The sequence below is a fragment of the Enterobacter sp. 18A13 genome (assembly GCF_007035975.1).
Taxonomy (GTDB): domain Bacteria; phylum Pseudomonadota; class Gammaproteobacteria; order Enterobacterales; family Enterobacteriaceae; genus Enterobacter; species Enterobacter vonholyi.
The window spans coordinates 4,229,778-4,283,963 of the sequence record NZ_AP019634.1 but is presented as its reverse complement, the minus strand read 5'-3'; the positions used below and the strand labels follow the sequence as shown (position 1 = coordinate 4,283,963).

The 54,186-nt window shown below is 54.6% G+C and carries 66 protein-coding genes (2 of these 66 running past the window's edge); 51 read left to right on the top strand and 15 right to left on the bottom strand.

Features of this window, described 5'->3' with window-relative positions:
- Positions 1–1,298, bottom strand: the 5' portion of a protein-coding gene (locus tag FOY93_RS20780) for an intracellular growth attenuator family protein (protein ID WP_143345618.1). Its footprint begins 838 nt before the window's first position; the window shows 1,298 of its 2,136 coding nt (coding positions 1–1,298); the start codon lies at positions 1,296–1,298; the stop codon falls past the left edge of the window.
- 324 nt (positions 1,299–1,622) lie between these two features.
- Between FOY93_RS20780 and nudE the strand changes: the two genes are divergently transcribed.
- Positions 1,623–2,183 (top strand): ADP compounds hydrolase NudE, encoded by a 561-nt coding sequence (gene nudE, locus FOY93_RS20775; protein WP_008503041.1) that lies wholly within the window; start codon positions 1,623–1,625, stop codon positions 2,181–2,183.
- A gap of 80 nt (positions 2,184–2,263) precedes the next feature.
- On the opposite strand, the gene mrcA is transcribed toward nudE, so the two are convergent.
- Positions 2,264–4,816, bottom strand: coding sequence for a peptidoglycan glycosyltransferase/peptidoglycan DD-transpeptidase MrcA (gene mrcA, locus FOY93_RS20770; protein WP_172621927.1), 2,553 nt, complete (start codon positions 4,814–4,816; stop codon positions 2,264–2,266).
- 120 nt (positions 4,817–4,936) lie between these two features.
- Here mrcA and pilM point away from each other — a divergent pair, with 120 nt between their 5' ends.
- From pilM to trpS, 12 genes are all read left to right on the top strand, one after another.
- On the top strand, positions 4,937–5,713 hold the full coding sequence (gene pilM, locus FOY93_RS20765) for a pilus assembly protein PilM (protein ID WP_133295255.1): 777 nt from the start codon (positions 4,937–4,939) through the stop codon (positions 5,711–5,713).
- Positions 5,710–6,204, top strand: a complete 495-nt coding sequence (locus tag FOY93_RS20760; RefSeq protein WP_143345616.1) for a PilN domain-containing protein — start codon at positions 5,710–5,712, stop codon at positions 6,202–6,204. Before pilM ends, FOY93_RS20760 begins: the two co-directional genes overlap by 4 nt.
- 3 nt (positions 6,205–6,207) lie before the next feature.
- The gene (locus tag FOY93_RS20755; RefSeq protein WP_111963769.1) at positions 6,208–6,663 is read left to right on the top strand and encodes a HofO family protein; all 456 of its coding nucleotides are present in this window, start codon (positions 6,208–6,210) and stop codon (positions 6,661–6,663) included.
- A complete protein-coding gene (locus FOY93_RS20750) occupies positions 6,653–7,057 on the top strand; it encodes a HofP DNA utilization family protein (RefSeq protein WP_143345615.1) in 405 nt (134 codons plus the stop codon). The genes FOY93_RS20755 and FOY93_RS20750 overlap by 11 nt, the downstream gene beginning before the upstream one ends.
- Positions 6,969–8,207 carry a DNA uptake porin HofQ gene (gene hofQ / locus FOY93_RS20745; protein ID WP_133295252.1) on the top strand — a complete coding sequence of 413 codons (1,239 nt, stop codon included), beginning with the start codon at positions 6,969–6,971 and terminating at the stop codon, positions 8,205–8,207. Before FOY93_RS20750 ends, hofQ begins: the two co-directional genes overlap by 89 nt.
- Positions 8,208–8,493: 286 nt before the next feature.
- A complete protein-coding gene (aroK, locus tag FOY93_RS20740) occupies positions 8,494–9,015 on the top strand; it encodes a shikimate kinase AroK (RefSeq protein WP_003861630.1) in 522 nt (173 codons plus the stop codon).
- Between the two features lie 57 nt (positions 9,016–9,072).
- A complete protein-coding gene (gene aroB, locus FOY93_RS20735; protein ID WP_133295251.1) occupies positions 9,073–10,161 on the top strand; it encodes a 3-dehydroquinate synthase in 1,089 nt (362 codons plus the stop codon).
- A 92-nt stretch (positions 10,162–10,253) separates the two neighbouring features.
- The gene (damX, locus tag FOY93_RS20730; protein WP_143345614.1) at positions 10,254–11,570 is read left to right on the top strand and encodes a cell division protein DamX; all 1,317 of its coding nucleotides are present in this window, start codon (positions 10,254–10,256) and stop codon (positions 11,568–11,570) included.
- 67 nt (positions 11,571–11,637) lie between these two features.
- Positions 11,638–12,450, top strand: a complete 813-nt coding sequence (dam, locus tag FOY93_RS20725) for an adenine-specific DNA-methyltransferase (RefSeq protein ID WP_111963774.1) — start codon at positions 11,638–11,640, stop codon at positions 12,448–12,450.
- Between the two features lie 41 nt (positions 12,451–12,491).
- Positions 12,492–13,169, top strand: coding sequence for a ribulose-phosphate 3-epimerase (rpe, locus tag FOY93_RS20720; protein ID WP_133295249.1), 678 nt, complete (start codon positions 12,492–12,494; stop codon positions 13,167–13,169).
- The gene (gph, locus tag FOY93_RS20715) at positions 13,162–13,923 is read left to right on the top strand and encodes a phosphoglycolate phosphatase (RefSeq protein WP_127732478.1); all 762 of its coding nucleotides are present in this window, start codon (positions 13,162–13,164) and stop codon (positions 13,921–13,923) included. The genes rpe and gph overlap by 8 nt, the downstream gene beginning before the upstream one ends.
- Positions 13,916–14,920, top strand: a complete 1,005-nt coding sequence (gene trpS / locus FOY93_RS20710) for a tryptophan--tRNA ligase (protein WP_045909329.1) — start codon at positions 13,916–13,918, stop codon at positions 14,918–14,920. Before gph ends, trpS begins: the two co-directional genes overlap by 8 nt.
- 143 nt (positions 14,921–15,063) lie before the next feature.
- Here the strand turns inward: trpS and FOY93_RS20705 are convergent, their stop codons facing one another.
- The 4 genes from FOY93_RS20705 to nirB all read right to left on the bottom strand — a co-directional run bounded on the left by FOY93_RS20705 (position 15,064) and on the right by nirB (position 19,753).
- Complete coding sequence (locus tag FOY93_RS20705; protein WP_127732476.1) at positions 15,064–15,234, bottom strand: YhfL family protein; 171 nt, start codon at positions 15,232–15,234, stop codon at positions 15,064–15,066.
- A gap of 143 nt (positions 15,235–15,377) precedes the next feature.
- Positions 15,378–16,751, bottom strand: coding sequence for a siroheme synthase CysG (cysG, locus tag FOY93_RS20700; RefSeq protein ID WP_143345613.1), 1,374 nt, complete (start codon positions 16,749–16,751; stop codon positions 15,378–15,380).
- Positions 16,752–16,886: 135 nt separating this feature from the next.
- Positions 16,887–17,213, bottom strand: coding sequence for a nitrite reductase small subunit NirD (nirD, locus tag FOY93_RS20695; RefSeq protein WP_143345612.1), 327 nt, complete (start codon positions 17,211–17,213; stop codon positions 16,887–16,889).
- The gene (gene nirB / locus FOY93_RS20690) at positions 17,210–19,753 is read right to left on the bottom strand and encodes a nitrite reductase large subunit NirB (protein WP_127732470.1); all 2,544 of its coding nucleotides are present in this window, start codon (positions 19,751–19,753) and stop codon (positions 17,210–17,212) included. The genes nirD and nirB overlap by 4 nt, the downstream gene beginning before the upstream one ends.
- A 240-nt stretch (positions 19,754–19,993) precedes the next feature.
- On the opposite strand from nirB, the gene FOY93_RS20685 reads away from it, so the two are divergent.
- Positions 19,994–21,295 (top strand): cytosine deaminase, encoded by a 1,302-nt coding sequence (locus tag FOY93_RS20685; protein ID WP_126304239.1) that lies wholly within the window; start codon positions 19,994–19,996, stop codon positions 21,293–21,295.
- Positions 21,296–21,313: 18 nt separating this feature from the next.
- On the opposite strand, the gene tsgA is transcribed toward FOY93_RS20685, so the two are convergent.
- Entirely contained in the window at positions 21,314–22,498 is a 1,185-nt protein-coding gene (tsgA, locus tag FOY93_RS20680) for an MFS transporter TsgA (RefSeq protein WP_143345611.1), read from the bottom strand.
- Between the two features lie 278 nt (positions 22,499–22,776).
- Between tsgA and ppiA the strand changes: the two genes are divergently transcribed.
- The 4 genes from ppiA to argD all read left to right on the top strand — a co-directional run bounded on the left by ppiA (position 22,777) and on the right by argD (position 25,941).
- Positions 22,777–23,349, top strand: coding sequence for a peptidylprolyl isomerase A (ppiA, locus tag FOY93_RS20675; protein WP_014885514.1), 573 nt, complete (start codon positions 22,777–22,779; stop codon positions 23,347–23,349).
- Between the two features lie 106 nt (positions 23,350–23,455).
- Positions 23,456–24,040: a putative adenosine monophosphate-protein transferase Fic gene (locus FOY93_RS20670; RefSeq protein ID WP_115876871.1), complete on the top strand. Its 585-nt coding sequence runs from the start codon at positions 23,456–23,458 to the stop codon at positions 24,038–24,040.
- A 30-nt stretch (positions 24,041–24,070) separates the two neighbouring features.
- Entirely contained in the window at positions 24,071–24,634 is a 564-nt protein-coding gene (gene pabA, locus FOY93_RS20665; protein WP_143345610.1) for an aminodeoxychorismate synthase component 2, read from the top strand.
- Positions 24,635–24,720: 86 nt separating this feature from the next.
- Positions 24,721–25,941 carry a bifunctional acetylornithine/succinyldiaminopimelate transaminase gene (gene argD, locus FOY93_RS20660; RefSeq protein WP_172621926.1) on the top strand — a complete coding sequence of 407 codons (1,221 nt, stop codon included), beginning with the start codon at positions 24,721–24,723 and terminating at the stop codon, positions 25,939–25,941.
- On the opposite strand, the gene FOY93_RS20655 is transcribed toward argD, so the two are convergent.
- Together FOY93_RS20655 and crp are read right to left on the bottom strand one after the other, a co-directional pair.
- Positions 25,938–28,025 carry a YccS/YhfK family putative transporter gene (locus FOY93_RS20655; RefSeq protein ID WP_143345748.1) on the bottom strand — a complete coding sequence of 696 codons (2,088 nt, stop codon included), beginning with the start codon at positions 28,023–28,025 and terminating at the stop codon, positions 25,938–25,940. The genes argD and FOY93_RS20655 overlap by 4 nt on opposite strands.
- Positions 28,026–28,082: 57 nt before the next feature.
- Positions 28,083–28,715 (bottom strand): cAMP-activated global transcriptional regulator CRP, encoded by a 633-nt coding sequence (crp, locus tag FOY93_RS20650; RefSeq protein ID WP_000242758.1) that lies wholly within the window; start codon positions 28,713–28,715, stop codon positions 28,083–28,085.
- 311 nt (positions 28,716–29,026) lie between these two features.
- Between crp and FOY93_RS20645 the strand changes: the two genes are divergently transcribed.
- A complete protein-coding gene (locus tag FOY93_RS20645; RefSeq protein WP_008503018.1) occupies positions 29,027–29,431 on the top strand; it encodes an OsmC family protein in 405 nt (134 codons plus the stop codon).
- Positions 29,432–29,497: 66 nt separating this feature from the next.
- On the opposite strand, the gene FOY93_RS20640 is transcribed toward FOY93_RS20645, so the two are convergent.
- The 4 genes from FOY93_RS20640 to FOY93_RS20625 all read right to left on the bottom strand — a co-directional run bounded on the left by FOY93_RS20640 (position 29,498) and on the right by FOY93_RS20625 (position 33,652).
- Positions 29,498–30,367, bottom strand: coding sequence for a phosphoribulokinase (locus tag FOY93_RS20640; RefSeq protein ID WP_008503017.1), 870 nt, complete (start codon positions 30,365–30,367; stop codon positions 29,498–29,500).
- A 30-nt stretch (positions 30,368–30,397) separates the two neighbouring features.
- Positions 30,398–30,616 carry a YheU family protein gene (locus tag FOY93_RS20635; protein WP_008503016.1) on the bottom strand — a complete coding sequence of 73 codons (219 nt, stop codon included), beginning with the start codon at positions 30,614–30,616 and terminating at the stop codon, positions 30,398–30,400.
- Positions 30,613–31,635, bottom strand: coding sequence for a hydrolase (locus FOY93_RS20630; RefSeq protein WP_115876875.1), 1,023 nt, complete (start codon positions 31,633–31,635; stop codon positions 30,613–30,615). Before FOY93_RS20630 ends, FOY93_RS20635 begins: the two co-directional genes overlap by 4 nt.
- Before the next feature lie 112 nt (positions 31,636–31,747).
- Positions 31,748–33,652 (bottom strand): ABC transporter ATP-binding protein, encoded by a 1,905-nt coding sequence (locus FOY93_RS20625; RefSeq protein ID WP_136195929.1) that lies wholly within the window; start codon positions 33,650–33,652, stop codon positions 31,748–31,750.
- 138 nt (positions 33,653–33,790) lie between these two features.
- On the opposite strand from FOY93_RS20625, the gene kefG reads away from it, so the two are divergent.
- From kefG to slyD, 4 genes are all read left to right on the top strand, one after another.
- Entirely contained in the window at positions 33,791–34,342 is a 552-nt protein-coding gene (kefG, locus tag FOY93_RS20620) for a glutathione-regulated potassium-efflux system ancillary protein KefG (RefSeq protein ID WP_014885493.1), read from the top strand.
- Positions 34,342–36,147 (top strand): glutathione-regulated potassium-efflux system protein KefB, encoded by a 1,806-nt coding sequence (gene kefB / locus FOY93_RS20615; protein ID WP_143345608.1) that lies wholly within the window; start codon positions 34,342–34,344, stop codon positions 36,145–36,147. Before kefG ends, kefB begins: the two co-directional genes overlap by 1 nt.
- Before the next feature lie 13 nt (positions 36,148–36,160).
- A complete protein-coding gene (locus FOY93_RS20610; protein ID WP_010436300.1) occupies positions 36,161–36,361 on the top strand; it encodes a YheV family putative zinc ribbon protein in 201 nt (66 codons plus the stop codon).
- Positions 36,362–36,455: 94 nt separating this feature from the next.
- Entirely contained in the window at positions 36,456–37,046 is a 591-nt protein-coding gene (slyD, locus tag FOY93_RS20605; RefSeq protein WP_008503010.1) for a peptidylprolyl isomerase, read from the top strand.
- 51 nt (positions 37,047–37,097) lie between these two features.
- Here the strand turns inward: slyD and FOY93_RS20600 are convergent, their stop codons facing one another.
- The gene (locus FOY93_RS20600) at positions 37,098–37,316 is read right to left on the bottom strand and encodes a protein SlyX (protein ID WP_008503009.1); all 219 of its coding nucleotides are present in this window, start codon (positions 37,314–37,316) and stop codon (positions 37,098–37,100) included.
- A 238-nt stretch (positions 37,317–37,554) separates the two neighbouring features.
- Between FOY93_RS20600 and fkpA the strand changes: the two genes are divergently transcribed.
- The 11 genes from fkpA to bfr all read left to right on the top strand — a co-directional run bounded on the left by fkpA (position 37,555) and on the right by bfr (position 45,758).
- The gene (gene fkpA / locus FOY93_RS20595) at positions 37,555–38,376 is read left to right on the top strand and encodes an FKBP-type peptidyl-prolyl cis-trans isomerase (protein WP_111963789.1); all 822 of its coding nucleotides are present in this window, start codon (positions 37,555–37,557) and stop codon (positions 38,374–38,376) included.
- 165 nt (positions 38,377–38,541) lie between these two features.
- Positions 38,542–39,264 carry a helix-turn-helix transcriptional regulator gene (locus FOY93_RS20590; protein WP_003861697.1) on the top strand — a complete coding sequence of 241 codons (723 nt, stop codon included), beginning with the start codon at positions 38,542–38,544 and terminating at the stop codon, positions 39,262–39,264.
- Positions 39,264–39,650 (top strand): sulfurtransferase complex subunit TusD, encoded by a 387-nt coding sequence (tusD, locus tag FOY93_RS20585; protein ID WP_115876878.1) that lies wholly within the window; start codon positions 39,264–39,266, stop codon positions 39,648–39,650. The genes FOY93_RS20590 and tusD overlap by 1 nt, the downstream gene beginning before the upstream one ends.
- The gene (gene tusC, locus FOY93_RS20580; protein WP_111963791.1) at positions 39,650–40,009 is read left to right on the top strand and encodes a sulfurtransferase complex subunit TusC; all 360 of its coding nucleotides are present in this window, start codon (positions 39,650–39,652) and stop codon (positions 40,007–40,009) included. Before tusD ends, tusC begins: the two co-directional genes overlap by 1 nt.
- Before the next feature lie 7 nt (positions 40,010–40,016).
- A complete protein-coding gene (gene tusB, locus FOY93_RS20575) occupies positions 40,017–40,304 on the top strand; it encodes a sulfurtransferase complex subunit TusB (RefSeq protein ID WP_045909310.1) in 288 nt (95 codons plus the stop codon).
- Positions 40,305–40,428: 124 nt separating this feature from the next.
- Positions 40,429–40,803 carry a 30S ribosomal protein S12 gene (gene rpsL, locus FOY93_RS20570; RefSeq protein ID WP_000246815.1) on the top strand — a complete coding sequence of 125 codons (375 nt, stop codon included), beginning with the start codon at positions 40,429–40,431 and terminating at the stop codon, positions 40,801–40,803.
- A gap of 96 nt (positions 40,804–40,899) precedes the next feature.
- On the top strand, positions 40,900–41,370 hold the full coding sequence (gene rpsG, locus FOY93_RS20565; protein ID WP_004106370.1) for a 30S ribosomal protein S7: 471 nt from the start codon (positions 40,900–40,902) through the stop codon (positions 41,368–41,370).
- A 96-nt stretch (positions 41,371–41,466) separates the two neighbouring features.
- A complete protein-coding gene (gene fusA, locus FOY93_RS20560; RefSeq protein ID WP_008503004.1) occupies positions 41,467–43,581 on the top strand; it encodes an elongation factor G in 2,115 nt (704 codons plus the stop codon).
- A 69-nt stretch (positions 43,582–43,650) separates the two neighbouring features.
- Positions 43,651–44,835 (top strand): elongation factor Tu, encoded by a 1,185-nt coding sequence (tuf, locus tag FOY93_RS20555; RefSeq protein ID WP_014068448.1) that lies wholly within the window; start codon positions 43,651–43,653, stop codon positions 44,833–44,835.
- 179 nt (positions 44,836–45,014) lie between these two features.
- The gene (bfd, locus tag FOY93_RS20550) at positions 45,015–45,209 is read left to right on the top strand and encodes a bacterioferritin-associated ferredoxin (RefSeq protein ID WP_008503493.1); all 195 of its coding nucleotides are present in this window, start codon (positions 45,015–45,017) and stop codon (positions 45,207–45,209) included.
- A gap of 72 nt (positions 45,210–45,281) precedes the next feature.
- Entirely contained in the window at positions 45,282–45,758 is a 477-nt protein-coding gene (gene bfr / locus FOY93_RS20545; RefSeq protein ID WP_143345607.1) for a bacterioferritin, read from the top strand.
- Here bfr and FOY93_RS20540 read toward each other — a convergent pair.
- The gene (locus tag FOY93_RS20540; RefSeq protein WP_133295476.1) at positions 45,742–46,215 is read right to left on the bottom strand and encodes a prepilin peptidase; all 474 of its coding nucleotides are present in this window, start codon (positions 46,213–46,215) and stop codon (positions 45,742–45,744) included. The two genes, bfr and FOY93_RS20540, sit on opposite strands and share 17 nt — an antisense overlap.
- Before the next feature lie 380 nt (positions 46,216–46,595).
- On the opposite strand from FOY93_RS20540, the gene rpsJ reads away from it, so the two are divergent.
- The 17 genes from rpsJ to rplF all read left to right on the top strand — a co-directional run.
- Positions 46,596–46,907 carry a 30S ribosomal protein S10 gene (rpsJ, locus tag FOY93_RS20535; protein WP_001181005.1) on the top strand — a complete coding sequence of 104 codons (312 nt, stop codon included), beginning with the start codon at positions 46,596–46,598 and terminating at the stop codon, positions 46,905–46,907.
- 32 nt (positions 46,908–46,939) lie between these two features.
- Positions 46,940–47,569, top strand: a complete 630-nt coding sequence (gene rplC, locus FOY93_RS20530; RefSeq protein ID WP_003863274.1) for a 50S ribosomal protein L3 — start codon at positions 46,940–46,942, stop codon at positions 47,567–47,569.
- Positions 47,570–47,579: 10 nt separating this feature from the next.
- On the top strand, positions 47,580–48,185 hold the full coding sequence (gene rplD, locus FOY93_RS20525) for a 50S ribosomal protein L4 (RefSeq protein ID WP_000424395.1): 606 nt from the start codon (positions 47,580–47,582) through the stop codon (positions 48,183–48,185).
- Positions 48,182–48,484 (top strand): 50S ribosomal protein L23, encoded by a 303-nt coding sequence (rplW, locus tag FOY93_RS20520; protein WP_000617546.1) that lies wholly within the window; start codon positions 48,182–48,184, stop codon positions 48,482–48,484. The genes rplD and rplW overlap by 4 nt, the downstream gene beginning before the upstream one ends.
- A gap of 17 nt (positions 48,485–48,501) precedes the next feature.
- A complete protein-coding gene (gene rplB / locus FOY93_RS20515; protein ID WP_008457150.1) occupies positions 48,502–49,323 on the top strand; it encodes a 50S ribosomal protein L2 in 822 nt (273 codons plus the stop codon).
- A 16-nt stretch (positions 49,324–49,339) separates the two neighbouring features.
- The gene (gene rpsS / locus FOY93_RS20510) at positions 49,340–49,618 is read left to right on the top strand and encodes a 30S ribosomal protein S19 (RefSeq protein WP_001138117.1); all 279 of its coding nucleotides are present in this window, start codon (positions 49,340–49,342) and stop codon (positions 49,616–49,618) included.
- A 14-nt stretch (positions 49,619–49,632) separates the two neighbouring features.
- Complete coding sequence (gene rplV / locus FOY93_RS20505; RefSeq protein ID WP_002919773.1) at positions 49,633–49,965, top strand: 50S ribosomal protein L22; 333 nt, start codon at positions 49,633–49,635, stop codon at positions 49,963–49,965.
- A 17-nt stretch (positions 49,966–49,982) separates the two neighbouring features.
- On the top strand, positions 49,983–50,684 hold the full coding sequence (rpsC, locus tag FOY93_RS20500; RefSeq protein WP_000529945.1) for a 30S ribosomal protein S3: 702 nt from the start codon (positions 49,983–49,985) through the stop codon (positions 50,682–50,684).
- Positions 50,685–50,696: 12 nt separating this feature from the next.
- Complete coding sequence (rplP, locus tag FOY93_RS20495) at positions 50,697–51,107, top strand: 50S ribosomal protein L16 (protein WP_002919759.1); 411 nt, start codon at positions 50,697–50,699, stop codon at positions 51,105–51,107.
- On the top strand, positions 51,107–51,298 hold the full coding sequence (rpmC, locus tag FOY93_RS20490) for a 50S ribosomal protein L29 (protein WP_003863282.1): 192 nt from the start codon (positions 51,107–51,109) through the stop codon (positions 51,296–51,298). Before rplP ends, rpmC begins: the two co-directional genes overlap by 1 nt.
- Positions 51,298–51,552, top strand: a complete 255-nt coding sequence (gene rpsQ / locus FOY93_RS20485) for a 30S ribosomal protein S17 (RefSeq protein ID WP_008503489.1) — start codon at positions 51,298–51,300, stop codon at positions 51,550–51,552. The genes rpmC and rpsQ overlap by 1 nt, the downstream gene beginning before the upstream one ends.
- Before the next feature lie 166 nt (positions 51,553–51,718).
- On the top strand, positions 51,719–52,090 hold the full coding sequence (gene rplN / locus FOY93_RS20480; RefSeq protein WP_002919748.1) for a 50S ribosomal protein L14: 372 nt from the start codon (positions 51,719–51,721) through the stop codon (positions 52,088–52,090).
- A gap of 10 nt (positions 52,091–52,100) precedes the next feature.
- Complete coding sequence (gene rplX / locus FOY93_RS20475) at positions 52,101–52,415, top strand: 50S ribosomal protein L24 (RefSeq protein WP_003863287.1); 315 nt, start codon at positions 52,101–52,103, stop codon at positions 52,413–52,415.
- A gap of 14 nt (positions 52,416–52,429) precedes the next feature.
- Entirely contained in the window at positions 52,430–52,969 is a 540-nt protein-coding gene (gene rplE / locus FOY93_RS20470; RefSeq protein ID WP_001096202.1) for a 50S ribosomal protein L5, read from the top strand.
- 14 nt (positions 52,970–52,983) lie between these two features.
- Positions 52,984–53,289 (top strand): 30S ribosomal protein S14, encoded by a 306-nt coding sequence (gene rpsN / locus FOY93_RS20465; RefSeq protein ID WP_003863291.1) that lies wholly within the window; start codon positions 52,984–52,986, stop codon positions 53,287–53,289.
- Positions 53,290–53,319: 30 nt separating this feature from the next.
- Positions 53,320–53,712, top strand: a complete 393-nt coding sequence (rpsH, locus tag FOY93_RS20460; RefSeq protein ID WP_006178918.1) for a 30S ribosomal protein S8 — start codon at positions 53,320–53,322, stop codon at positions 53,710–53,712.
- A gap of 12 nt (positions 53,713–53,724) precedes the next feature.
- Positions 53,725–54,186, top strand: partial view of a 50S ribosomal protein L6 gene (gene rplF, locus FOY93_RS20455; RefSeq protein WP_003863296.1) — the 5' portion only. The gene runs 72 nt beyond the window's last position; only the first 462 of its 534 coding nucleotides appear in the window; the start codon lies at positions 53,725–53,727; its stop codon lies off the right edge, out of view.

Genomic DNA, 54,186 nt, shown 5'->3' with positions numbered 1-54,186 from the left:
TCGTTCCAGATAATTTGTGAGCAATCGAACGGCATAAACGGTGAGTTCTGGCGCGTGTTCCACGCCCCCGGGGTGTGAATATTACACATCCCGGTTCCCTTCAGGCGCAGCGTGTCCCCCACGCGCACACCGGCTTCATCCAGTTTGTTGACGCTGGTCGCTTCAATGGTTTGCGCCCCTTTGATCCACGACAGGGTGAATTTGATGGGCATATCCAGCGGCACGAAAAGCAGCAGCATGACTAAGACCAGCGCGGCGCCGCCGGCAATGACCGTGCTGCGAAGCCAGTGCTGAAGCGGAAAATTTTTCACTTCATCATGCAGGGATAAGAAGCGCCCCTGACGCACAACGTGGCGGTCAAGGTAGATATCAATATCGGTTTTCTGCCCCAGGTCCTGCGCGATCCACGGTTGCCAGTGGCGCGGGTAGATCAGGTCGATAATACCGAGCGAGATATTGTTGAGATGTTCCTGATCGTTTTCACCGAAGAGGCCCCAGCGCTTTGGCGTTCCGCGCAGGCAGTGGATTTCGCGCAACGAGGTTTTGGCCGGTGGGGCAAAGAGCCCCCAAAGCCCGCCCGCCAGCAGCAGAACCGCACCGCCAGCCAGCCAGGGGACAAACACATCCGGCGTGAGGAGGCAGATAAAAAAGAGCAGGAAGGCAGCAACGATCAGAATGGCTTCGCGGATGCCGTCCGGGCGGCTCAAAGCGTACTCTTCATGGGTTTCCTGGCGAATATTCAGCAGTTCAATCTGCTCAGTCTCTTCGCCACGAATGGAGGCCTGCGTTGAACTGGCGCGTTCCAGCGCAAAACGAGGGGCTTCCTGAAGGTATTCATTCAGCGTATGGCCGTTAAGCGAGATAACCAGGGGCAACGAGTCGGTGTGAATCAGCTCAACGCTGTTTTCGTCGTTAATGTATTGCTCCCAGGACGGGGGCAGATGCACTTCGACGGAATCAAGGTAATAGCGCCATTTGTTAGGGTCATCAGTAGTGATGCCATAGCGCGTGATGGAGCGCGTCACGCAGAGCACGGTATCACTTTGTGCATTAAGATTTAGCGCGACGGGCGCAGCGGTGGCTCCCGTTGGCCCAGGCGTTAATTGAGTACGGTTCAGGATTTCGAGATAGTTTTCAACCGCATCGCGCTCGTCTTGCGTAAGTTTACGCGTGCTTGCACCCGCAAATGCATTTAAAAAGGGCAGGCGATAACGGCGCTGTACGCGGCGCCTGTAAAACCACCCTGCAACCAACGCACCGGCCAGCATAGCAGCGAGAACAATCAAAATGGTGCTCATGCTTTCCCCATCTTACTTATCTTCTTACAGGTGTAGTCAGTAGCACCTTTACATTGAATGAGAGTCTGTGGTTGGCTATCGGCAAGTATGGAGTCGAACTTGAGCATTCTGAAGCGCATCCCAGTGACCGGTGATGATAGCAAAGCCTGTTATGGCGCGATATCAGCAAATTCCTGGAAACATTTCAACCTCTTGACATTTGTTTTGAATTGAGGATTGATCTCAAATACGTTGCATAAATGTAAATAAAGAACAATTGACATTGCCGAAACCGTGCAGCGTATCGCACAATAACGCCAGTTCTCACTGCTAAGACCCATCAAGATGAGCAAACCACTACAAAAACCCACCATTCTGAATGTTGAAACTGTCGCCAAATCGCGCCTGTTTAATGTCGAAAGTGTGGATCTGGAGTTCAGCAACGGTGTGCGTCGCGTTTATGAACGTATGCGCCCTTCTTCGCGCGAAGCGGTGATGATTGTTCCCATTGTCGACGATCATCTGATTTTGATCCGCGAATACGCTGTGGGAACGGAATCTTACGAGCTCGGGTTCTCGAAAGGGCTTATCGACCCGGGTGAAACCGTCTTTGAAGCGGCAAACCGCGAGCTGAAAGAAGAGGTGGGGTTCGGGGCTAATGAGCTTTCATTCCTGAAAAAGCTGAGCATGGCACCGTCCTATTTTTCCAGCAAAATGAATATTGTGGTGGCTGAAGATCTCTATCCTGAATCGCTGGAAGGGGATGAGCCGGAGCCGTTGCCGCAGGTTCGCTGGCCGTTAGCCCACCTGATGGATCTGCTGGAAGACCCTGACTTTAATGAGGCCCGCAACGTGAGCGCGCTGTTCCTGGTACGGGAGTGGTTGAAGGGGCAGGGGCGACTGTAGGCCATAAAAAAAGCCGGGTGGCGACTTCGCCTTACCCGGCCTACGATGCTTTGCCCGGTTTTTACCGGGCATTCTTATTTTTAGAACAGCTCGTGCGTTTCGCCGTTATCGATAATCTCTGTACCCACCTCGTGCACCGCCTGTGTGGTTGGCTGGGTGCCCTCAATGAAATACTCTTCGCGACTATTACCGCCGTTAGCAAGCTGACCGGTGCTGCGGTCGATATTGACCGTCACCACGCTTGGCGGCGGCGTTAACGGCTGCTCCGGCACACCTTCAAGAACGGACTTCATGTAGGCATCCCAGGCCGGCTGCGCGCTCTTCGCTCCGCCTTCGTAGCCGGAAATCTGATCCTTAATCGCGCCGGATGCCGTGGTACGACCTAAATCACGGCGGTGATCGTCGAAGCCGATCCAGACTGATGTCACCACGCCCGGGCCGTAGCCGGAGAACCACGCATCTTTCGAGCTGTTGGTTGTCCCCGTTTTACCGCCGATATCATGGCGCTGCAAATCACGACCTGCGCGCCAGCCGGTACCCTGCCAGCCCGGTTCACCGAAGATGTTGGTGTTCAGCGCGCTCTTAATCAGGAACGACAGCGGCGTGTTGATCACATGCGGTGCGTACTCCTGCGCGCCGGTCTGCGCCACCAGCGCCTGGTTCGCCTGCTCGAGCTGCGGCTGTGGCACAACGCCGTTCTGCTGCTCCTGCGACACGGCAGGGTCTTCCATGTCCTTATTCTCAAGCACCTCGGATTTCGGCGTATTGCCGTAAATGACCGGAATATCGCAGTCAGGGCAGGCAATTTTCGGCTTCGCTTCGAACAGTACGCCGCCCTGATCGTTCTCGATTTTACTGATGAAGTACGGGTCAACCAGGAAGCCGCCGTTAGCCATCACCGAGTACCCGCGGGCGACCTGAAGCGGCGTAAAGGAGGCTGAGCCTAACGCCAGCGACTCGGTGCGAACGATGTTCTGTGCCGGGAAACCGAAGCGCTGCAGATACTCTGCGGCATAGTCGACGCCCATCGCGCGCATGGCGCGCACCATCACCACGTTTTTCGACTGCCCCAGACCCTGACGGAGACGAATAGGACCGGCATACTCCGCAGGGGAGTTCTTCGGCTGCCAGTCGGAACCCGCACCGGCATCCCAGCGGGAGATTGGCACGTCGTTGAGGATGCTGGCGAGGGTCAGTCCCTTATCCATCGCGGCCGTGTAGAGGAACGGTTTGATATTGGAACCGACCTGACGCAGCGCCTGCGTGGCGCGGTTAAATTTGCTCTGGTTGAAATCAAACCCGCCGACCAGGGCCAGGATCGCACCGTTCTGTGGATTGATAGAGACCAGGGCCGAGTTGACGTCCGGCACCTGTGCCAGCCACCAGGCTTCGCCTACTTTGCGCACCCAGATTTGCTGCCCTGTCTGGACGGCATCGGTCACTTTACGCGGCGTTGCGCCCTGTAGGGTATCCGAGCGGTACGGACGCGCCCAGCGGACACCGTCCATGCGCAGAGAGACGGAGGTGCCGTCCGCGAGCGTCGCAACGGCTTCCTGAGGATCGGCCTGCGTCACCACGGCAGGCAGGAGCGGACCATAGGTTGGCAGCGCCTTCAGCGTACTGGTGATTTTTTTGCTGTCCCACGCGCTTTCGCCCACTTTCCAGAGCACGTTTGACGGGCCGCGATAGCCGTGACGCATATCGTAGTCCATCACGTTGTTCCGTACCGCTTCCTGAGCCGCCTGTTGGACTTTGCGGGTGACGGTGGTGTACACGCGATAGCCATCTTCATAGGCCTTGTCACCATAGCGATTCACCATCTCCTGGCGAACCATTTCGGTCAGATAAGGAGATGCAAAGGCGATCTCAGGGGCGTGGTAGTTAGCGTCAATGACATCGTTACGCGCCTGGTCGTATTCGCTCTGGCTGATGTAGCCTTCGCTCAGCATACGTGACAGGACGACGTTGCGACGCGCGGTGGCGCGATCGAGCGAGTAGAGCGGGTTAAACGTGGATGGCGCTTTTGGCAGACCTGCTATGGTGGCCATTTCGCTTAAGGTGAGTTGCTCAACAGGCTTGCCGAAGTACACCTGTGCGGCAGCCCCCACGCCATAGGCGCGGTAGCCCAGGTAGATTTTGTTGAGGTACAGCTCAAGGATTTCGTCTTTGCTCAGCAGCTGCTCAATACGGATCGCAAGGAATACCTCTTTGATCTTACGTATCAGCGTCTTTTCAGGGCTGAGGAAGAAGTTACGCGCCAGCTGCTGCGTAATGGTGCTCGCCCCCTGAGAGGCGTGACCAGAGAACAACGCAATGCTCGCGGCACGGAAAATTCCCACCGGATCGACACCGTGGTGCTCGTAAAAACGGCTGTCCTCCGTGGCGATAAAGGCTTTCACCATCACGGGGGGAATTTGGTTTAAGGTCAGCGGAATACGACGCTTCTCGCCATACTGCGCCATCAGCTCGCCATCGGCGCTATAGACTTGCATCGGGATCTGGAGTCGCACATCGCGAAGCGTGGCGACATCAGGTAGCTGTGGCTCAATATATTTGTACAAACCGTAAATCGAGCCTGCTCCCAGCAGAATGCAACAGACTGCAAGGATGAATAAATACTTTACGAACTTCACCGGAGATTTCCCATTTGGTTTCACTTGGGCAGTTTCTAAACAATCGCGCGGTAGTATAAAGGCAAGCCTGATTCATTGATATAGCCGTCAGGGTGACGGGCGATAAGGAGATCGTGAAGCATGGCTTTCAAAATATGGCAAACGGGCGTTCATATTCAACAGGATAGGGTGCGAATCGTCTCGTTGGCCCGGGAGAGGTCTGGCTGGTGCTTACGCCGCTGGTGGGCGATACCTCTGGCCGAAGGTATCATTCGTGACGGCAAAATTTGTCAGCCAGAACAGCTGGTTGAGGCATTACGCGACTGGCGAAAAACGCTGCCCCACTACCACCGCGTGTTCCTCTCTTTCCCGGCAGCACGCACCCTGCAGCGGTCGCTTCCCCTTCCGGCCGCTGCGCTGCGCGACAGCGAGCAGCTCACATGGCTCGGTGCGGCGCTCGCGCGAGAACTGGAGATGTCTGCCGAAACGCTCTGTTTCGATTACGCGCAGGATACCTTCAGCAATACCTTTCACGTGACTGCCGCGCAAAATAACGAGGTCGACACCCTACTGGCGCTGGCGAAAACGCTGCGTTTGCGGCTGGTAACCATTACTCCGGATGCCAGCGTGCTGGCGAATCTTCTTCCTGCGGTGGCACCAGCGAAATGCATCGCCTGGCGGGACGATCGGCAGTGGCTCTGGGCTATGCGCCACCAGTGGGGACGCCGCTTAACTACCGAAGCAGAAAGCGTGGCTGAGCTGGCGGCGCTGCTGGCTCTTGGTCCAGATGACATCGCGCTGTTTGATAGCCGACGTGACCCGTGGGAAATCCTGGAACGTTACCATGCTCCATTACCGGACTGCGGCGCTGATTATACCGTTGCGCTGGCTTTGGCCATGAGCGAGGTGCCCGCATGAGCATCATGAACTTTCTGCCGTGGCGACAGCAGCGGCGCTCGCGATGCCTGCGCTTCTGGGGCGCAATGTGTGTCGGCACAGTGCTGTTGCTGTTCGTGACCATTTTCTGTCTGCGGATCAACCATCTCGTGAAGCTGCGCGCGCTGCAAACGGATCTGACGGGAATGCAGGCCGTGCAGCACGCGCTTGTCGCCCGGCAAAGACTGACCGCACAGGCGCAGATGCCCGTGCAGACCCTGCAACAACGGGCATGGCAACCGGTGCTGGAATCCCTTTCCCGCGCCGTTCCGGCACAGGTATGGCTGACGGATTTGCGCTATCAGCCCCCTGCTCTGATGCTGAGCGGGTATGCCATAACCCTGCCGGCCCTGTCTGCTCTGCGCGATGCGCTTGGCCTAATAGCGGATTTTACGCCCGGGACGACAGGTGAGCTTCGGCAGGACAGCCAGGGGCGCTGGATGTTCACCCTCCATCTTAAAAGCGAGGGGTAACGCGTGGATACCCTGTTAGAACGCTGGTGCGAAAGCCGTCCCTGGAATCGGGTGCTCTTCTGGTTTCTGGCGAGCCTCCTGGCTGGACTGGCAGCGTGGGGCACCATGCTCAGACCGGTAGACGGGCAGAGTGCCGAACGACAACGCCAGCTGATTCAGGACGTGAGGACGAATGCAGCGTTATGGTCTGCCGTCAGAAAGACGCCGTTTCGTCCGAAAATAACGGAAGCACTGGAGAAGACGCCGTTCTCCCCGCTCGATTTTCAGGGCGATGACGCGACGCTCGTTCACTGGAAGCCGCTACAGAACGGAGGAGAACTGATGCTGGAGGTAGAGTGGCAGGCTATCCCGGCGCTTTTTTCCCGGCTGGCACAGCGGGATGTGCAGATCGCCGCTTTCGCGATTACACCACATGGCACAGCGTTGCGCCTGCGGCTGGAGCTAGAACATGCGAAATAGCACGCGATGTTTGCTGGTTTGCTCTGCGCTGCTACTGACCGGTATGCGCGATCCCTTTCACCCGCCGGACGATCCCTGCGCCATTGGCGAGCTGGCGCAGTGGCACTATCGCGGCATGGTGGGAGGGCAGCAGGCTATCGGCATTTTACAGGATGGACAAAAGCGCTGGTATCGGCTGAAAACGCATGAGCGCTTTCCGGAAGGCTGGACGATAACAACCATCAATGAAACGGAACTGGTTGTTGATGTGGGTGACACATGTGAACCAGGAAAATGGACGTGGCAACGAGAAGGAACGGATAAGAATGAATTTACGGATAATGCTGTGGCTGCTGGCGTTCAGCCATCCGCTGTGGGCCGCCGCGCCAAAACCGGTCACGCTGGTGGTGGATGACGTTCCTGTAGCCCAGGTACTACAGAGTCTGGTTGCCCAGGAGAATAGAAATCTGGTGATATCGCCTGATGTCGGCGGCACGCTTTCGCTCAATCTGAAGCGCGTCCCCTGGCGACAGGCATTACAGACGGTTGTCGCCAGCGCTGGCCTCGTTTTGCGAGAGGAGGGCGGCATTTTTTATGTGTATACCTCGGCCTGGCAGCGTGAACAGCAGGAACGCTCGGAACAGGAGCGGGCCCGAAGACAGCTTGATGCGCCGCTGGTGTCTCACAGCATCGCTTTTTCCTATGCCGATGCCGGAGAGCTGCAGAAAGCCGCGGAAAAACTCCTGAGTCCAAAGGGGAGTTTATCCGTTGACACGCGTACCAACCGGCTGCTGATTCGGGATAACCAGACGGTGGTGGAGACTCTACAGCGCTGGGCCGCCCAGATGGATATTCCCGTCGAACAGGTCGAGCTGGCGGCGCACATTGTGACCATTAATGAAAAAAGCCTGCGCGAGCTAGGGGTGAAGTGGAATCTCGCCGACGCCACCGACGCGGGCAAAGTTGGACAGCTCACCACGCTTGGCAGCGATCTTTCCGTTGCCAGCGCCACCAGCCACGTGGGTTTTAACATCGGACGGATCAATGGTCGGCTGCTTGATCTGGAACTCTCTGCGCTGGAGCAAAAACAGCAGGTCGATATTATCGCCAGCCCGAGGCTTCTGGCCTCGCATATGCAACCAGCCAGCATCAAGCAGGGGAGTGAGATCCCGTATCAGGTCTCAAGCGGTGAAAGTGGGGCGACCTCAGTTGAGTTTAAGGAGGCGGTATTAGGCATGGAGGTCACGCCGGTGGTATTGCCGGGGGGGCGCGTGCGCCTGAAATTGCATATTAGTGAAAATATGCCGGGGCAGGTTCTGCAGCAGGCTGACGGCGAAACGCTGGCGATCGACAAACAGGAGATTGAAACCCAGGTGGAGGTAAAAAGTGGAGAAACGCTGGCGTTGGGCGGAATTTTTTCGCAGAAAAACAAAACCGGCAGTGACAGCGTGCCCGGGCTCGGGAAAATCCCCTGGCTTGGGCAGCTTTTTCGTCACGATGGTAAGGATAATGAACGGCGCGAGTTAGTGGTGTTTATTACGCCACGTCTGGTCGGTATTCGCTGACGGGTAACGATCCCCGCAATGATTTTGCATTCAGTTTGTTGCAGATGTTTGACGTGGGGCATGAATTAGCATACAAGGAGTACCGATTTGAGTTGGACTTACGTCTTATTACCTTATACGCCCGACGCGGTGATTTAATCAGTTGCCAAACAAGCCGGAGTATTGAGATAATTTTTAGTCTGACTCTCGCTCTATTGCATATGAGGTTTCAGTTCATGTCCTGCTACGCTGGGTGTCTGCGAAGCGGGGATTACCATTAACGAATAGTCTTAGTAGTACCGATAAAATGGCAGAGAAACGCAATATCTTTCTGGTTGGGCCTATGGGTGCCGGCAAAAGCACTATTGGGCGTCAGTTAGCTCAACAACTCAATATGGAATTTTACGATTCTGATCAAGAGATTGAGAAACGAACCGGAGCTGATGTGGGCTGGGTTTTCGATGTAGAAGGCGAAGAAGGTTTCCGTGACCGAGAAGAAAAAGTGATCAACGAACTCACGGAAAAACAGGGCATCGTTCTGGCAACAGGCGGCGGTTCTGTGAAATCTCGCGAAACCCGTAACCGTCTCTCCGCCCGTGGCGTAGTGGTCTATCTTGAGACGACTATCGAGAAACAGCTGGCACGTACGCAGCGCGATAAAAAGCGCCCGCTGCTGCAGGTTGAAACGCCACCACGCGAAGTTCTGGAAGCATTGGCCGATGAACGCAATCCGCTGTATGAAGAGATTGCCGATGTGACCATTCGTACTGACGACCAGAGCGCTAAAGTGGTTGCAAACCAGATTATTCATATGCTGGAAAGCAACTGATTCTGGCTTTATATACACTCGCCTGCGGGTAAAAGCATTAAAGGTGGATGTCGCGTCATGGAGAGGATTACAGTTACTCTCGGGGAACGTAGTTACCCTATCACCATCGCGGCTGGTTTGTTTAACGACCCAGCTTCCTTTTTACCACTGAAAGCGGGTGATCAGGCGATGCTGGTCACCAATGAGACGCTGGCTCCGCTTTATCTCGACCGCGTACGCCATCTGCTTGAGCAGGCGGGCGTAAAAGTCGACAGTGTGATTCTCCCCGATGGCGAGCAGTATAAAAGCCTGACGGTACTGGATACCGTCTTTACCGCATTGCTGCAAAAACCGCACGGTCGCGATACAACACTGCTTGCCCTGGGCGGCGGTGTTGTGGGCGATCTGACCGGCTTTGCGGCCGCAAGCTATCAGCGCGGCGTCCGTTTTATTCAAATCCCAACCACGTTGCTGTCCCAGGTCGACTCCTCTGTGGGTGGCAAAACGGCAGTCAACCATCCGCTCGGCAAAAACATGATTGGCGCGTTCTACCAGCCTGCATCGGTGGTGGTGGATCTCGACTGTCTGAAAACCCTGCCGAAGCGCGAACTGGCTTCGGGTCTGGCGGAAGTGATCAAATACGGCATTATTCTGGATGGCGAGTTCTTTAGCTGGCTTGAAGAGAATATGGATGCGCTGCTGTGCCTGAATGAGGCTACACTGGCATACTGCATTCGTCGTTGCTGTGAGCTGAAAGCAGAAGTTGTCGCTGCAGACGAGCGTGAAACGGGCTTACGTGCTTTACTGAATCTTGGGCATACGTTTGGTCACGCGATTGAAGCCGAAATGGGTTACGGCAACTGGCTGCACGGTGAAGCCGTCGCGGCCGGAATGGTCATGGCAGCCCGCACCTCTGAACGCCTCGGACAGTTCAAACCGGAAGAGACGGCACGTATCATTGCGCTGCTTGAACGTGCAGGTTTGCCGGTGACCGGGCCGCAGGAGATGTCGGCGCAAGCGTATTTACCCCACATGATGCGCGATAAAAAAGTATTGGCAGGTGAGATGCGTCTTGTACTCCCGCTTGCAATAGGGAAGAGTGAAGTGCGCGGCGGAGTGCCGCACGATGTCGTTCTTGGCGCTATCGCTGATTGTCAGCAGGCGTAACAACTAGAAAGGTCAGGCCACTGTCGCAGGTGGTCGTTTAGCTTCAGGTGAAATGCAAAGTCGTTGGCATAAGCCTTTGAGTGGGGTGTTAAATGGATGAATTCAAACCAGAAGACGAGCTGAAACCCGATCCCAGCGATCGTCGTACTGGTCGTTCTCGTCAATCTTCAGAACGTGATAACGAGCCGCAGATCAACTTTGACGATGTTGATCTGGATGCAGACGATCGTCGCCCTTCGCGCAGCCGCAACGCGCACGAAGAGCGAGCAGAAGAGGATTATGAGTCCGAAGAAGATTCAATGGACGAACAGCCTGTAGAGCGTCGCCCGCGTAAACGTAAAAAAGCCGCTGCGCCGAAACCGGCTTCCCGCCAGTACATTATGATGGGCCTTGGCGTTCTGGTGCTTGTGCTGTTGATTGTCGGCATTGGCTCCGCGCTTAAAGCACCGTCAACGAACTCAACCGAGCAAACGGCTTCCGCTGAGAAGAGCATCAACCTGTCCGGTAACGATGCGTCCAATCAGGCGAATGGCGCACAGCCAGCGCCGGGAGCGACTTCCGCAGAGCAGACCGCAGGCAACACCACAGCGCAGCAGGATGTTTCTCTGCCGCCCGTTTCTTCAACCCCAGCTCAGGGTCAGGCACCTGCTGCGCCTGAAGGTCAGCAGCGTGTGGAAGTTCAGGGAGACCTGAACAATGCGCTGACTCAGCCGCAGAACCAGCAGCAGGTTGATAACGTCGTGGTTAACTCTACGCTGCCAACTGAACCTGCAACCGTTGCCCCGATTCGCGGTGGTAACGCCCAGCCACAAACGGCTGCGACGGAAACCAAACCGCGCCAGACGCAAACTGCGACACGTCCTGAACGTAAGCAGGCGGTGATTGAGCCTAAGCGTGAAACCAAACCTCAGTCAGTAGTCAAAGCGCCTGAAGTGAAAGCCGTACCGGCACAGCCGAAACATACTGAAACGGCGGCGGTGAGCGAGCCTGCGAAAGCGCCATTCACGCAGACGGCGCCGAAAGCAACGGCGACCACAACAGCACCGGCTGCCACAGCTGCGCCTGCAGCAACGACTCCAGCAGCCACGGCAACAGCCTCCAGCAGCGCCGCAGGCAAAACTGCAGGTAACGTTGGTTCGCTGAAGTCTGCGCCATCCAGCAACTACACGCTGCAGCTGAGCAGTTCGTCTAACTATGACAACCTCAACAGCTGGGCGAAGAAATCAAATCTGAAAAACTATGTTGTTTATCAGACGACCCGTAACGGTCAACCGTGGTACGTGCTGGTCAGCGGCGTGTATTCGTCCAAAGATGAAGCGAAACGTGCCGTTGCGGCACTGCCAGCGGATGTTCAGGCGAAAAACCCCTGGGCGAAGCCGATTCATCAGGTTCAGGCCGATCTGAAGTAATGTTTAAAGCGCAGGATGCTGTCGGAGCTTTCTCCACAGCCGGAGAAGGTGTAATCAGTTAGTCAGCATGAAAAAAAATCGCGCTTTTCTGAAATGGGCAGGGGGGAAATACCCCCTGCTCGATGATATTAAAAAGCACCTGCCTGAAGGCGAGTGTCTAATCGAGCCTTTCGTGGGTGCAGGATCGGTGTTCCTCAACACCGATTTTTCTCGTTATATCCTGGCGGATATCAACAACGATCTTATCAGCCTCTATAACATCGTTAAGCTGCGTACCGAAGAGTATGTCGCAGAGGCGCGCAAGCTGTTTACGCCAGAGAACAACACCCCTGACGTCTACTATCAGTTCCGCGCGGAGTTTAATCAGAGCCAGGATCCGTTCCGCAGAGCGCTGCTATTTCTCTATCTCAATCGTCATGGTTACAACGGCCTGTGCCGGTATAATCTTCGTGGGGAATTTAACGTGCCGTTTGGTCGCTATAAGCGCCCGTATTTCCCGCAGGACGAGCTGTATCACTTTGCCGAAAAAGCGCAGAACGCTGAGTTTCATTGCCTCTCCTATGAAGAGTGTATGGAGCTGGCAGGCGTAAACTCGGTGGTTTACTGTGATCCGCCTTACGCACCATTGTCTGCAACGGCGAATTTCACCGCTTATCACACCAACAGCTTCAGCCCGGCCGAACAGGCTCGTCTGGCTGAGATGGCGGAAAAGCTGGTCAGCAAAAGAATTCCGGTGTTAATTTCGAATCACGACACGCCTGATACGCGCGAATGGTACAAAGCCGCGAAGCATTTTCAGGTTAAGGTGCGGCGTAGCATTAGCAGCAACGGCGGCACGCGTAAAAAGGTGGACGAACTTCTGGCTCTTTATCGCCCCTGAGCCGTTTTGCCCGCCGGTAAACACATTTCAAGGAGAAGCGGATGAAACAGTTTTTGATTGCTCCCTCAATTCTGTCGGCCGATTTTGCCCGCCTGGGTGAAGACACTGCCAAAGCTCTCGCGGCTGGTGCAGATGTTGTCCATTTCGACGTTATGGACAACCACTACGTCCCTAATCTGACAATTGGCCCAATGGTGCTCAAAGCATTACGTAACTACGGCATTACCGCCCCGATCGACGTTCATCTTATGGTGAAGCCTGTTGATCGCATCGTGCCTGACTTCGCCGCAGCGGGTGCCAGCATCATCACTTTCCATCCGGAAGCCTCTGAACACGTAGACCGCACGCTGCAGCTGATCAAAGAGAACGGTTGTAAAGCGGGCCTGGTGTTTAACCCGGCCACGCCGCTGAGCTATCTCGATTATGTCATGGATAAACTGGACGTGATTTTGCTGATGTCCGTTAACCCGGGCTTTGGCGGTCAGTCGTTTATCCCCCACACGCTGGATAAGCTGCGTGAAGTACGCCGTCGCATTGATGAGTCAGGTTACGATATTCGTCTGGAAGTGGACGGCGGTGTGAAAGTGAATAACATTGGTGAAATTGCGGCGGCAGGTGCGGATATGTTCGTTGCCGGTTCAGCCATTTTCGACCAACCGGATTACAAAAAAGTCATTGATGAAATGCGCCGCGAGCTGTCGAAGGTAAGTCATGGATAAATTGCAGGCAATTCGGGGTATCGCATTTGACCTCGACGGCACGCTGGTCGACAGCGCGCCGGGCTTAACGAGCGCCGTAGACCAGGCGCTGTACGCGCTTGAACTCCCCGTTGCGGGTGAAGAGCGTGTCGTCACGTGGATTGGCAACGGGGCCGATGTTCTGATGGAGCGCGCGTTGACGTGGGCGCGTCAGGAGCGTGCGTCACAGCGTTCCGCCCAAGGTAAACCGAGCGTCGATCACGCGGATATCCCGCAGGAAGAGCAGCTGCGTATTCTGCGCAAACTGTTCGATCGTTTCTATGAAGAGACGGTCGAAGAGGGCAGCTTCCTGTTCCCGGACGTTCAGGAAACGCTGAGCGCGCTGTCCGCGAAGGGCATTCCGCTGGGACTGGTGACCAACAAACCGACACCTTTTGTCGCACCTCTGCTGGAAGCGCTCGATATCGCGAAGTATTTCTCCGTCATTGTGGGCGGCGACGATGTGCAAAACAAAAAGCCCCATCCGGAACCGCTGCTGCTGGTGGCAGGAAAATTATCCTTAACGCCTGCGGAGCTGCTCTTTGTCGGCGATTCACGCAATGATATTCTGGCTGCCCGCGCGGCCGGGTGTCCTTCCGTGGGGTTAACCTATGGCTACAACTACGGTGAAGCCATCACGCTGAGTGAGCCGGACGTCGTTTTCGACCACTTCAAAGATTTGTTGCCCGCACTCGGGCTTTCGCACAGTGAACATCAGGAATTGAATAATGACTAAGCCCATCGTTTTTAGTGGCGCACAGCCTTCAGGTGAATTGACCATTGGTAACTACATGGGTGCGTTACGTCAGTGGGTCAGCATGCAGGATGACTACCATTGCATTTACTGCATCGTCGATCTCCATGCGATCACCGCGCGTCAGGATCCTGAGAAGCTGCGCAAAGCCACGCTGGACACCCTGGCGCTGTACCTGGCCTGCGGTATTGATCCAGAGAAGAGCACCATCTTCGTTCAGTCTCACGTGCCGGAGCACGCGCAGCTGGGCTGGGCGCTGAACTGCTACACCTATTTCGGCGAGCTGAGCCGCATGACCCAGTTCAAGGATAAATCTGCCCGATACTCTGAAAACATCAACGCCGGTCTGTTTGACTATCCGGTGCTGATGGCGGCAGACATCCTGCTGTATCAAACCAACCAGGTGCCGGTGGGTGAAGACCAGAAGCAGCACCTGGAGCTGAGCCGCGATATCGCCCAGCGCTTTAACGCGATCTATGGCGATGTGTTTAAAGTGCCTGAGCCATTTATTCCGAAGTCCGGCGCGCGCGTCATGTCGCTGCTTGAGCCGACCAAGAAGATGTCCAAGTCTGACGATAACCGCAATAACGTTATCGGCCTGCTGGAAGATCCGAAATCGGTAGTGAAAAAACTCAAGCGCGCGGTGACCGATTCCGACGAGCCGCCTGTAGTGCGCTACGACGTGCAGAACAAAGCGGGCGTCTCCAACCTGCTGGATATCCTCTCCGGTGTGACCGGTCAGAGCATCCCTGAGCTGGAAAAACACTTCGAAGGCAAGATGTACGGCCACCTGAAAGGCGAAGTGGCAGATGCCGTTTCCGGCATGCTTACTGAGCTGCAGGAGCGTTATCACCGCTACCGTAACGACGAAGCTTTCCTGCAGAAAGTGATGAAAGAGGGCGCGGAAAAAGCCAGCGCGCGCGCGTCCGAAACCCTGAAAGCGGTGTACAACGCGATTGGGTTTGTTGCGAAGCCTTGAGTCTGCTTGCCGGGTGTCGCTAACGCTTACCCGGCCTACAGGATCGTGTAGGTCGGGTAAGGCAAAGCCGCCACCCGACAAAAAACACACTCTCCAAAACTAAAAAACCGGGACATCCCGGTTTTTTTACGCCTGTAAAACGCTTACTGCTGTGCCGCCGGACCGCAACCACCGATGATCTTCGAAATGGAGATCGCCGGGTGCAGCAGGTAATCATAGCTGCAGTTATTTTTGGTGTTCTGTACATGACCGGTACAGGCAGTCAGAGTCGATAACAGGCCAACCAGAACGGCGACCTTTGCCAGTTTGAACATACGCATTCCTTGTCTTAAAAACGAAAGTTAGATGTATATCAAGGGAATAAAGGGGAAAGTTCCACTTCGGGGCAGTATGTTATCGACAGCGGTAAGAGGGGAGTAGTCCGTATAGGGACTACTCCGGAAAGGAAGAATATGCGTTAGTGATTCGAGAACCAGTTCAGCTTATCGCGCAGCTCAACCACGCGGCCCACCACGATCAGCGCCGGGCTTTCGACCAGCTGCGCCAGCTCGCCCAGCTGCGTCAGCACGCCATCCACCACGCGCTGCGTAATGGCGGTGCCGTTTTCGACCAGCGCGACGGGCATATCCGCATTCATACCGTGCTCCAGCAGCTTCGCCTGAATCGTGGCGGCCTGGTTTAGCCCCATGTAGAACACCAGCGTCTGCTTTTCAGCGGCCAGGTTATGCCAGTCCAGCTCGCTGCCGGTTTTAAGATGCCCCGTCACCAGACGCACGCTTTGGGCGTAGTCGCGGTGGGTCAGCGGAATGCCAGAGTACGCTGAACAGCCGGATGCCGCCGTAATGCCCGGCACGACGGAGAAGGGAATGCCCGCGTCACAGAGAGTTTCCAGCTCCTCGCCGCCGCGACCAAAGATAAACGGATCGCCACCCTTAAGGCGCACCACGCGTTTACCTTTCTGCGCCTCGCGCAGAAGGATCTGGTTAATCTCCTCCTGCGGCACGCAGTGGTAGCCCGCCCGTTTGCCCACGAAGACGCGGTCGGCATCGCGGCGAACCAGGTTCATAATGTCATCGGAGACCAGGCGATCGTAAACCACGGTATCGGCCTGCTGGATCTGCTGTAGTCCTTTTAGCGTCAGCAAGCCCGCATCGCCGGGGCCTGCGCCCACCAGCACCACTTCACCGCGATGGTCCAGCGGTTCGCTCAGCAGCTGTTCGGTGGTCTCTTCAACGGCTTTGGTGTCCTGATTCGCCAGCGACTGCGCCAGCCTGTCGTTCACAAAGAATTTTTCCCAGAAGCGACGACGCTCGCCCACGGTCGAAAAGGTTTGCTTCACGCGGGAGCGGAGCTGCCCGGCGTAATGCGCAATCTGACCAAGATGCTGGGGCAACAGGGCTTCCAGCTTTTCCCGCAGCAGGCGGGCGAGAACCGGGGAGCGTCCGCCGGACGATACGGCTATCATCAGCGGCGAGCGGTCGATAATCGACGGCATGATGAAGCTGGCCTCTTTCGGCGCATCCACCACGTTGCAGAAAATTCTGCGCGCTTCGCAGGCATCGCTCACGCGCTGGTTCACTTCATCGTCATCCGTCGCTGCAATAGTCAGCCAGCAGGTATCCAGCAGGGACTCATCAAACTCTCCCTCTTCCAGCGTGAGCATCCCTTCCTGAGCCCAGACCTCAAACTGTGGGGCGAAGGCAATGGCGTTAACGGTCAGTCGGGCGCCAGCCTCTAACAGCAGGCGCGCTTTGCGTTCAGCTACGTCGCCGCCGCCCACGAGCAGGCAGTCGCGGTTGCGTAATTGACAAAAAATCGGCAGGTGATCCACGACGTTACCTCGCAGCATTCATGGAGGGGGTAAGAATTGACGTCAGGATAACAGCAGGAATCGTACAGAACATACGGTTTTTCCTGCCGTTACCCATAAGGGGTCATAAGCCTTTCCTATTGAAAAGGCGAGGGGTTACGCTTTCAGCTGCACCTCGCCGTCCTTCACGCGGACGTCGTAGTGTTTGACCGAGAAGCTTTCATCTTCCATGCAGAGTCCGTCGGTTAAGCGGAAACGCTGCTTTTTCAACGGGCTGGCGACCCACAGTTCACCCTGATGCTCGGCAATCAGTCCGCGGGAGAGCACGCTGGCCTCGAAGAACGGGTCGATATTGCTGATGGCAAAAACCTGTTCATCGTGGCGAGGGCGGAAAATCGCCACCTGCTCGTTGCCCAGCAGCGCGCACACGCCGGTGGCGGGGATAATGTCGTTAATATCGCAAATGTTTATCCACTGGCTCATGCGTTTTCCTCCACCAGCGTAACCGGAATACGTTCATACGGCGTGGCCGGACGATGCTGTTCGCGCTCCGGCACTACCTGCACGTTCGGGTCGCGCTGGGTGCTGTTGATAAAGTGTTTGAAGCGCGTCTGCGCCGCCGGGGTGTTGACGGTTTCAGTCCACTCGCAGATCACCGCCTCGCGCAGGCGCGCCATTTCCGCTTCCAGATGCTCGTTCAGGCCCAGCTTGTCGTCGATAATGACTGATTTAAGGTAGTCGATGCCGCCTTCCAGGTTATCGAGCCAGGAGGCGGTACGGGTCAGCTTATCGGCGGTGCGGATATAGAACATCATGAATCGGTCGAGATACTGAATCAGCGTGTCGCGATCGAGATCCGCCGCCAGCAGGTCCGCATGGCGCGGTTTCATCCCGCCGTTGCCGCACACATAGAGGTTCCAGCCTTTCTCGGTGGCAATAATACCCACGTCTTTACCCTGCGCTTCCGCACATTCGCGGGTGCAGCCGGAGACGCCGAACTTCATTTTGTGCGGGGTACGGATGCCTTTGTAGCGGTTTTCCAGCTCAACGCCGAAGCCCACGCTGTCGCCGACGCCGTAGCGGCACCAGGTGCTGCCCACGCAGGTTTTCGCCATGCGCAGCGCTTTTGCGTACGCGTGGCCGGTTTCGAAGCCGGCTTCAATCAGCTGACGCCAGATTTCCGGCAGATCGTCTTTCTGCGCGCCAAACAGGCCGATACGCTGGGAGCCGGTGATTTTGGTGTACAGGTTAAATTCCCGTGCGATGCGGCCCACCGCGACCAGCCCTTCCGGCGTGATTTCGCCGCCGGCGGAACGTGGAATCACGGAGTAGGTGCCGTCTTTCTGGATGTTGGCCAGGAAATTGTCGTTGGTGTCCTGCAGCGGCGTATGCTCGGGCTTGAGCACGTACTCATTCCAGCAGGAGGCCAGCAGGGAGCCGACGGTCGGTTTACAGACTTCGCAGCCGTAGCCCTGGCCGTGCTTCGCCAGCAGTTCGTCGAAGGATTTGATGCCCTCCACGCGGATCAGGTGATACAGCTCCTGGCGAGAATACGCGAAGTGCTCGCACAGGTTGTTGTTCACTTCGATGCCCTGTTTCGCCAGTTCGGCGTTCAGCACCTGAGTGACCAGAGGAATACAGCCGCCGCAGCCGGTACCGGCTTTGGTTTCGGCTTTCAGGGCCGCAACGGTGTGGCAGCCTTTGTTGATGGCGGAGATCAGCATGCCTTTGGTAACGTCGAAGCAGGAGCAAATCTGCGCGCTGTCCGGCAGTTTATCCACGCCGATTGACGGCTTGCCGCTGGAGGCATGAGCCGGAAGGATCAGCGCGTCCGGGTTTTCCGGCAGCTCGATGGCGTTGAGCACCAGCTGGAGCAGGTTGCCGAAGTCGCTGGTGTCGCCCACCAGCACCGCGCCGAGCAGGGTTTTGTTGTCCTGGCTGACGATGAGTCGTTTGTAGACCTCTTTGCTTTCGTCGAGATAGACATAGCTGCGGGAATTCGGGGTGCGGCCATGCGCATCGCCAATACCGCCGACATCTACGCCCAGCAGCTTCAGCTTGGCGCTCAAGTCTGCGCCGGTAAAGGCGTTTTCGCTGCCGAGGATATGGTCCACTGCGACCTGTGCCATTTTGTAGCCGGGCGCCACCAGACCGTATACGCGGTTGTTCCAGCTGGCGCATTCGCCAATCGCGTAGATATCCGGATCGGAGGTCTGGCAGGTGTCGTTAATCATGATCCCGCCGCGCTGCGCCACGGCAAGACCGCACTGGGTCGCCAGCTTGTCGCGCGGACGAATACCGGTGGAGAAGACGATGAAGTCCACTTCCAGCTCGCTGCCGTCGGCAAAGCGCATGGTTTTGCGCGCTTCAGTCCCTTCCTGAACGATCTCTTTGGTGTTCTTGCTGGTGTGAACCTTCACACCCATGCTTTCGATTTTACGACGCAGCTGGTCACCGCCCATGTGGTCGAGCTGTTCTGCCATCAGCATCGGGGCAAATTCGATGACGTGGGTTTCAACGCCGAGGTTTTTCAGCGCGCCTGCCGCTTCCAGGCCCAGCAGGCCGCCGCCCACCACCGCGCCGCGTTTGCTTCGACGCGCGCAGGATTCGATGGCGTTAAGGTCTTCAATGGTACGGTAGACGAAGCAATCCTGAGTTTCCGAGCCCTTAATTGGTGGGATCCACGGATAGGAGCCCGTCGCCATGATCAGCTTGTCGTAAAAAACCGTACGCCCGGCGCTGGAGTGGATCACTTTTTCCTGACGGTTGATGGTGATAGCGCGTTCGCCCACCAGCACTTTTACGCCATGTTTCTCGTAGAAACCTTCACGCACCAGAGAGAGCTCTTCGGCGGTATGATGGGAGAAGTAGGAAGACAGGTGCACACGGTCGTACGCCTTGCGGGGTTCTTCACAGAACACGGTAATATCGAACTGCTCAGCATCGGCCTTATCGAGAAGATCCTCAATAAAGCGGTGGCCGACCATGCCGTTACCGATGATAGCGAGTCTGAGTTTGCTCATTATTGCCTCGATTTCTTTTCTATTATTGCCTACCTTAACGATTCAGCAGGGGCGCTTATTGATGCAAATCAAATACGTCTTAGCCTACTCCCTAGGTGGTATGCGACTGATTTGTCAGGATTTTTATAAGTGGCGGAAATCGCAGGCTTTTCGTGCTCGTTGAATTTGTGTACAAATCAGGAGATGGTTTTGCCAAAATCGATACGCCTGAAAATCAGCGGCGTTTTTTAGGGGAAGGGTATGTCTACAACACCGTTATGGCTTGTTCAGAATGTTCGTTTACCGGGTCGGGAAGGGCTGTGGCAGCTCGCCATTGAGAACGGGCGATTTGGTGACATCACCCCGATGGACGACACCCACGCCGAAAGTTATGAAGTATTGAATGCGCGCGGTGGGCTGGCTATCCCGCCGTTCATTGAGCCGCATATCCATCTTGATACGACCCAGACGGCGGGCGAACCGAACTGGAACCAGTCCGGCACGCTGTTTGAGGGCATTGAGCGCTGGGCGGAGCGCAAGGCGTTGCTCAGCCATGACGACGTGAAAGCGCGCGCCTGGAAAACGCTGAAGTGGCAAATCGCTAACGGCATCCAGTTTGTCCGCACCCATGTGGATGTCTCCGACCCGACGCTTACCGCCCTGAAGGCGATGCTGGAGGTGAAGCAGGAGGTGGCCCCGTGGGTAACGCTGCAAATCGTTGCGTTTCCGCAGGAAGGGATTCTCTCTTACCCGAACGGCGCGGCGCTGCTCGAAGAGGCGTTAAAGCTGGGCGCCGACGTGGTGGGGGCGATCCCGCACTTCGAGTTCACCCGCGAGTATGGCGTCCAGTCGCTGCATATCGCTTTTGAACTGGCGAAGAAGTATGACCTTCCGCTGGATATCCACTGCGATGAAATCGACGACGAGCAGTCGCGGTTTGTCGAGACGGTGGCAGCGCTGGCGTATGAGGCCGGCATCGGCCCGCGCGTGACGGCCAGCCATACCACCGCCATGCACTCCTACAACGGCGCTTACACCTCGCGGCTCTTCCGTCTGCTGAAGATGTCGGGGATTAACTTCGTCGCTAACCCGCTGGTCAATATCCACCTGCAGGGGCGCTTTGATGACTATCCGAAGCGCCGCGGTATCACCCGGGTAAAAGAGCTGCAGGAAGCGGGCATTAACGTCTGCTTTGGTCACGACGACGTCTTCGACCCGTGGTACCCGCTCGGCACCGGCAACATGCTGCAGGTGCTGCATATGGGGCTGCACGTCTGTCAGATGATGGGGTATCCGCAAATCGACAATGGCCTGAACCTGATCACCCACAACAGCGCCCGTACCTTCGGCCTGAGCGATTACGGTATTGAAACGGGAAATCCGGCAAACCTGATTATTCTGCCTGCGGAGAGCGGGTTTGAAGCGGTGCGCTGTCAGGTGCCGGTGCGCTGGTCGATTCGTCAGGGGCGGATTATCGCCACCACGCAGCTGGCGCAAACCTGGATCCAGATGGATACCGGAGGAGAAGAGGTGAGTTTTGCCAGAAACAGCCCCTCTGCGTAATGCAAAGGGGCGCAGGGGTTAGTGAGACGCTGCCGCCGCGTTGTGCTGGCGGTGGCGGGTCACGAAGCCCAGAACGAAGCACATGATGAACACCACGGCGTACAGACCGTTCGCGGTGTGCAGCGCGGCCAGCGGGCCGCTGTGGGCAACGATCGGACCCGTCACCACGAAGGTCAGCATGGTGCCGATGGTGCCGCAGGTCAGAACGAAGTTAACCAGCTTCGGCGAGGCCACTTTGGTCTGCAGGGAGCCCAGGGTAATGATCGAGGTATAAATGGCGCTGGAGAAGAACCCCAGGGTCATAATGAACCACGGCATATGTTCCGGGGAGCCGTTGATGAACAGATACATCAGCACGGTCGCCAGGCCCGCCAGCACGGTCAGAATGCGCTGCAGGTCGAAGAAGCGCAGGATGAAGCTAAACGCCCACATGCCGAACATGTAAGACATCCAGAAATCGCTCACCAGTTTACCCGCATCGTTCAGGCTCATGCCCAGACCTTTGCCGTATTCCGGTACCCAGGAGATAAAGCCCAGCTGGCCCAGGATGTAGCACAGGGCGGCGATGGAGAGGAACAGCACCCCGATACCCCATTTCTCTTTAGCGACGGGTTCTGCAGTGGTTTGCGCTTTTTTGCCCAGCACCGGGAACTCGCAGCCGAAGGTCAGAATAAAGATCGCCACGTAGACCAGACCAATGCAGGCATAGACCCAGTACCACTCAATGCTGCGGGCCAGCAGAACGGCCGCGACCATTGGGAAAATCATCCCGGCCATGCTGAAGAAGGAGTCGGTAAACAGCAGACGCGCGCCGCGCTGGCGGCCTTCATACATATGGGTAATCAGGAACGTACCAATCGACATGGTGATCCCGCTGACCAGACCGAGCACGAACATGGCGGCGGAGAACAGGGCGATGCTGTGGCTTAGCATCAGACCCGCCACGGCGGCGACCATCAGTACAAAGCCAAAGCGTAACTGGGTTTTCAGCGGGACGATTTCCATCAGCCAGGCATTCAGGAAGATAGAGATCAGGATCCCCGCGTTGAGGAAGGTGAAGGTGTTACTCATGCTGGAAACGGGCAGATGGAAGTAGTTTGCGATATTCCCCATCACCATCCCGGTGACGATCACCAACGCGCCGGTCAGGGCGTAGGAGAAGAAGCTGATCCATGTGAGCTTGATGCGATTGCTGTTAGTCATGTCTGGCCTGTTCAGAAAAAGAAAAGCGCCCAGGGGGCGCTGAGAGCGGGCAGATTTTAGTCGTTAAAGTGATCTATTCCTATCTTTTAAGGGCAATGAATGTGTCATTGCAGGTTTTAGTGTGATCTAAATCACATTAATTGGCGGCATAGCCAATCGTTTGCGTAGTAATAATTGTTTCAACTTCGTAAAATTAGGTAAAAGGCTGGTCTCCGTTCATACTGCTCTTTAGAATCAAGCCATTCGCTTTTTATACTGCGCTTTGTTAAGGAATTCTCATGCTCAAATCAACACTGGCGGCTGTCGCAGCTGTGTTTGCTCTTTCTGCCGTTTCCCCTGCTGCGCTGGCAGCAAAAGGGGACCCTCACGTTCTGCTGACCACCTCCGCCGGGAATATTGAGCTGGAACTGAATAGCCAGAAAGCCCCTGTTTCCGTGAAAAACTTCCTCGACTATGTGAACAGCGGTTTCTACAACAACACCACTTTCCACCGCGTGATCCCGGGCTTCATGATTCAGGGGGGCGGTTTCAACGAGCAAATGCAGCAGAAACAGCCGAACCCGCCTATCAAAAACGAAGCGGACAATGGCCTGCTGAACAAACGCGGTACCATCTCAATGGCGCGTACCGCGGACAAAGATAGCGCGACCAGCCAGTTCTTCCTCAACGTAGCGGATAACGCCTTCCTCGACCACGGTCAGCGCGACTTTGGCTATGCGGTCTTTGGTAAAATCGTGAAAGGGATGGACGTGGCTGACAAGATTTCTCAGGTGCCTACTCACGACGTCGGTCCGTATCAGAATGTCCCGTCAAAACCAGTGGTTATCCTGTCCGCCAAAGTTCTGCCGTAACTCTTCTGAGCGCGGGCTTCTCCGGCCCGCGTTATGTAGCCCTCCCTGCGAAAGCGCGTTTTGCTGCTTATACTTGTGGCAAACGGACTATTCAGGGAGGCGTTAAGTGAAAAAACTCACCGACAAGCAAAAATCCCGTCTCTGGGAACAGCAGCGTAACGTCAATTTACAGGCCAGTTGTCTCCTTGAAAAAGGTAATGGTCCCTCAGAACCCCATATTGAGACGCTGGAGCTTGGGCCTTCCGCGCCCGGGCTACCCCATCTGTGCCTTATTCATCGTCATTTGTACCGCAGTGAGATGAAGCGGGCAGGTGAGCTCCGTACCGAGGATATTTTTAAAGGTGACATTCCCTTCTGCCATTTTGAGTACATCGAAAAGATGGGGAACGAGCTGATGGCGGCGCTGGAAAGCGAAAAATATCTTGTGGGTCTTGAGAAAGCGGCGTTTGTTGACAGAGTTAGCCACTACTACTGCGAAATCAACATGCTGCATCCGTTTATGGGCGGCAACGGCATTGCCCAACGCGTTTTCTTCGAGCAGCTGGCGCTCCACGCGGGCTACTCGCTGGACTGGCGTGATATCGACCCCGAGCAGTGGGTTGCGGCTAACCGAAGTGGCGCAACGGGAGATTTAACCGCGTTAAACGCTATCTTTGCCAAAGTAGTGAGCGAAGCGCGGGAATCTGAGTAGAATAGGGCGGCATTTTTTTCGGGAGCCGCCATGATTCTGCTGATTGATAACTACGATTCCTTCACCTGGAACCTTTACCAGTATTTTTGTGAACTGGGTGCAGAGGTGGTTGTCCGCCGTAACGACGAGATCGCTCTCGCCGATATCGAGACGCTGGCGCCGCAGAAAATAGTGATTTCACCCGGCCCCTGCACTCCGTCGGAATCGGGTATTTCGCTGGAGGTTATCCAGCACTATGCCGGCAAGCTGCCAATCCTGGGCGTCTGCCTGGGCCATCAGGCAATTGGCCAGGCGTTTGGTGCCACCATCGTGCGCGCCGCGAAAGTGATGCACGGTAAAACCTCTCCGGTCACCCACGCCGGCACCGGGGTGTTCACGGGGCTCAATAATCCTTTAACCGTGACGCGCTACCATTCCCTGGTCATTGACCCGTCGACGCTGCCCGACTGTTTTGAGGTGACCGCCTGGAGCGATACGCAGGAGATCATGGGGATTCGCCACCTCGAATGGGATCTCGAAGGCGTGCAGTTCCACCCGGAAAGTATCCTCAGCGAGCAGGGGCACGCGCTGCTGGCAAATTTCCTCAATCGCTGAAAATCTGTTGCCTTGCTGTGATTTTTTATGCATATTTTGTGATTATATTTTCACATTCACTGTGACATAAAATGGATGGTCATGACATGGCAACTGAACAACCAGCAATTACCCGCGCGACATTTGATGAAGTGATCCTGCCGATTTATGCACCGGCTGAATTTATCCCGGTGAAGGGAAAAGGCAGCCGCGTCTGGGATCAGCAGGGTAAAGAGTATGTGGATTTCGCGGGTGGTATTGCGGTCACGGCGCTGGGTCATTGCCATCCCGCGCTGGTGGAGGCGCTGAAAACCCAGGGCGAAACCCTGTGGCACACCAGCAACGTGTTCACCAACGAACCGGCGCTGCGCCTGGGCCGCAAGATCATTGATGCTACCTTTGCGGAACGCGTGCTGTTTATGAACTCCGGCACTGAAGCCAACGAAACTGCCTTTAAGCTGGCGCGCTACTACGCGACAACGCGCCACAGCCCGTACAAAACCAAAATCATCGCCTTCCACAACGCCTTCCACGGACGCTCCTTCTTTACCGTTTCCGTTGGCGGCCAGCCGAAGTATTCCGACGGGTTTGGCCCAAAACCGGCCGATATCGTCCACGTGCCGTTTAACGATCTGCACGCGGTGAAAGCGGTGATGGACGACCACACCTGCGCAGTTGTTGTCGAACCGATCCAGGGTGAAGGCGGCGTGACCGCGGCAACCCCGGAATTCCTGAAAGGGCTGCGCGCGCTGTGCGACGAGCATCAGGCGCTGCTGGTCTTTGATGAAGTGCAGTGCGGGATGGGGCGTACCGGCGATCTGTTCGCTTATATGCACTACGGCGTGACGCCGGATATTCTGACCAGCGCCAAAGCGCTTGGCGGTGGTTTCCCGGTGAGTGCGGTACTGACGACACAGGAGATCGCCTCTGCGTTCCACGTCGGTTCTCACGGCTCCACCTACGGCGGTAACCCGCTGGCGAGCGCCGTGGCGGGTGCCGCGTTCGACATTATCAACACGCCAGAGGTGTTGAACGGCGTTAGCGCGAAGCGCGAGCTGTTTGTGAAACACCTGAAAAAGGTTGATGAGCAGTACGACGTGTTCAGCGAGATCCGCGGGATGGGGCTGCTGATTGGCGCCGAGCTTAAGCCGCAGTACAAGGGCCGCGCTCGCGACTTTCTGCACGCCGCCGCTCGCGAAGGGGTGATGGTGCTCAACGCCGGACCGGACGTCATGCGCTTTGCGCCGTCGCTGGTGGTGGAGGATAAGGATATTGAAGACGGGTTGACCCGGTTTGCCGCGGCGGTTGCGAAGATCGTTAAAGGCTAATATTCGGTTCGTTTCAACCGGCGCGTTAACCAAATGCCGTGATGCGGACGCTGACGCCATGCCACCGACGAAATGGTGTGCATGGTGTTCAGATGCCCCAGAACGCGCTGCAAGTGCTGCTCCAGGGTGCTCATTGGCCCGTGGGTCAACGTCTCCGGCGCTTCCAGAATGTTTGAGTCTCCCGACTCGCCCGGCGCGTCATACTCCAGACGCTGCTGACACCTCTGCAACGCAATTTCACATGACTGCAGATAGCGCTGCGCCAGGTCCGGCGTCAGCATCGTGTGCTCGCGCGCCAGCGTGGTCATGGCGTTAATGTGCTCGACGATAAACTGGCTATGCGTCACCCAGAGCTTCATATCGGCCAGATAGTGCGAATTAAAGCCCGGCTCCTGCATCGCCTGGTTAAGCGAGTTGAACAGGGCGTTGTGCGCCTGGTTGACTTTCATGCGCTGATTGGCCAGCGGGGACGGCTGCGGGTCATCGCTCAGGATCAGGCGAATGGCCTGCTGGTCGGCCTCCAGCGCGTCGTGGGCGTTCTGTCTCAGCAGCCCGCTCTGCCACTGCGGCCAGAGCCAGACCATGCCGCCAAAGGCAATCAGGCAGCCGATCAGAGTATCAATCAGCCTGGCGACAATAAACTGTTCGCCATTGAGCGTAAGCAGCTGCAGGGTATATACCGCCGTCACCGTAAAGCCCACCATCGCCCAGCCATAGTTTTTGCGGATAATTAGATAGCTCACCAGCGTGATCGCCAGCATCCCTGCCAGGGTATAGCCTTCCGGCACGTGGAAGTGCAGCGTTACTCCCGCAATGATCAGCCCGGCCATCGTTCCGCCCGCCCGGTGCAGAATACGCACCCGCGTGGCACCGTAGCCGTTCTGGGTGACAAACAGCACGGTCATTAAGATCCAGTAGGGCTTCGGCAGATGCAGCGCCATGCCCATCAGGCTGGCGGTACTGAGCATCACGCTAATCCTTGCGGCGTTGCGCAGGGCGGACGATTTAAAAGAAAGATAGCTTTTGAGCGCGGGCAATAACGGCAGCCGTTTTTGCTTATCCGCCATCAGGTCGCGGGGATAAAGCGGACGCTGGGTGCGCAATACCCGGGCGATGCGGCTGAAGTGCCAGGCGGCAAACTGTCCGACCGGGTTATCCGGATGCTGGCGGGCGATTTTCTCCAGCGCGCCGAGCTGTTTATCCATGTTAAAGCGCGTGGGGTAGCGGTGATAGAGAATATCATCGGCCAGCACCCGCAGGCGTGCGGAGACGGTCTGCGCGTTCCAGCGGATCACCGCTTCGGCATGGCTGCGCTCGACCAGCTTTTGTACCTCCTGCGGGTGGTGCAGGCTCACGGAGATATGTTCCTGTAGATCCAGCCCGACCTGGAAGGTGCGCAGCAGGCGTTTATACTCGTGGTTCTTGTTGGCGGCGAGCATGTGTAGCTGCTGATAGCACTGGCTTATGAGATCCACCACCTTCTGCTGGCGCGTCAGCAGCGGCGGTAAGGATTTTTCCGGATCGGTATGCTGGGTGAGCAGGGTGTATTTGGCCTCGCAGTAATCCGCCAACTGCACATAGAGCAGGCTCAGGGATTCGCGCAGCGGCTGTTCGCGCCACAGCCAGAACCAGAACCAGTTAAACAGCCCGTACCACAGCGTCCCCAGAGCGTAGATCAGCAGCGGCTCCCACACAGGCATATTCCCGGCGAGGCTCAGCGTGAAGATGGCCGCAATCAGCGAGGCGGGAAGCAGGCGGGCGTGCAGCGAGCTGATTTCGGCGGTGACGCCGAGCGTCATCGCCAGCACGGTCAGGATCAGCGGCAGCGGGATATCACGAGCCAGTAACAGCTGTACGGCGAGGCTACAGCCCGCAAACAGGCAGCCGCCAACGATCAGGCGTTTGAAAAAGCGCTTATGCGGCGTGTCCAGACCGGCGATGTTGCAGCAGGCGGGTACGAGAGAAAACAGCAGGCCCTGCTGAAGATGTCCGAGGATCAGGCCTATGGCCACGGGTAGACACAACACCAGCGTTTGTCGCAGTGCGTAGTTAACTTCCGGGTGATAGATCAGCCTGCGCCACATGGGGAGTAGAGACAAAAACGGCGTGACACCTTGCGATGGCACGCCGTTTAAGCGGAATTAACGCGTTCCGTAGACCACGATGGTTTTACCGTGGGCGGAGATCAGGTTTTGATCTTCCAGCATTTTCAGGATACGGCCTACTGTTTCACGGGAGCAACCGACGATCTGACCAATTTCCTGACGGGTAATTTTAATTTGCATGCCGTCCGGGTGGGTCATGGCGTCTGGCTGTTTCGCCAGGTTCAGCAGGGTCTGCGCGATACGGCCGGTAACGTCCAGGAAGGCGAGGTTACCCACTTTCTCTGACGTGACCTGCAGACGGCGCGCCATCTGGGAAGAAAGACGCATCAGAATGTCAGGGTTAACCTGAATCAGCTGACGGAACTTCTTGTAAGAAATTTCAGCCACTTCACATGCTGTCTTTGCACGAACCCAGGCGCTACGTTCCTGGCCCTCTTCAAACAGGCCCAGTTCACCGATGAAATCGCCCTGGTTCAGATAAGAAAGGATCATCTCTTTCCCTTCTTCATCTTTGATCAGCACTGCCACCGAGCCTTTAACGATGTAATACAACGTTTCCGCTTTTTCACCCTGGTGAATCAGCGTGCTCTTTGATGGGTACTTATGAATGTGGCAATGAGACAAGAACCATTCGAGAGTCGGGTCTGTTTGCGGTTTGCCAAGCACCATGCGCTGTTATCCTCTGTTATAAGCTGTCACCAGAGTCATCAAATGCATCCGGACTCTGGGGTTGCAATCGAATTCTTACCCATACCCTGGGAAGTCGGCTACCGTAACGTTTCGCAGCCAGTAAAGTTTGATGTCCTCTGCATACATGTGTAACGTCAATGTATTACTGTAGCATCCAGAGTGTTTTAGCATAGCTTTCGCCGCGTGTCTCCTGGTGTCTCGCTTCAGCATGATGCAGGTCGCCTTCCATTGCGAGAAATGTAACGCACGCGTAATCTGTCACCAAAAATGCAACGTTGGAGTTTAAGAATATGCAAGCGCGCGTGAAATGGGTTGAAGGTTTAACGTTCCTGGGCGAATCCGCGTCAGGGCACCAGATTTTAATGGACGGTAACTCCGGCGATAAAGCGCCAAGCCCAATGGAAATGGTGCTGATGGCGGCAGGCGGATGCAGCGCCATTGACGTGGTGTCGATTCTGCAAAAAGGTCGTCATGACGTGACGGATTGTGAGGTTAAACTCACCTCAGAACGGCGTGAAGAGGCGCCACGTCTGTTCACCCATATTAACCTGCACTTTGTGGTCACAGGTAAAGAACTAAAAGACGCGGCGGTCTCGCGTGCGGTGGATCTGTCTGCGGAGAAGTACTGCTCTGTGGCATTAATGCTGGAGAAAGCGGTAAAAATCACGCATTCGTATGAAGTGATCGAGGCGTGATTGATGGGGCATCGTGCGTGTTGATGCCCTCACCCTAACCCTCTCCCACAGGGAGAGGGAACATGCTCACGCAATCTGCTTCCCTTCCATCAGTCGCTCCACCAGCGGCGTCATGATGAGCTCCATCGCCAGCCCCATTTTTCCGCCCGGCACGACCAATGTATTCATGTGCGAAATAAACGAGCCCTGCAGCATGGCCAGTAGCCAGGGGTAATCAATGCCTTCGAGATTGCGGAAATGGATCACCACAAAGCTCTCATCCAGGGATGGGATACTTTTGGCGGCAAACGGGTTGGAGGTATCCACCGTCGGCACGCGCTGGAAGTTGATATGGGTGCGGGAGAACTGCGGCGTCAGGAAGTTGATGTAATCTTCCATGGAGCGTACCACCGAGTCCATTACCGCCTCTCGCGAATGGCCACGTTCGCTCATGTCGCGCGTCAGCTTCTGGATCCACTCCAGGTTCACGATAGGGACCACACCGACCAGCAGGTCCACGTGGCGCGCCACATCGTGTTGCGGGGTGACCACGCCGCCGTGCAATCCTTCGTAAAACAGGACGTCAGTGGGTTCCGGCAGCGGTTGCCATGGGGTAAAGGTTCCCGGCACCTGATTCCAGGGAACGGCTTCATCATAGGTATGCAGATACTTGCGGGACTGCCCTTTGCCGCTCTGACCATACTCGATAAAGGTTTGTTCCAGCAGGCCGAAGTCGTTGGCCTCCGGGCCGAAGTAGCTGATGTGTTTACCCAGATCGCGCGCCTTACGGATGGCCATGTCCATTTCAGGACGCGTGTAGCGGTGAAAGCTGTCGCCCTCGACCTCCGCCGCACGGAGATTCAGCTGGGCGAAAATCTTGCGAAATGCGAGGCTTGTGGTGGTGGTTCCCGCACCACTCGACCCCGTAACGGCTATAACCGGATGTCTGGCAGACATAGCAACTCCCTGACTGAAAAGGGTGGAAGATCAGCCGTGAAACGCGTTGCGGGGCATGATATTGACCGTCTCATGCAGTTCTGACCACACCAGCACCACGTCGCCGCTTTTCAGCTGGCGCTTTACATCGTTGACCTTTTGCTCAAGCGAGCGTTCCTGTTCACCATAATCGGTGCCTTCGCGTAATACAAAGCTTTCAATCAGATTATCGAGCGTTTCGGGAGCCAGATCCTGCCAGGGAATAATCATTTTGCACCGTCCAGATAAGGGGTTAGCCAGTCAGGAATACGCGCCTCAAGCCACATTTTCGGGCGGCGCAGCGTGCCGCCGATAAACCCGACGTGGCCGCCGTGCTCGGTCAACTGATAGTGAACGTTGTCGGGCAGGAATTCCTGCGCGGGGATCGAGTGATGATCCATAAACGGGTCATCTTTGGCATGAATAATCAGCGTTGGCTGCGTGATCTTGCTGAGCAGCGGCATGGCGCTGCACTGACGATAATAGTCAATCGCATCGGCGAAGCCGTGAATTTTCGCGGTGATCAGGTCGTCGAACTCGCGAATACGGCGTACCTTTTTCAGCTGGCGCAGGCTGACCGGCAGGGTATCCGGGTAGGCCTTCAGTTTACGTGCCGCATTGGCCTTCAGGAGGTTGAGGAGGTAACGCTGGTAGACGCGGGAGAAGCCTTTATCCATATGGTAGCTGCACTGCTCGAGCATAAACGGCGCGGAGACAATGACGGCGGCCTCCAGCGGCACGCTTTCGCCCTCTTTGGCCAGCAAGCAGGCCAGCATATTGCCGCCCAGCGAGTAGCCCACGGCGGCCGTTGGCACGGTGCCATAATTTTCACGCAGCCAGTGTAAAAACCACGTCCCGTCTTCTGTTTCACCCGAGTGATAAATGCGTTTCTGACGATTCGGTTCGCCGCTACAGCCGCGAAAATGCATCACCACGCCGAGCCAGCCGCGCGCCTTTGCCGCCTCAATTAGCCCATGGGCATACGGGCTGTGCAGGCTGCCTTCCAGGCCGTGAAAGACCACCAGACGCGGCTTATGGCGAGCCTGTTCCGGCGCTTCGCTCCAGGCGAGATCCAGAAAATCACCGTCTGGCAGGTCAAGCCGTTGCCAGTGCGGGGTGAACTGAACCTTGCGGCGGATCAGTCGCGGCAGCATGGTCTGCAAATGGGGATTGGCCACGCCGCGCATAGGCACGAACTCAGTGCTGTCTTCGACCGCAATGTCGAAGTCTGATGGGATGATTTGGGTCATAAGCGCGATGCTGATTCTTGTCGGAAATTTACGATACTTTCCGAATTGTACCCCGTTTAAGCTGGATTTCCGAACCCGGTACGGATTCTGTTCTTAAAACGGGGTAAACAGGTCAGTCAGCCTGCAGCATCGCTTCCAGCTGCTCCTGCGCATCCAGCCACGCCATCTCGCACTCTTCCAGGCTGGATTTGGTCTTCGCCTGCGTTTGCAGGCAGTCCGTCAGTTCGGCTTTACGGCTCTGGTCATACAGACCGCTGTCGCCGAGCTTCTCTTCAACAGCGGCAAGCGTGGCGTTGAGCTTTTCCATCTCTTTTTCGAGACGGGCAATCTCTTTACGCAGCGGCTGCGTCTGGGTGCGCAGCTCCGCTTCACGGCGTTTCTGGTCTTTACGTGCCTGCGCGCTGTTGGCGTTGTCTTTCGCTGACTCTTCCGGCTGGTTCTCCTGCTTCTGCACGTCCGTCAGCCACTGCTGATAGTCTTCCAGATCGCCATCGAACGGTTCCACTTTGCCATCGTGCACTAAATACAGATCGTCCGTGGTGGAGCGGATCAGGTGGCGGTCGTGCGAAACCACCACCAGCGCGCCTTCGAACTCAATCAGCGCTTCGGTCAGCGCCTGACGCATATCGAGATCCAGGTGGTTGGTCGGTTCATCGAGCAGCAGCAGGTTCGGACGCTGCCAGACGATCAGCGCCAGCACCAGACGGGCTTTTTCGCCCCCGGAGAAGCGCTCGGTGTTTTCAGTGACCTTATCGCCCTGGAAGCCGAAGCCGCCGAGGTAGTCGCGCAGCTTCTGCTCCATCTCCTGCGGCGCCAGACGCGCGAGGTGCTGAATCGGGGATTCATCCGCGCGTAAAAATTCCAGCTGATGCTGGGCGAAGTAACCCAGCTTGATGCCCTTCGCCAGGCCGATTTCACCCTTGACCGGGTTAAGCTCGCCCGCCAGCAGTTTGATCAGCGTCGATTTACCGGCGCCGTTGCGCCCCAGCAGGCCAATACGTGAACCCGGCACCAGGTTGAGCTTGATGGAGTCGAGAATAATGCGGTCGGCATAGCCCGCGCTGACTTTTTCCATCTTCAGCAGCGGGTTCGGCAGGCTTTCCGGGGCGCGGAAGCTGAAGTGGAACGGGTTATCCACGTGCGCCGGGGCGATCATCTCCATGCGTTCCAGCATCTTGATGCGGCTCTGGGCCTGCTTCGCTTTTGAGGCTTTGGCCTTGAAGCGATCCACGAAGCTCTGCAGGTGTGCCACGCGCTGCTGCTGGCTTTCGTACATGGACTGCTGCTGGGCAAGACGCGTCGCGCGCTGGCGCTCGAAGGAGCTGTAGTTGCCGGTGTACTCGAACATCGTTTGCTGTTCGATATGAATGATTTTATCCACCACCGGGTCGAGGAAGTCGCGGTCGTGGGAGATCAGAATCAGAGTGCCCTGATAGCTCTTGAGCCACTTCTCCAGCCAAATAACCGCATCGAGATCGAGGTGGTTAGTCGGTTCATCGAGCAGAAGCAGGTCAGAGCGGCAGATCAGCGCCTGCGCCAGGTTGAGGCGCATACGCCAGCCGCCGGAGAAGTCGCTGACCGGGCGTTCCAGCTGTTCATTGCTGAAGCCCAGGCCGTGCAGCAGGCTGGAGGCGCGGGAGCGAATGGTCCACGCGTCAATAGCGTCCAGCTTGCCGTGAACCGTGGCAATGGCGTGGCCGTCGTTGCGCTCGTTAGCGGCGTTAAGTTCCGCCTCGAGCTTACGGTACTCACGGTCACCGTCGATAACATAGTCGAGTGCCGGTTCGCTCAGCGCCGGAGTCTCCTGGTTTACCCAGGCGAGCTGCCAGTTTCCCGGGAAGGTAAAGTTACCGCCATCCGCGCTAATCTCGTTTTTCAGCAGCGCCAGCAGGGTGGATTTACCACAGCCGTTTTTGCCGACCAGACCCACTTTTTGGCCTGGGTTGATGGTAGCAGTGGCGTTATCCAGCAGGACGCGCACGCCGCGACGAATTTGTAACGAGGAGAAAACAATCATAGAAGCGCCGTATGTTCCGACTATGTTAATTTGTCATTATGATAATGTAAGGTGTGGGCCATTTTCCGCACCGGGCCGCCATGGTAGCCCAAAACAACAACGATACACAAAAACAGAAACAAGACCGGGAGGGGAATGATGTCTCAGACAGCAAAAGTGCTGCTGCTGTATGCCCATCCGGAATCTCAGGACTCGGTGGCAAACCGGGTGCTGCTTAAGCCGGCCACACAGCTCAGTAACGTGACGGTGCACGATCTCTACGCGCACTATCCTGATTTCTTTATTGATATCCCTTACGAGCAGGAACTGCTGCGTCAGCATGACGTGATTGTGTTCCAGCATCCGCTTTATACCTACAGCTGTCCGGCGCTGCTCAAAGAGTGGCTGGACCGCGTGCTGAGCCGGGGTTTCTCCAGCGGGGTAGGGGGCAATCAGCTGGCGGGAAAGTACTGGCGTAGCGTGATTACGACCGGTGAACCCGAAAGCGCTTACCGCCACGACGGGCTGAACCGCTATCCGATGAGCGACATTCTGCGGCCTTTTGAGCTGACGGCGGCCATGTGCCGTATGCACTGGATGAGCCCGATTATTGTCTACTGGGCCCGTCGTCAGGATCCTAAAGAACTGGCCAGCCACGCCAGAGCCTACGGTGAATGGCTGGCGTCACCGATTCCGGCAGGAGGTCGTTAATGGAAGGATCGAATTTGCTCCTCGCCGGGGTGCTTTTTTTGTTTGCGGCCGTCGTCGCGGTGCCGCTTGCTGCACGTATTGGGATAGGTGCGGTGTTGGGTTATCTGCTGGCGGGGATCGCGATTGGCCCCTGGGGGCTGGGATTCATCAGCGATGTGGATGAAATTCTCCATTTCTCCGAGCTGGGCGTGGTGTTCCTGATGTTCATCATCGGCCTTGAGCTGAACCCTTCTAAATTGTGGCAGCTCCGACGCTCCATCTTTGGCGTGGGTGCCGCGCAGGTGTTGCTCAGCGCCGCGATTCTGGGTGGCCTGTTAATGCTGACGAATTTCTCCTGGCAGGCGGCGGTGATAGGCGGGATAGGCCTTGCGATGTCGTCGACGGCGATGGCCCTGCAGCTGATGCGCGACAAGGGGATGAACCGCAACGAAGCCGGTCAGCTGGGTTTTTCGGTGCTGCTGTTCCAGGATTTGGCGGTCATCCCGGCGCTGGCGTTGGTGCCGCTGCTGGCGGGCTCCGGGGACGATCACTTCGACTGGGCAAAAATTGCCATGAAGGTGCTGGCCTTCGCGGGCATGCTGATTGGCGGACGTTTTCTTTTACGTCCCGTGTTCCGCTTTATTGCCGCGTCGGGCGTGCGCGAGGTCTTTACGGCCGCGACGCTGCTGCTGGTCCTGGGGTCGGCATTGTTTATGGATGCGCTGGGGCTGTCGATGGCGCTCGGGACCTTTATCGCCGGGGTGCTGCTGGCGGAGAGCGAGTATCGGCACGAGCTGGAAATTGCCATCGATCCCTTCAAAGGACTGCTGTTAGGCCTGTTCTTTATTTCGGTGGGGATGGCGCTCAACCTTGGCGTGCTCTATACCCATCTGCTGTGGGTTGTGGTGAGCGTAGCCATCCTGGTAGCGGTGAAAACGCTGGTGCTGTACGCCTTGGCGCGCATTTACGGCTTGCGCAGTTCGGAACGCATGCAGTTTGCCAGCGTGTTAAGCCAGGGAGGTGAGTTTGCGTTTGTGCTGTTCTCTACCGCCTCCTCCCAGAAGCTGTTTAAAGACGAGCAGATGGCGCTTTTGCTGGTGACGGTCACGCTGTCAATGATGACCACGCCGCTGCTGATGAAGCTGGTGGATAAACTCCTGTCGCGCCGCCTGAACCCGTCAGAAGATGAAGACGAAGCGCCGTGGGTGGAAGATGATAAGCCTCAGGTTATCGTGGTGGGCTTTGGCCGCTTCGGACAGGTGATCGGACGTTTGCTGATGGCGAACAAAATGCGCATTACGGTGCTGGAGCGTGATATCAGCGCGGTCAACCTGATGCGCAAATATGGCTATAAGGTTTACTACGGCGATGCGACCCAGCTCGAGCTGCTGCGCTCGGCGGGGGCAGAAGCTGCAGAGTCCATCGTGATTACCTGTAACGACCCGGAAGACACGATGAAGCTGGTGGATATGTGTCAGCAGCATTTCCCGCATCTGCATATTCTGGCGCGTGCGCGGGGACGTGTTGAAGCTCACGAATTATTGCAGGCGGGTGTGAAACACTTCTCCCGTGAGACATTCTCCAGTGCGCTGGAGCTGGGGCGCAAGGCGTTGATCTCGCTCGGCATGCATCCGCATCAGGCGCAGCGCGCCCAGATGCACTTCCGCCGGCTGGATATGCGGATGCTGCGCGAGCTGATGCCGGTACATACCGATACGGCGCAGATCTCCCGCGTGCGGGAAGCGCGTCGCGAGCTGGAGGAGATCTTCCAGCGCGAGATGCAGCAGGAAAGACGCCAGCTCGATGGCTGGGATGAATTTGAATAAAGGGTAACGAAAGATGGCTGTACGTAAACGCTTTATCGCGGGTGCAAAATGCCCGACCTGCCAGGCGCAAGATACCCTGGCGATGTGGCGGGAAAATAATATTGATGTTGTTGAGTGTGTTAAGTGCGGTCACCAGATGCGTGAGGCCGACAAAGAAGCCCGCGATCACGTTCGCAAAGAAGAGCAAGTGATCGGCATTTTTCATCCAGACTAGCGATATGCTCTGAGTTTTTTTAAGCTTAAGGGTACACGGGTGCAGATTTCCGCTACAATCTGCGCCAGCAATTTTCCCACGCTCAGGAGATATCATGAAAGTAGCAAAAGACCTGGTGGTCAGCCTGGCCTATCAGGTACGTACAGAAGACGGTGTGTTGGTTGATGAGTCTCCGGTGAGTGCGCCGCTTGACTACCTGCATGGTCACGGTTCCCTGATTTCCGGCCTGGAAAACGCGCTGGAAGGTCATGAAGTTGGCGACAAATTTGACGTTGCTGTAGGCGCGAACGACGCTTACGGTCAGTATGACGACAACCTGGTTCAGCGCGTTCCTAAAGACGTGTTCATGGGCGTTGACGAACTGCAGGTTGGCATGCGCTTCCTGGCTGAAACTGACCAGGGTCCAGTTCCTGTTGAAATCACCGAAGTGGAAGATGACCACGTCGTGGTTGACGGTAACCACATGCTGGCTGGCCAGAACCTGAAGTTCAACGTCGAAGTTGTTGCGATCCGCGAAGCGACCGAAGAAGAGCTGGCTCATGGCCACGTTCACGGTGCGCACGGTCACGACCATGACCACGATCACGGCCACGATGGCTGCTGCGGTGGTCACGGCCACGACCATGGTCATGATCACGGCCACGGTAAAGGTGGTTGCGGTAACGGCGGCTGCGGCTGCCACTAATTCCGTCATGCGGAAAATAAAAAAGCGGGATTATCCCGCTTTTTTTACGCCTCAATAATGAGGAGGTGGCGTCTCTTCTGACTGAGAGGCAATGTTCGACGGCTGCGTAGCCTTCAGCTTTTCCGTCAGCAGGCGCATATGATCCCGCAGTTTCGCCATTTCGAGCTCATGTGCGGTTACGGTCTGGTTTAGCTCTTCGATGGTGATGTCCTGAAAAGCCAGGCGGCTTTCCAGCTCAGCCATTCTCGCTTCTATCGTTGTATCCTTCATCATTCACCTCGTTTGTTTCAGATTCACCATAATGGCACTGCGGCGGCGCAGTTTAACTGAGTTTATCCTTAAGTACAGTCTGCATCCCCTTGGCAGGAAACTTATTTAAACAAAAATAGTCTGAAAAGTGGCGAGAATTGGAAGTGTCTGTCTGTAGATTTCTTCCGCAACGTTTTATAGTACGTCACTCATTTACGTTTAATGCTGGGGTGAGAGTCCCCAGGCCCTGGAGATATGGATGAAATCACTGTTTAAAGTAACGCTGCTGGCGACGACGATGGCTGTTGCGCTGAACGCGCCGCTGTCATTCGCTGCTGATACTGCTGCGAAGCCTGCTGCCACTGCAGACAGCAAAGCGGCGTTCAAAAATGACGACCAGAAATCCGCCTACGCACTGGGCGCATCTCTGGGTCGTTACATGGAAAACTCTCTGAAAGAACAAGAGAAGCTGGGCATCAAACTGGATAAAGCTCAGCTGATCGCGGGCGTTCAGGACGCATTTGCAGATAAGAGCAAGCTGTCTGACCAGGAAATTGAACAGACTCTGCAGGCGTTCGAAGCGCGTGTGAAGGGTGCCGCGCAGACCAAGATGGACGCGGACGCGAAAGACAACGAAGCGAAAGGCAAAGCCTACCGCGATACCTTTGCTAAAGAGAAGGGTGTGAAAACCTCTTCTACTGGCCTGGTGTACAAAGTTGAGAAAGAAGGCACCGGCGATGCGCCTAAAGACAGCGACACCGTTGTTGTGAACTACAAAGGTACGCTGATCGACGGTAAAGAGTTCGATAACTCTTACACCCGTGGTGAGCCGCTCTCCTTCCGTCTGGATGGTGTGATCCCTGGCTGGACTGAAGGCCTGAAAAACATCAAGAAAGGCGGCAAGATCAAGATGGTCATCCCACCGGATCTGGCCTATGGCAAAACCGGCGTTCCGGGAATCCCAGCCAACTCTACGCTGGTCTTTGACGTAGAGCTGCTGGACATCAAACCGGCACCGAAAGCGGATGCTAAAGCGGACGCACCTGCTGAAGAAAAAGCAGCGACAGACGCTAAGAAGTAATGTGATAAAAACCGCCGCCTTTCAGGCGGCGGTTTTTTTATTGTGGGGCAGATATAATTAACACTGGAAAGCGCTATACACGCTGTATTAATTTAGTTGTCCGTGTAGATAATGAGCCTGCCCTGAAAACCTAACGACAGGCTCCTGAAAAGGAGTGTTTTTTTCATGTCCAGGTCGCTTTTAACCAACGAAACCAGTGAACTTGATTTGCTGGATCAACGTCCTTTCGATCAGACCGACTTCGATATTCTGAAATCCTATGAAGCGGTAGTGGACGGGTTAGCGATGCTCATTGGCTCCCACTGCGAAATCGTATTGCACTCCCTGCAAGATCTGAAGTGTTCCGCCATCCGCATTGCGAATGGTGAGCATACTGGCCGTAAAATTGGTTCGCCAATCACCGACCTTGCATTGCGTATGTTGCATGACATGACCGGCGCGGACAGCAGCGTCTCCAAATGCTATTTCACCCGCGCCAAAAGCGGCGTGCTGATGAAATCAGAAACTATCGCGATTCGAAACCGCGAGCATCGTGTGATTGGGCTGCTGTGCATCAACATGAACCTTGATGTGCCTTTCTCGCAGATCATGAGCACCTTTATTCCACCAGAAACGCCGGATGTTGGCTCTTCTGTTAACTTTGCCTCTTCCGTCGAAGATCTCGTCACTCAGACGCTTGAGTTCACCATTGAAGAAGTGAATGCCGATCGCAACGTCTCGAACAACGCCAAGAATCGCCAGATCGTGCTCAATCTCTATGAAAAAGGGATTTTTGATATTAAAGACGCCATCAACCAGGTGGCCGATCGTCTGAACATCTCCAAGCACACGGTCTACCTCTATATTCGCCAGTTCAAAAGCGGTGATTTCCTGGGACAAGATAAGTAATGCGTTTTGCGTTAATGGTGACAGGCCCGGCGTACGGGACTCAGCAGGCCAGCAGCGCGCTGCAGTTTGCGCATGCGCTGCTGGCGGCCGGACATGAGCTGGCGAGCGTCTTCTTCTATCGGGAAGGGGTGTACAACGCGAACCAGTTTACGTCGCCGGCGAACGATGAGTTTGATGTGGTGCGCGGCTGGCAGGCATTAAACGAAAAGCAGGGCGTAGAACTGCACATCTGCGTGGCGGCGGCACTGCGCCGCGGCGTAACCGATGCAACCGAAGCTGCGCGTCTTGGTTTATCGGGTTCTAACCTGCAGCCCGGTTTTTCGTTAAGTGGTCTGGGCGCGCTGGCACAGGCGGCGTTAACCTGCGACAGAGTGGTGCAATTCTGATGAAGCGTGTGGCATTTGTTTTTAAGTCTGCGCCGCACGGCAGCGCTTCTGGCCGCGAAGGGCTGGATGCGTTACTTGCAACGTCCGCGCTGACCGAAGATATCGGCGTCTTCTTTTTGGGGGACGGGGTGTTTCAGCTTTTGGCTGGGCAACAGCCTCAGGCCATTCTGGCGCGGGATTACATCGCTACCTTTAAAGTGCTGCCGCTGTACGACATCGAAACCCTTTATGTCTGCGCCGATTCGCTGGCCGCTCGCGGTTTGGATGATAAGACGCCTTTCGTGCTGGATGTGACAGTCCTGTCTTCAGCTGCATTGCGCGAACACCTTTCCCACTACGACACCGTTCTGACTTTCTGAGGCTGATATGCTCCATACTCTGAGCCATTCACCGTGGCAATGTGATATCGACGCGTTACTGAGTATGCTGCGCGACGGTGATGACCTGCTGCTGATTCAGGATGGCGTACTTGCTGCACTGGAAGGCAGTCGTTTCGTTGAAATTCTCACGAATGCCCCCATAACAGTCTCTGCGCTGAAGGACGATCTGGATGCGCGGGGTCTTTCTGGTCAAATTTCAGCCAAAATTGACGTGGTTGGCTATACTGATTTCGTCAATCTTACTGTGACGCACGCCAGTCAAATGAACTGGTGATTTGAGATCGCTGTATATTTCTTGACACCTTTTCGACGTAGCCCTAAAATTTCGCGTCCTCATATTGTATGAGGTCGTTTTATTACGTGTTTACGAAGCAAAAGCTAAAACCAGGAGCTATTTAATGGCAACAGTTAACCAGCTGGTACGCAAACCACGTGCACGCAAAGTTGCGAAAAGCAACGTGCCTGCGCTGGAAGCCTGCCCGCAGAAACGTGGCGTATGTACTCGTGTATATACCACCACTCCTAAAAAACCAAACTCCGCACTGCGTAAAGTATGCCGTGTGCGTTTGACTAACGGTTTCGAAGTGACTTCCTACATCGGTGGTGAAGGTCACAACCTGCAGGAGCACTCCGTGATCCTGATCCGTGGCGGTCGTGTTAAAGACCTTCCGGGTGTTCGTTACCACACCGTTCGTGGTGCGCTGGACTGCTCAGGTGTTAAAGACCGTAAGCAGGCTCGCTCCAAGTACGGCGTGAAGCGTCCTAAGGCTTAATGGTTCTCCGTTAAGTAAGGCCAAACTGATTTATCTTAATGTCACACTAAACTCTTTGAGTTTTGGACAATCCTGAATTAACAACGGAGTATTCCCATGCCACGTCGTCGCGTCATTGGTCAGCGTAAAATTCTTCCAGATCCGAAATTCGGATCAGAACTGCTGGCAAAATTTGTAAATATCCTGATGGTAGATGGTAAAAAATCTACTGCAGAAGCAATCGTATACAGCGCGCTTGAGACCCTGGCTCAGCGTTCTGGTAAAAATGAACTGGAAGCTTTCGAAGTCGCTCTCGACAACGTTCGCCCAACTGTAGAAGTTAAGTCCCGCCGCGTTGGTGGTTCTACTTATCAGGTTCCAGTTGAAGTTCGTCCGGTCCGTCGTAATGCCCTGGCAATGCGTTGGATCGTTGAAGCTGCTCGTAAACGCGGTGATAAATCCATGGCTCTGCGTCTGGCGAACGAACTTTCTGATGCTGCAGACAACAAAGGTACTGCAGTTAAGAAACGTGAAGACGTTCACCGTATGGCAGAAGCCAACAAGGCGTTCGCACACTACCGTTGGTAATCCCTTCGGAGTCTTAGTCACCAGGCGGGCGCTTCAGAGAAGCCGCCCGCTCTGGGTAACTTAACTGAACGCCTAAAGATATAAACGAGGAATCAAATGGCTCGTACAACACCCATCGCACGCTACCGTAACATCGGTATCAGTGCGCACATCGACGCCGGTAAAACCACTACTACCGAACGTATTCTGTTCTACACCGGTGTAAACCACAAAATCGGTGAAGTTCATGACGGCGCAGCCACCATGGACTGGATGGAACAGGAGCAGGAGCGTGGTATCACTATCACCTCCGCAGCGACTACTGCATTCTGGTCAGGTATGGCTAAGCAGTACGAACCGCATCGCGTAAACATCATCGACACCCCAGGGCACGTTGACTTCACCATTGAAGTAGAACGTTCCATGCGTGTTCTTGACGGCGCGGTAATGGTTTATTGCGCAGTTGGTGGTGTTCAGCCACAGTCTGAAACCGTATGGCGTCAGGCGAACAAATATAAAGTTCCACGCATCGCGTTCGTTAACAAAATGGACCGTATGGGTGCTAACTTCCTGAAAGTTGTTGGTCAGATCAAAACCCGTCTGGGCGCGAACCCTGTTCCGCTGCAGCTGGCAATTGGTGCTGAAGAAGGCTTCACCGGCGTTATCGACCTGGTGAAAATGAAAGCCATCAACTGGAACGATGCAGACCAGGGCGTTACCTTCGAATACGAAGATATCCCAGCTGCAATGCAGGACCTGGCTGACGAATGGCACCAGAACCTGATCGAATCCGCTGCTGAAGCTTCTGAAGAGCTGATGGAGAAATACCTGGGTGGTGAAGAACTGACTGAAGAAGAGATCAAAAAAGCTCTGCGTCAGCGCGTTCTGAACAACGAAATCATCCTGGTAACCTGTGGTTCTGCGTTCAAGAACAAAGGTGTTCAGGCGATGCTGGATGCGGTAGTTGACTACCTGCCATCCCCGGTTGACGTTCCTGCGATCAACGGCATCCTGGACGACGGTAAAGATACTCCGGCTGAGCGTCACGCAAGCGACGAAGAGCCATTCTCTGCACTGGCGTTCAAAATTGCTACCGACCCATTCGTGGGTAACCTGACCTTCTTCCGCGTTTATTCTGGTGTGGTTAACTCCGGTGACACCATCCTGAACTCCGTGAAAGCGGCGCGTGAACGTTTTGGCCGTATCGTACAGATGCACGCTAACAAACGTGAAGAGATCAAAGAAGTTCGTGCGGGCGACATCGCTGCAGCTATCGGTCTGAAAGACGTGACCACTGGTGACACCCTGTGTGACCCGGATCACCCGATCATTCTGGAGCGTATGGAATTCCCTGAGCCGGTAATCTCCATCGCAGTTGAACCAAAAACCAAAGCTGACCAGGAAAAAATGGGTCTGGCTCTGGGCCGTCTGGCGAAAGAAGACCCATCATTCCGCGTATGGACTGATGAAGAATCTAACCAGACCATCATCGCTGGTATGGGTGAACTGCACCTGGACATCATCGTTGACCGTATGAAGCGTGAATTCAACGTTGAAGCGAACGTGGGTAAACCTCAGGTTGCTTACCGCGAAGCGATTCGCGCGAAAGTTACCGACATTGAAGGTAAACACGCTAAGCAGTCTGGTGGTCGCGGTCAGTACGGTCACGTTGTGATCGACATGTACCCACTGGAGCCGGGCTCTAACCCGAAAGGTTACGAGTTCATCAACGACATCAAAGGTGGTGTAATTCCTGGCGAATACATCCCTGCCGTTGATAAAGGCATCCAGGAACAGCTGAAAGCGGGCCCTCTGGCTGGCTATCCGGTTGTTGACATGGGTGTTCGTCTGCACTTCGGTTCTTACCACGACGTTGACTCCTCTGAACTGGCGTTTAAACTGGCTGCGTCTATTGCCTTTAAAGAAGGCTTTAAGAAAGCAAAACCAGTTCTGCTTGAGCCAATCATGAAGGTTGAAGTAGAAACTCCTGAAGAGAACACCGGTGACGTTATCGGTGACTTGAGCCGTCGTCGCGGTATGCTGCGTGGTCAGGAATCCGAAGTAACTGGCGTTAAGATCCACGCTGAAGTTCCGCTGTCTGAAATGTTCGGATATGCGACTCAGCTGCGTTCTCTGACCAAAGGTCGTGCATCATACACCATGGAATTCCTGAAGTATGATGATGCGCCTAACAACGTTGCTCAGGCCGTTATTGAAGCCCGTGGTAAGTAATCCACAGGATTAAAACCTAAGTCCCGTGCTCTCTCCAGAGGGGAGAGCACTATAGTAAGGAATATAGCCGTGTCTAAAGAAAAATTTGAACGTACAAAACCCCACGTCAACGTTGGTACTATCGGCCACGTTGACCATGGTAAAACTACCCTGACTGCTGCAATCACTACCGTTCTGGCTAAAACCTACGGTGGTTCTGCTCGTGCATTCGACCAGATCGATAACGCACCAGAAGAAAAAGCTCGTGGTATCACCATCAACACCTCTCACGTTGAGTACGACACCCCGACTCGCCACTACGCACACGTAGACTGCCCAGGCCACGCCGACTATGTTAAAAACATGATCACCGGTGCTGCGCAGATGGACGGCGCGATCCTGGTTGTTGCTGCGACTGACGGCCCAATGCCTCAGACTCGTGAGCACATCCTGCTGGGTCGTCAGGTAGGCGTTCCTTTCATCATCGTGTTCCTGAACAAGTGCGACATGGTTGATGACGAAGAGCTGCTGGAACTGGTAGAGATGGAAGTTCGTGAACTGCTGTCTCAGTACGATTTCCCAGGCGACGATACTCCAATCGTTCGTGGTTCTGCTCTGAAAGCGCTGGAAGGCGAAGCTGAGTGGGAAGCGAAAATCATCGAACTGGCTGGCTTCCTGGATTCTTACATCCCAGAACCAGAGCGTGCGATTGACAAGCCATTCCTGCTGCCAATCGAAGACGTATTCTCCATCTCCGGTCGTGGTACCGTTGTTACCGGTCGTGTAGAGCGCGGTATCATCAAAGTTGGTGAAGAAGTTGAAATCGTTGGTATCAAAGAGACTGCGAAGTCTACCTGTACTGGCGTTGAAATGTTCCGCAAACTGCTGGACGAAGGCCGTGCTGGTGAGAACGTTGGTGTTCTGCTGCGTGGTATCAAACGTGAAGAAATCGAACGTGGTCAGGTTCTGGCGAAGCCAGGCTCAATCAAGCCACACACCAAGTTCGAATCTGAAGTGTACATTCTGTCCAAAGACGAAGGCGGCCGTCATACTCCGTTCTTCAAAGGCTACCGTCCACAGTTCTACTTCCGTACAACTGACGTGACCGGTACCATCGAACTGCCAGAAGGCGTTGAGATGGTAATGCCAGGCGACAACATCAAGATGGTTGTGACTCTGATCCACCCAATCGCGATGGACGACGGTCTGCGTTTCGCAATCCGTGAAGGCGGCCGTACCGTTGGCGCGGGCGTTGTTGCTAAAGTTCTGGGCTAATTAATTATCCCCGAATAAAAAAGGACGCTTCGGCGTCCTTTTTTGTTTTCTGCCGCTCAGGTATTTGTCACAAAATTTCGCATTTTTTGCCTGCTCCCGCCCCGCATTCTGGCGTTTGTGCTATTGTAATCATAACCATTCTCACTTACACTTTGCGCATAATTTGAACGGGAGTTTATATGTACGTTTGTTTATGTAATGGTGTAAGCGACAAAAAAATACGTCAGGCCGTTCGCCAGTTCCAGCCCCAGTCATTCCAGCAGCTTCGCAAATTTGTTCCGGTGGGAAATCAATGCGGTAAATGTGTACGTGCTGCGCGAGAGATCATGCAGGACGAACTGATGCAGATCCCGGAATACAAAGAGATCGCGTAAGCGCCCATCTTTTTTTTGACATCCCTGTAGCCCGATCTACGCTTCAATGAGTGGAAGCGGAGGGACTATATAATGAAAGGTGATGTTAAAATCATAAGTTATCTCAATAAATTATTGGGAAATGAGCTTGTCGCAATCAACCAGTACTTTCTTCACGCGAGAATGCTCAAAAACTGGGGACTCAAACGTTTAAACGACGTTGAGTACCATGAATCTATAGATGAGATGAAACACGCTGATAAATATATCGAGCGTATTTTATTCCTTGAAGGCATTCCAAACCTGCAGGATCTCGGCAAGCTGGGCATCGGAGAAGATGTCGAAGAGATGCTGCGTTCCGACCTCAGGCTGGAGCTTGAAGGTGCCAAAGATCTCCGTGAAGCCATTGCATATGCTGACAGCGTACATGACTACGTCAGTCGCGATATGATGATCCAGATCCTGGCCGATGAAGAAGGCCATATTGACTGGCTGGAAACGGAGCTGGATCTCATTGCTAAAATTGGCCTGCAAAACTATCTTCAGTCACAGATTAAAGTGGAAGAATAAGCAACGTCTTCCAGCCAACGCATAAACCCGCTGCTGCCAGAAATGGCCCAAAAGGCAGCGGGTTTTTTATTGCCTTCTTATCAGGGCGGATTAACGAAAAAACAAGAATGCAGAGAAGCGCCATCAGTGCTGCAAGCAACGCCAGCGTAGGCAGTACGCACCAGCCATGCCATGCGCCAAGCGCAGCCAGGTATTTTACATCGCCATATCCCATACCTTCACGCCGGCAGATAAACCAGTAGCCCCAGTAAATAATGGCAAAGGCAATATATCCGGCCATCGCACCCACCACCGCACGTGGCAGAAAATCCGGATGGATACAGAGCTGAAAGAGCAGGCCCGCCCATAGCAGCGGGCAGAGAAATTTATCGGGAAGCAGACCGTAGCGAATATCGGCATGTACCAGTAAGGCAGTCAGCGAAAGATAGATCAGCAGAAAGGGGAGGGTGGTTAGCATGAAAAAGGCCTCAAGCGGGTTTGCGCGCATACTCGTTATAATCGGCCTTGCCGGCAACGCATAAAAAACGGAGATGCGTAGCGGCTCGAAACAAAGCATCGACGCAGATTACATTGCATAAAATGTTGCGCGCTCTTATGAATACTGCGCCTCTGGCGCTTAATTTCTAAACGGCACTTGCGTCTTGCCCAGATTTACGTATAATGCGCGGGCTTGTCGTAATTGACGGCGGGTTCAATCAGAACCAGAGTAGCTCATTTTGTTACTCAACAATGCTCCCAATTGGGGAGCTACGTAAGAACGGTTACACTCTCCCATCAATCGTAATGGGTTTGAGGAGTAATCATTTTCGTTTATAAAATAATTGGAGCTCTGGTCTCATGCAGAACCAAAGAATCCGTATCCGCCTTAAAGCGTTTGATCATCGTCTGATCGATCAATCAACCGCGGAAATCGTCGAGACTGCTAAGCGCACTGGTGCGCAAGTCCGTGGTCCGATCCCGCTGCCGACCCGCAAAGAGCGCTTCACCGTTCTGATCTCTCCGCACGTTAACAAAGACGCGCGCGATCAGTACGAAATCCGCACTCACAAGCGTCTGGTTGACATCGTTGAGCCAACTGAGAAAACCGTTGATGCTCTGATGCGTCTGGATCTGGCTGCCGGTGTAGACGTGCAGATCAGCCTGGGTTAATCAGGTCATCGAGCGATTGAGAGGTTGAAACAATGATTGGTTTAGTCGGTAAAAAAGTGGGTATGACCCGCATCTTCACTGAAGATGGCGTTTCTATCCCAGTAACCGTAATCGAAGTTGAAGCAAACCGCGTTACTCAGGTTAAAGATCTGGCTAACGATGGCTACCGCGCTATTCAGGTTACCACTGGTGCTAAAAAAGCTAACCGTGTAACCAAACCAGAAGCGGGTCACTTCGCTAAAGCTGGCGTAGAAGCTGGCCGTGGTCTGTGGGAATTCCGTCTTGCTGAAGGCGAAGAGTTCACCGTAGGTCAGGACATTAGCGTTGAGCTGTTTGCTGACGTTAAAAAAGTTGACGTAACCGGTACCTCTAAAGGTAAAGGTTTTGCTGGTACCGTTAAGCGCTGGAACTTCCGTACCCAGGACGCTACTCACGGTAACTCCTTGTCTCACCGCGTTCCGGGTTCTATCGGTCAGAACCAGACTCCGGGCAAAGTGTTCAAAGGCAAGAAAATGGCAGGTCAGCTGGGTAACGAACGTGTAACCGTTCAGAGCCTGGACGTAGTACGTGTTGACGCTGAGCGCAACCTGCTGCTGGTTAAAGGTGCAGTTCCGGGTGCAACCGGTAGCGACCTGATCGTTAAACCAGCTGTGAAGGCGTAAGGGGATAGCAATGGAATTAGTATTGAAAGACGCGCAGAGCGCGCTGACTGTTTCCGAAACTACCTTCGGTCGTGATTTCAACGAAGCGCTGGTTCACCAGGTTGTTGTTGCTTATGCAGCTGGTGCTCGTCAGGGTACTCGTGCTCAGAAGACTCGTGCTGAAGTAACTGGTTCTGGCAAAAAGCCATGGCGCCAGAAAGGTACCGGCCGTGCGCGTTCAGGTTCTATCAAGAGCCCGATCTGGCGTTCAGGTGGCGTGACCTTCGCTGCGCGTCCACAGGACCACAGTCAAAAAGTTAACAAAAAGATGTACCGCGGCGCGCTGAAAAGCATCCTGTCCGAACTGGTACGTCAGGATCGTCTGATCGTTGTCGAGAAGTTCTCTGTTGAAGCGCCTAAAACTAAGCTGCTGGCACAGAAACTGAAAGACATGGCTCTGGAAGATGTGCTGATCATCACCGGTGAGCTGGACGAGAACCTGTTCCTGGCCGCACGTAACCTGCACAAGGTTGACGTACGCGATGCGACTGGTATCGACCCGGTTAGCCTGATCGCCTTCGACAAAGTCGTAATGACTGCTGATGCTGTTAAGCAAGTTGAGGAGATGCTGGCATGATTCGTGAAGAACGTCTGCTGAAGGTGCTTCGCGCACCGCACGTTTCTGAAAAAGCGTCTACTGCGATGGAAAAAACAAACACCATCGTTCTCAAAGTTGCTAAAGACGCGACCAAAGCAGAGATCAAAGCTGCTGTGCAGAAACTGTTTGAAGTCGAAGTCGAAGTCGTTAACACCCTGGTAGTTAAAGGGAAAGTTAAACGTCACGGACAGCGTATCGGTCGTCGTAGCGACTGGAAAAAAGCTTACGTCACCCTGAAAGAAGGCCAGAATCTGGACTTCGTTGGCGGCGCTGAGTAAGTCGGAGGAGTAATACAATGGCAGTTGTTAAATGTAAACCGACATCTCCGGGTCGTCGCCACGTAGTTAAAGTGGTTAACCCTGAGCTGCACAAGGGCAAACCTTTTGCTCCGTTGCTGGAAAAAAACAGCAAATCCGGTGGTCGTAACAACAATGGCCGTATCACCACTCGTCACATCGGTGGTGGCCACAAGCAGGCTTATCGTATTGTTGACTTCAAACGCAACAAAGACGGTATCCCAGCAGTTGTTGAACGTCTTGAGTACGATCCGAACCGTTCCGCGAACATCGCGCTGGTTCTGTACAAAGACGGCGAACGCCGTTACATCCTGGCCCCTAAAGGCCTGAAAGCTGGCGACCAGATTCAGTCTGGCGTTGATGCTGCAATCAAAGCAGGCAACACCCTGCCGATGCGCAATATCCCGGTTGGTTCTACCGTTCATAACGTAGAAATGAAACCAGGTAAAGGCGGTCAGCTGGCACGTTCCGCTGGTACTTACGTTCAGATCGTTGCTCGTGATGGTGCTTATGTCACTCTGCGTCTGCGTTCTGGTGAAATGCGTAAAGTCGAAGCAGACTGCCGCGCTACTCTGGGCGAAGTTGGCAATGCTGAGCATATGCTGCGCGTTCTGGGTAAAGCAGGTGCTGCACGCTGGCGTGGTGTTCGTCCTACCGTTCGCGGTACTGCGATGAACCCAGTCGATCACCCACATGGTGGTGGTGAAGGTCGTAACTTTGGTAAGCACCCGGTATCTCCGTGGGGCGTTCAGACCAAAGGTAAGAAGACCCGCAGCAACAAGCGTACTGATAAATTTATCGTACGTCGCCGTAGCAAATAATTTTAGAGGATAAGCCATGCCACGTTCTCTCAAGAAAGGTCCTTTTATTGACCTGCACTTGCTGAAGAAGGTAGAGAAAGCGGTGGAAAGCGGAGACAAGAAGCCCCTGCGCACTTGGTCCCGTCGTTCAACGATCTTTCCTAACATGATCGGTTTGACCATCGCTGTCCATAATGGTCGTCAGCACGTTCCAGTCTTTGTTACCGACGAAATGGTTGGTCACAAACTGGGTGAATTCGCACCGACTCGTACTTATCGCGGCCACGCTGCTGATAAAAAAGCGAAGAAGAAATAAGGTAGGAGGAAGAGATGGAAACTTTAGCTCAACATCGCCATGCTCGTTCTTCTGCTCAGAAGGTTCGCCTTGTTGCTGACCTGATTCGCGGTAAGAAAGTGTCGCAGGCCCTGGACATCCTGACCTATACCAACAAGAAAGCTGCGGTATTGGTCAAGAAAGTACTGGAATCTGCCATTGCTAACGCTGAACACAACGATGGCGCTGACATCGACGATCTGAAAGTCGCGAAAATTTTCGTAGATGAAGGCCCAAGCATGAAGCGCATTATGCCGCGTGCGAAAGGTCGTGCAGATCGCATCCTGAAGCGCACCAGCCACATTACTGTGGTTGTGTCCGATCGCTGAGACTCTGGAGACTAGCAATGGGTCAGAAAGTACATCCTAATGGTATTCGCCTGGGTATTGTAAAACCATGGAACTCTACCTGGTTTGCGAACACCAAAGAATTCGCTGACAACCTGGACAGCGATTTTAAAGTACGTCAGTACCTGACTAAGGAACTGGCTAAAGCGTCTGTATCTCGTATCGTTATCGAGCGTCCAGCGAAGAGCATCCGTGTGACTATTCACACTGCTCGTCCTGGCATCGTTATCGGTAAGAAAGGCGAAGACGTAGAAAAACTGCGCAAGGTCGTAGCGGATATCGCTGGCGTTCCTGCACAGATCAATATCGCTGAAGTTCGTAAGCCTGAACTGGACGCTAAATTGGTTGCTGACAGCATCACTTCACAGCTGGAACGTCGTGTAATGTTCCGTCGTGCTATGAAGCGTGCTGTACAGAACGCAATGCGTCTGGGCGCTAAAGGTATCAAAGTTGAAGTTAGCGGCCGTCTGGGCGGCGCGGAAATCGCACGTACCGAATGGTACCGTGAAGGTCGCGTACCGCTGCACACTCTGCGTGCTGACATCGACTACAACACCTCTGAAGCGCACACCACTTACGGTGTAATCGGCGTTAAGGTATGGATCTTCAAAGGTGAGATCCTGGGTGGTATGGCTGCTGTTGAACAACCGGAAAAACCGGCTGCTCAACCTAAAAAGCAGCAGCGTAAAGGCCGTAAATAAGGAGCGTCGCTGATGTTACAACCAAAGCGTACAAAATTCCGTAAAGTGCACAAAGGCCGCAACCGTGGTCTGGCGCAGGGTACGGATGTTAGCTTCGGCACTTTCGGTCTGAAAGCTGTTGGCCGTGGTCGTCTGACTGCACGTCAGATCGAAGCAGCACGTCGTGCAATGACCCGTGCAGTTAAGCGTCAAGGTAAGATCTGGATCCGTGTATTCCCGGACAAACCGATCACCGAGAAGCCGCTGGAAGTTCGTATGGGTAAAGGTAAAGGTAACGTGGAGTACTGGGTTGCCTTGATCCAACCGGGCAAAGTCCTTTATGAAATGGACGGTGTTCCGGAAGAGCTGGCCCGTGAAGCCTTCGGCCTGGCAGCAGCGAAACTGCCTATCAAAACCACCTTTGTAACTAAGACGGTGATGTAATGAAAGCAAAAGAGCTGCGTGAAAAAAGCGTTGAAGAGCTGAACGCTGAGCTGCTGAACCTGCTGCGTGAGCAGTTCAACCTGCGTATGCAGGCTGCAAGTGGCCAGCTGCAACAGACTCACCTGCTGAAGCAAGTGCGTCGCAATGTTGCGCGCGTTAAGACTTTACTGACTCAGAAGGCGGGTGCGTAATGACCGATAAAATCCGTACTCTGCAAGGTCGTGTTGTTAGCGACAAAATGGAGAAATCCATTGTTGTAGCTATCGAACGTATTGTGAAACACCCGATCTACGGTAAATTCATCAAGCGTACGACCAAACTGCACGTACATGACGAGAACAACGAATGTGGTATCGGCGACAAGGTTGAAATCCGTGAATGCCGCCCACTGTCCAAGACTAAGTCCTGGACGCTGGTTCGCGTTGTAGAGAAAGCGGTTCTGTAATACAGTACGCCTTCTCAATACGAATAAACGGCTCAGCGATGAGCCGTTTATTTTTTCTACCCATATTGCAGAAGCGGTGTTATAATGCCGCGCCCTCGATATGGGGCTTTTTAACGGCTCTGATTTTAGAGTCTCAGGTAGTAGTTGACATTAGCGGAGCACTAAAATGATCCAAGAACAGACTATGCTGAACGTCGCCGACAACTCCGGTGCACGTCGCGTAATGTGTATCAAGGTTCTGGGTGGCTCGCACCGTCGCTACGCAGGCGTAGGCGACATCATCAAGATCACCATCAAGGAAGCAATTCCACGTGGTAAGGTCAAAAAAGGTGATGTGCTGAAGGCGGTAGTGGTGCGCACCAAGAAGGGTGTTCGTCGCCCTGACGGTTCTGTCATTCGCTTCGATGGTAATGCATGCGTTATTTTAAACAATAACAGCGAGCAGCCTATCGGCACGCGTATCTTTGGGCCGGTAACTCGTGAACTTCGTACTGAGAAGTTCATGAAAATTATCTCTCTGGCACCAGAAGTACTCTAAGGAGCGAATCATGGCAGCGAAAATCCGTCGTGATGACGAAGTTATCGTGTTAACCGGTAAAGATAAAGGTAAACGCGGTAAAGTAAAAAATGTTCTGTCTTCCGGCAAACTTGTCGTTGAAGGTATCAACCTGGTTAAGAAACATCAGAAGCCGGTTCCGGCCCTGAACCAACCAGGTGGCATCGTTGAAAAAGAAGCTGCTATTCAGGTTTCTAACGTTGCAATCTTCAATGCGGCTACCGGCAAGGCTGACCGTGTAGGCTTTAGATTCGAAGACGGCAAAAAAGTCCGTTTCTTCAAGTCTAACAGCGAAACTATCAAGTAATTTGGAGTAGTACGATGGCGAAACTGCATGATTACTACAAAGACGAAGTAGTTAAAAAACTCATGACCGAGTTTAACTACAATTCTGTCATGCAAGTCCCTCGGGTCGAGAAGATCACCCTGAACATGGGTGTTGGTGAAGCGATCGCTGACAAGAAACTGCTGGATAACGCAGCAGCTGACCTGACAGCAATCTCCGGTCAAAAACCGCTGATCACCAAAGCACGCAAATCTGTTGCAGGCTTCAAAATCCGTCAGGGCTATCCGATCGGCTGTAAAGTAACTCTGCGTGGCGAACGCATGTGGGAGTTCTTTGAGCGCCTGATCACTATTGCTGTTCCACGTATCCGTGACTTCCGTGGCTTGTCCGCTAAGTCTTTCGACGGTCGTGGTAACTACAGCATGGGTGTCCGTGAGCAGATCATCTTCCCAGAAATCGACTACGATAAAGTCGACCGCGTGCGTGGTTTGGATATTACCATTACCACTACTGCGAAATCTGACGAAGAAGGCCGTGCTCTGCTGGCTGCCTTTGACTTCCCGTTCCGCAAGTAAGGTAGGGTTACTGAATGGCTAAGCAATCAATGAAAGCACGCGAAGTAAAGCGCGTAGCTTTAGCTGATAAATTCTTCGCTAAACGCGCTGAACTGAAAGCGATCATTTCTGATGTGAACGCTTCCGACGAAGATCGTTGGAATGCGGTTCTCAAGCTGCAGTCTCTGCCGCGTGATTCCAGCCCGTCTCGTCAGCGTAACCGCTGTCGTCAAACAGGTCGTCCACATGGTTATGTGGGCAAGTTTGGGTTGAGCCGTATCAAACTGCGTGAAGCCGCCATGCGCGGTGAAGTGCCAGGCTTGAAAAAGGCTAGCTGGTAATTACCAATTGAATCACGGGAGTAAAGACAGATGAGCATGCAAGATCCGATCGCGGATATGCTGACCCGTATCCGTAACGGTCAGGCCGCGAACAAAGTTGCGGTCACCATGCCTTCCGCCAAGCTGAAAGTGGCAATTGCCAACGTGCTGAAGGAAGAAGGTTTTATCGAAGATTTTAAAGTTGAAGGCGACACCAAGCCGGAACTGGAACTTACTCTCAAGTATTTCCAGGGTAAAGCTGTTGTAGAAAGCATTCAGCGTGTCAGCCGCCCAGGCCTGCGCATCTATAAGAAAAAAGATGAGCTGCCAAAAGTTATGGCTGGTCTTGGTATCGCAGTTGTTTCTACCTCTAAAGGTGTTATGACTGATCGTGCAGCGCGCCAGGCTGGTCTTGGTGGCGAAATTATCTGCTACGTAGCCTAATCGGAGGAAAGAATGTCTCGTGTTGCTAAAGCACCGGTCGTTATTCCTGCCGGCGTTGATGTAAAAATCGACGGTCAGGTTATTACGATCAAAGGTAAAAACGGCGAGCTGACTCGTACCCTCAACAAAGCTGTTGAAGTTAAACATGCAGATAACGCTCTGACCTTCGGTCCACGTGATGGTTTCGTGGATGGATGGGCTCAGGCTGGTACCGCGCGTGCCCTGCTGAACTCAATGGTTGTTGGTGTTACCGAAGGCTTCACTAAAAAGCTTCAGCTGGTTGGTGTAGGTTATCGTGCAGCTATCAAAGGGAATGCAGTAGGCCTGTCTCTGGGCTTCTCACACCCTGTTGAGCATCCGCTGCCGGCCGGTATCACTGCAGAATGCCCGACTCAGACTGAAATCGTGCTGAAAGGCGCTGATAAACAGCTGATCGGTCAGGTTGCAGCAGATCTGCGCGCCTACCGTCGTCCT

Excerpts from the sequence above, each read along its gene's own strand:
- hofQ (WP_133295252.1), top strand. The coding sequence starts at position 6,969 with ATGAATTTACGGATAATGCTGTGGCTGCTGGCGTTCAGCCATCCGCTG.
- FOY93_RS20630 (WP_115876875.1), bottom strand. The coding sequence starts at position 31,635 with ATGACCCAAATCATCCCATCAGACTTCGACATTGCGGTCGAAGACAGC.
- ppiA (WP_014885514.1), top strand. The coding sequence starts at position 22,777 with ATGCTCAAATCAACACTGGCGGCTGTCGCAGCTGTGTTTGCTCTTTCT.
- FOY93_RS20540 (WP_133295476.1), bottom strand. The coding sequence starts at position 46,215 with ATGCTAACCACCCTCCCCTTTCTGCTGATCTATCTTTCGCTGACTGCC.
- FOY93_RS20750 (WP_143345615.1), top strand. The coding sequence starts at position 6,653 with ATGCGAAATAGCACGCGATGTTTGCTGGTTTGCTCTGCGCTGCTACTG.
- tusC (WP_111963791.1), top strand. The coding sequence starts at position 39,650 with ATGAAGCGTGTGGCATTTGTTTTTAAGTCTGCGCCGCACGGCAGCGCT.
- crp (WP_000242758.1), bottom strand. The coding sequence starts at position 28,715 with ATGGTGCTTGGCAAACCGCAAACAGACCCGACTCTCGAATGGTTCTTG.
- bfd (WP_008503493.1), top strand. The coding sequence starts at position 45,015 with ATGTACGTTTGTTTATGTAATGGTGTAAGCGACAAAAAAATACGTCAG.
- rplV (WP_002919773.1), top strand. The coding sequence starts at position 49,633 with ATGGAAACTTTAGCTCAACATCGCCATGCTCGTTCTTCTGCTCAGAAG.
- pabA (WP_143345610.1), top strand. The coding sequence starts at position 24,071 with ATGATTCTGCTGATTGATAACTACGATTCCTTCACCTGGAACCTTTAC.
- aroB (WP_133295251.1), top strand. The coding sequence starts at position 9,073 with ATGGAGAGGATTACAGTTACTCTCGGGGAACGTAGTTACCCTATCACC.
- damX (WP_143345614.1), top strand. The coding sequence starts at position 10,254 with ATGGATGAATTCAAACCAGAAGACGAGCTGAAACCCGATCCCAGCGAT.
- rpsQ (WP_008503489.1), top strand. The coding sequence starts at position 51,298 with ATGACCGATAAAATCCGTACTCTGCAAGGTCGTGTTGTTAGCGACAAA.
- rpsG (WP_004106370.1), top strand. The coding sequence starts at position 40,900 with ATGCCACGTCGTCGCGTCATTGGTCAGCGTAAAATTCTTCCAGATCCG.
- rpsH (WP_006178918.1), top strand. The coding sequence starts at position 53,320 with ATGAGCATGCAAGATCCGATCGCGGATATGCTGACCCGTATCCGTAAC.
- rplW (WP_000617546.1), top strand. The coding sequence starts at position 48,182 with ATGATTCGTGAAGAACGTCTGCTGAAGGTGCTTCGCGCACCGCACGTT.
- aroK (WP_003861630.1), top strand. The coding sequence starts at position 8,494 with ATGGCAGAGAAACGCAATATCTTTCTGGTTGGGCCTATGGGTGCCGGC.
- FOY93_RS20645 (WP_008503018.1), top strand. The coding sequence starts at position 29,027 with ATGCAAGCGCGCGTGAAATGGGTTGAAGGTTTAACGTTCCTGGGCGAA.
- kefB (WP_143345608.1), top strand. The coding sequence starts at position 34,342 with ATGGAAGGATCGAATTTGCTCCTCGCCGGGGTGCTTTTTTTGTTTGCG.
- FOY93_RS20590 (WP_003861697.1), top strand. The coding sequence starts at position 38,542 with ATGTCCAGGTCGCTTTTAACCAACGAAACCAGTGAACTTGATTTGCTG.
- rpsL (WP_000246815.1), top strand. The coding sequence starts at position 40,429 with ATGGCAACAGTTAACCAGCTGGTACGCAAACCACGTGCACGCAAAGTT.
- FOY93_RS20655 (WP_143345748.1), bottom strand. The coding sequence starts at position 28,025 with ATGTGGCGCAGGCTGATCTATCACCCGGAAGTTAACTACGCACTGCGA.
- rpmC (WP_003863282.1), top strand. The coding sequence starts at position 51,107 with ATGAAAGCAAAAGAGCTGCGTGAAAAAAGCGTTGAAGAGCTGAACGCT.
- slyD (WP_008503010.1), top strand. The coding sequence starts at position 36,456 with ATGAAAGTAGCAAAAGACCTGGTGGTCAGCCTGGCCTATCAGGTACGT.
- FOY93_RS20640 (WP_008503017.1), bottom strand. The coding sequence starts at position 30,367 with ATGTCTGCCAGACATCCGGTTATAGCCGTTACGGGGTCGAGTGGTGCG.
- rplP (WP_002919759.1), top strand. The coding sequence starts at position 50,697 with ATGTTACAACCAAAGCGTACAAAATTCCGTAAAGTGCACAAAGGCCGC.
- rplN (WP_002919748.1), top strand. The coding sequence starts at position 51,719 with ATGATCCAAGAACAGACTATGCTGAACGTCGCCGACAACTCCGGTGCA.
- dam (WP_111963774.1), top strand. The coding sequence starts at position 11,638 with ATGAAAAAAAATCGCGCTTTTCTGAAATGGGCAGGGGGGAAATACCCC.
- fusA (WP_008503004.1), top strand. The coding sequence starts at position 41,467 with ATGGCTCGTACAACACCCATCGCACGCTACCGTAACATCGGTATCAGT.
- tusB (WP_045909310.1), top strand. The coding sequence starts at position 40,017 with ATGCTCCATACTCTGAGCCATTCACCGTGGCAATGTGATATCGACGCG.
- nirD (WP_143345612.1), bottom strand. The coding sequence starts at position 17,213 with ATGAGCCAGTGGATAAACATTTGCGATATTAACGACATTATCCCCGCC.
- nudE (WP_008503041.1), top strand. The coding sequence starts at position 1,623 with ATGAGCAAACCACTACAAAAACCCACCATTCTGAATGTTGAAACTGTC.
- tsgA (WP_143345611.1), bottom strand. The coding sequence starts at position 22,498 with ATGACTAACAGCAATCGCATCAAGCTCACATGGATCAGCTTCTTCTCC.
- rpsC (WP_000529945.1), top strand. The coding sequence starts at position 49,983 with ATGGGTCAGAAAGTACATCCTAATGGTATTCGCCTGGGTATTGTAAAA.
- fkpA (WP_111963789.1), top strand. The coding sequence starts at position 37,555 with ATGAAATCACTGTTTAAAGTAACGCTGCTGGCGACGACGATGGCTGTT.
- FOY93_RS20625 (WP_136195929.1), bottom strand. The coding sequence starts at position 33,652 with ATGATTGTTTTCTCCTCGTTACAAATTCGTCGCGGCGTGCGCGTCCTG.
- FOY93_RS20610 (WP_010436300.1), top strand. The coding sequence starts at position 36,161 with ATGGCTGTACGTAAACGCTTTATCGCGGGTGCAAAATGCCCGACCTGC.
- rpsJ (WP_001181005.1), top strand. The coding sequence starts at position 46,596 with ATGCAGAACCAAAGAATCCGTATCCGCCTTAAAGCGTTTGATCATCGT.
- rplB (WP_008457150.1), top strand. The coding sequence starts at position 48,502 with ATGGCAGTTGTTAAATGTAAACCGACATCTCCGGGTCGTCGCCACGTA.
- bfr (WP_143345607.1), top strand. The coding sequence starts at position 45,282 with ATGAAAGGTGATGTTAAAATCATAAGTTATCTCAATAAATTATTGGGA.
- rplE (WP_001096202.1), top strand. The coding sequence starts at position 52,430 with ATGGCGAAACTGCATGATTACTACAAAGACGAAGTAGTTAAAAAACTC.
- rpsN (WP_003863291.1), top strand. The coding sequence starts at position 52,984 with ATGGCTAAGCAATCAATGAAAGCACGCGAAGTAAAGCGCGTAGCTTTA.
- kefG (WP_014885493.1), top strand. The coding sequence starts at position 33,791 with ATGTCTCAGACAGCAAAAGTGCTGCTGCTGTATGCCCATCCGGAATCT.
- trpS (WP_045909329.1), top strand. The coding sequence starts at position 13,916 with ATGACTAAGCCCATCGTTTTTAGTGGCGCACAGCCTTCAGGTGAATTG.
- tusD (WP_115876878.1), top strand. The coding sequence starts at position 39,264 with ATGCGTTTTGCGTTAATGGTGACAGGCCCGGCGTACGGGACTCAGCAG.
- rpsS (WP_001138117.1), top strand. The coding sequence starts at position 49,340 with ATGCCACGTTCTCTCAAGAAAGGTCCTTTTATTGACCTGCACTTGCTG.
- FOY93_RS20635 (WP_008503016.1), bottom strand. The coding sequence starts at position 30,616 with ATGATTATTCCCTGGCAGGATCTGGCTCCCGAAACGCTCGATAATCTG.
- rplD (WP_000424395.1), top strand. The coding sequence starts at position 47,580 with ATGGAATTAGTATTGAAAGACGCGCAGAGCGCGCTGACTGTTTCCGAA.
- rplX (WP_003863287.1), top strand. The coding sequence starts at position 52,101 with ATGGCAGCGAAAATCCGTCGTGATGACGAAGTTATCGTGTTAACCGGT.
- gph (WP_127732478.1), top strand. The coding sequence starts at position 13,162 with ATGGATAAATTGCAGGCAATTCGGGGTATCGCATTTGACCTCGACGGC.
- rpe (WP_133295249.1), top strand. The coding sequence starts at position 12,492 with ATGAAACAGTTTTTGATTGCTCCCTCAATTCTGTCGGCCGATTTTGCC.
- FOY93_RS20685 (WP_126304239.1), top strand. The coding sequence starts at position 19,994 with ATGTCTACAACACCGTTATGGCTTGTTCAGAATGTTCGTTTACCGGGT.
- argD (WP_172621926.1), top strand. The coding sequence starts at position 24,721 with ATGGCAACTGAACAACCAGCAATTACCCGCGCGACATTTGATGAAGTG.
- nirB (WP_127732470.1), bottom strand. The coding sequence starts at position 19,753 with ATGAGCAAACTCAGACTCGCTATCATCGGTAACGGCATGGTCGGCCAC.
- pilM (WP_133295255.1), top strand. The coding sequence starts at position 4,937 with ATGGCTTTCAAAATATGGCAAACGGGCGTTCATATTCAACAGGATAGG.
- rplC (WP_003863274.1), top strand. The coding sequence starts at position 46,940 with ATGATTGGTTTAGTCGGTAAAAAAGTGGGTATGACCCGCATCTTCACT.
- FOY93_RS20600 (WP_008503009.1), bottom strand. The coding sequence starts at position 37,316 with ATGAAGGATACAACGATAGAAGCGAGAATGGCTGAGCTGGAAAGCCGC.
- FOY93_RS20705 (WP_127732476.1), bottom strand. The coding sequence starts at position 15,234 with ATGTTCAAACTGGCAAAGGTCGCCGTTCTGGTTGGCCTGTTATCGACT.
- FOY93_RS20760 (WP_143345616.1), top strand. The coding sequence starts at position 5,710 with ATGAGCATCATGAACTTTCTGCCGTGGCGACAGCAGCGGCGCTCGCGA.